Annotated in this window: 58 protein-coding genes (2 of these 58 running past the window's edge); 35 read left to right on the top strand and 23 right to left on the bottom strand. The window is 68.0% G+C overall.

Going from position 1 to position 53,862, the window contains the following annotated elements; translation table 11 throughout:
• The 17 genes from ndk to ACIPRI_RS22905 all read left to right on the top strand — a co-directional run.
• Positions 1 to 63 carry the final stretch of a nucleoside-diphosphate kinase gene (gene ndk, locus ACIPRI_RS22985; protein ID WP_446623808.1) on the top strand. Its footprint begins 363 nt before the window's first position, so the window shows 63 of its 426 coding nt (coding positions 364–426); its start codon lies beyond the left edge, outside the window; it ends in the stop codon at positions 61 to 63.
• A 21-nt stretch (positions 64 to 84) separates the two neighbouring features.
• Entirely contained in the window at positions 85 to 1,269 is a 1,185-nt protein-coding gene (gene rlmN / locus ACIPRI_RS22980) for a 23S rRNA (adenine(2503)-C(2))-methyltransferase RlmN (protein ID WP_446623807.1), read from the top strand.
• A gap of 4 nt (positions 1,270 to 1,273) precedes the next feature.
• Positions 1,274 to 2,110 carry a type IV pilus biogenesis/stability protein PilW gene (gene pilW, locus ACIPRI_RS22975; RefSeq protein ID WP_446623806.1) on the top strand — a complete coding sequence of 279 codons (837 nt, stop codon included), beginning with the start codon at positions 1,274 to 1,276 and terminating at the stop codon, positions 2,108 to 2,110.
• On the top strand, positions 2,103 to 3,044 hold the full coding sequence (locus ACIPRI_RS22970; RefSeq protein WP_446623805.1) for a helix-turn-helix domain-containing protein: 942 nt from the start codon (positions 2,103 to 2,105) through the stop codon (positions 3,042 to 3,044). Before pilW ends, ACIPRI_RS22970 begins: the two co-directional genes overlap by 8 nt.
• Positions 3,041 to 4,339, top strand: coding sequence for a flavodoxin-dependent (E)-4-hydroxy-3-methylbut-2-enyl-diphosphate synthase (gene ispG / locus ACIPRI_RS22965; RefSeq protein WP_446623804.1), 1,299 nt, complete (start codon positions 3,041 to 3,043; stop codon positions 4,337 to 4,339). Before ACIPRI_RS22970 ends, ispG begins: the two co-directional genes overlap by 4 nt.
• Positions 4,340 to 4,450: 111 nt before the next feature.
• The gene (gene hisS, locus ACIPRI_RS22960) at positions 4,451 to 5,731 is read left to right on the top strand and encodes a histidine--tRNA ligase (protein WP_446623859.1); all 1,281 of its coding nucleotides are present in this window, start codon (positions 4,451 to 4,453) and stop codon (positions 5,729 to 5,731) included.
• 6 nt (positions 5,732 to 5,737) lie between these two features.
• Entirely contained in the window at positions 5,738 to 6,412 is a 675-nt protein-coding gene (locus tag ACIPRI_RS22955) for a YfgM family protein (RefSeq protein WP_446623803.1), read from the top strand.
• Positions 6,413 to 6,429: 17 nt separating this feature from the next.
• Positions 6,430 to 7,578 (top strand): outer membrane protein assembly factor BamB, encoded by a 1,149-nt coding sequence (gene bamB / locus ACIPRI_RS22950; RefSeq protein WP_446623802.1) that lies wholly within the window; start codon positions 6,430 to 6,432, stop codon positions 7,576 to 7,578.
• A gap of 39 nt (positions 7,579 to 7,617) precedes the next feature.
• Entirely contained in the window at positions 7,618 to 8,964 is a 1,347-nt protein-coding gene (gene der / locus ACIPRI_RS22945) for a ribosome biogenesis GTPase Der (RefSeq protein WP_446623801.1), read from the top strand.
• Positions 8,965 to 9,114: 150 nt separating this feature from the next.
• On the top strand, positions 9,115 to 9,360 hold the full coding sequence (hfq, locus tag ACIPRI_RS22940; RefSeq protein ID WP_093378535.1) for an RNA chaperone Hfq: 246 nt from the start codon (positions 9,115 to 9,117) through the stop codon (positions 9,358 to 9,360).
• 58 nt (positions 9,361 to 9,418) lie between these two features.
• Entirely contained in the window at positions 9,419 to 10,588 is a 1,170-nt protein-coding gene (hflX, locus tag ACIPRI_RS22935; protein ID WP_446623800.1) for a GTPase HflX, read from the top strand.
• 83 nt (positions 10,589 to 10,671) lie between these two features.
• Positions 10,672 to 12,000 carry an FtsH protease activity modulator HflK gene (gene hflK / locus ACIPRI_RS22930; RefSeq protein WP_446623799.1) on the top strand — a complete coding sequence of 443 codons (1,329 nt, stop codon included), beginning with the start codon at positions 10,672 to 10,674 and terminating at the stop codon, positions 11,998 to 12,000.
• A gap of 27 nt (positions 12,001 to 12,027) precedes the next feature.
• On the top strand, positions 12,028 to 12,924 hold the full coding sequence (gene hflC, locus ACIPRI_RS22925) for a protease modulator HflC (RefSeq protein ID WP_446623798.1): 897 nt from the start codon (positions 12,028 to 12,030) through the stop codon (positions 12,922 to 12,924).
• A 32-nt stretch (positions 12,925 to 12,956) separates the two neighbouring features.
• The gene (locus ACIPRI_RS22920) at positions 12,957 to 13,145 is read left to right on the top strand and encodes a DUF2065 domain-containing protein (protein ID WP_446623797.1); all 189 of its coding nucleotides are present in this window, start codon (positions 12,957 to 12,959) and stop codon (positions 13,143 to 13,145) included.
• A gap of 66 nt (positions 13,146 to 13,211) precedes the next feature.
• Entirely contained in the window at positions 13,212 to 14,366 is a 1,155-nt protein-coding gene (locus tag ACIPRI_RS22915) for an ATP phosphoribosyltransferase regulatory subunit (protein WP_446623796.1), read from the top strand.
• Positions 14,367 to 14,386: 20 nt separating this feature from the next.
• The gene (locus tag ACIPRI_RS22910; protein WP_446623795.1) at positions 14,387 to 15,718 is read left to right on the top strand and encodes an adenylosuccinate synthase; all 1,332 of its coding nucleotides are present in this window, start codon (positions 14,387 to 14,389) and stop codon (positions 15,716 to 15,718) included.
• A 43-nt stretch (positions 15,719 to 15,761) separates the two neighbouring features.
• A complete protein-coding gene (locus tag ACIPRI_RS22905; protein WP_446623794.1) occupies positions 15,762 to 16,286 on the top strand; it encodes a phosphoribosyltransferase in 525 nt (174 codons plus the stop codon).
• A gap of 7 nt (positions 16,287 to 16,293) precedes the next feature.
• Here ACIPRI_RS22905 and ACIPRI_RS22900 read toward each other — a convergent pair whose 3' ends face one another.
• A complete protein-coding gene (locus ACIPRI_RS22900) occupies positions 16,294 to 16,740 on the bottom strand; it encodes a VOC family protein (protein ID WP_446623793.1) in 447 nt (148 codons plus the stop codon).
• 84 nt (positions 16,741 to 16,824) lie between these two features.
• Positions 16,825 to 17,652, bottom strand: coding sequence for a helix-turn-helix domain-containing protein (locus ACIPRI_RS22895; RefSeq protein WP_446623792.1), 828 nt, complete (start codon positions 17,650 to 17,652; stop codon positions 16,825 to 16,827).
• 43 nt (positions 17,653 to 17,695) lie between these two features.
• On the opposite strand from ACIPRI_RS22895, the gene ACIPRI_RS22890 reads away from it, so the two are divergent.
• Both ACIPRI_RS22890 and ACIPRI_RS22885 read left to right on the top strand, forming a co-directional pair.
• The gene (locus tag ACIPRI_RS22890; RefSeq protein ID WP_446623791.1) at positions 17,696 to 18,889 is read left to right on the top strand and encodes a PLP-dependent transferase; all 1,194 of its coding nucleotides are present in this window, start codon (positions 17,696 to 17,698) and stop codon (positions 18,887 to 18,889) included.
• Between the two features lie 75 nt (positions 18,890 to 18,964).
• Positions 18,965 to 19,168 (top strand): hypothetical protein, encoded by a 204-nt coding sequence (locus ACIPRI_RS22885; protein ID WP_446623790.1) that lies wholly within the window; start codon positions 18,965 to 18,967, stop codon positions 19,166 to 19,168.
• Between the two features lie 99 nt (positions 19,169 to 19,267).
• Here the strand turns inward: ACIPRI_RS22885 and uraD are convergent, their stop codons facing one another.
• Positions 19,268 to 19,807 (bottom strand): 2-oxo-4-hydroxy-4-carboxy-5-ureidoimidazoline decarboxylase, encoded by a 540-nt coding sequence (uraD, locus tag ACIPRI_RS22880; RefSeq protein WP_446623789.1) that lies wholly within the window; start codon positions 19,805 to 19,807, stop codon positions 19,268 to 19,270.
• Entirely contained in the window at positions 19,804 to 21,132 is a 1,329-nt protein-coding gene (locus tag ACIPRI_RS22875; protein ID WP_446623788.1) for an MFS transporter, read from the bottom strand. Before ACIPRI_RS22875 ends, uraD begins: the two co-directional genes overlap by 4 nt.
• A 173-nt stretch (positions 21,133 to 21,305) precedes the next feature.
• Here ACIPRI_RS22875 and ACIPRI_RS22870 point away from each other — a divergent pair, with 173 nt between their 5' ends.
• Positions 21,306 to 22,244, top strand: coding sequence for a LysR family transcriptional regulator (locus ACIPRI_RS22870; protein WP_446623787.1), 939 nt, complete (start codon positions 21,306 to 21,308; stop codon positions 22,242 to 22,244).
• Positions 22,245 to 22,252: 8 nt separating this feature from the next.
• Here the strand turns inward: ACIPRI_RS22870 and ACIPRI_RS22865 are convergent, their stop codons facing one another.
• Positions 22,253 to 22,933, bottom strand: coding sequence for an arylesterase (locus tag ACIPRI_RS22865; protein WP_446623786.1), 681 nt, complete (start codon positions 22,931 to 22,933; stop codon positions 22,253 to 22,255).
• Between ACIPRI_RS22865 and ACIPRI_RS22860 the strand changes: the two genes are divergently transcribed.
• Together ACIPRI_RS22860 and rlmB are read left to right on the top strand one after the other, a co-directional pair.
• Positions 22,932 to 23,654: an ABC transporter ATP-binding protein gene (locus ACIPRI_RS22860; RefSeq protein WP_446623785.1), complete on the top strand. Its 723-nt coding sequence runs from the start codon at positions 22,932 to 22,934 to the stop codon at positions 23,652 to 23,654. The two genes, ACIPRI_RS22865 and ACIPRI_RS22860, sit on opposite strands and share 2 nt — an antisense overlap.
• A 32-nt stretch (positions 23,655 to 23,686) precedes the next feature.
• Positions 23,687 to 24,433 (top strand): 23S rRNA (guanosine(2251)-2'-O)-methyltransferase RlmB, encoded by a 747-nt coding sequence (gene rlmB, locus ACIPRI_RS22855; RefSeq protein WP_446623784.1) that lies wholly within the window; start codon positions 23,687 to 23,689, stop codon positions 24,431 to 24,433.
• 4 nt (positions 24,434 to 24,437) lie between these two features.
• On the opposite strand, the gene ACIPRI_RS22850 is transcribed toward rlmB, so the two are convergent.
• From ACIPRI_RS22850 to ACIPRI_RS22840, 3 genes are read right to left on the bottom strand one after another with little or no spacing between them, the layout of a single operon-like run.
• Positions 24,438 to 25,406 carry an aldo/keto reductase gene (locus tag ACIPRI_RS22850; RefSeq protein WP_446623783.1) on the bottom strand — a complete coding sequence of 323 codons (969 nt, stop codon included), beginning with the start codon at positions 25,404 to 25,406 and terminating at the stop codon, positions 24,438 to 24,440.
• Positions 25,407 to 25,449: 43 nt separating this feature from the next.
• A complete protein-coding gene (locus ACIPRI_RS22845) occupies positions 25,450 to 26,052 on the bottom strand; it encodes a chromate transporter (RefSeq protein ID WP_446623782.1) in 603 nt (200 codons plus the stop codon).
• The gene (locus ACIPRI_RS22840) at positions 26,049 to 26,636 is read right to left on the bottom strand and encodes a chromate transporter (protein ID WP_446623781.1); all 588 of its coding nucleotides are present in this window, start codon (positions 26,634 to 26,636) and stop codon (positions 26,049 to 26,051) included. The genes ACIPRI_RS22845 and ACIPRI_RS22840 overlap by 4 nt, the downstream gene beginning before the upstream one ends.
• Positions 26,637 to 26,709: 73 nt before the next feature.
• Here ACIPRI_RS22840 and ACIPRI_RS22835 point away from each other — a divergent pair, with 73 nt between their 5' ends.
• The 3 genes from ACIPRI_RS22835 (at position 26,710) to ACIPRI_RS22825 (ending at position 29,716) form a co-directional block, all read left to right on the top strand.
• The gene (locus tag ACIPRI_RS22835) at positions 26,710 to 27,618 is read left to right on the top strand and encodes a YihY/virulence factor BrkB family protein (RefSeq protein WP_446623780.1); all 909 of its coding nucleotides are present in this window, start codon (positions 26,710 to 26,712) and stop codon (positions 27,616 to 27,618) included.
• A 130-nt stretch (positions 27,619 to 27,748) separates the two neighbouring features.
• The gene (gene aqpZ / locus ACIPRI_RS22830; protein WP_446623779.1) at positions 27,749 to 28,453 is read left to right on the top strand and encodes an aquaporin Z; all 705 of its coding nucleotides are present in this window, start codon (positions 27,749 to 27,751) and stop codon (positions 28,451 to 28,453) included.
• Positions 28,454 to 28,495: 42 nt separating this feature from the next.
• Positions 28,496 to 29,716, top strand: a complete 1,221-nt coding sequence (locus tag ACIPRI_RS22825) for a patatin-like phospholipase family protein (protein ID WP_446623778.1) — start codon at positions 28,496 to 28,498, stop codon at positions 29,714 to 29,716.
• Here ACIPRI_RS22825 and ACIPRI_RS22820 read toward each other — a convergent pair.
• Complete coding sequence (locus ACIPRI_RS22820) at positions 29,706 to 30,668, bottom strand: bifunctional helix-turn-helix transcriptional regulator/GNAT family N-acetyltransferase (RefSeq protein WP_446623858.1); 963 nt, start codon at positions 30,666 to 30,668, stop codon at positions 29,706 to 29,708. The genes ACIPRI_RS22825 and ACIPRI_RS22820 overlap by 11 nt on opposite strands.
• 149 nt (positions 30,669 to 30,817) lie before the next feature.
• Here ACIPRI_RS22820 and ACIPRI_RS22815 point away from each other — a divergent pair, with 149 nt between their 5' ends.
• Together ACIPRI_RS22815 and ACIPRI_RS22810 are read left to right on the top strand one after the other, a co-directional pair.
• A complete protein-coding gene (locus ACIPRI_RS22815; RefSeq protein WP_446623777.1) occupies positions 30,818 to 33,190 on the top strand; it encodes a YgiQ family radical SAM protein in 2,373 nt (790 codons plus the stop codon).
• A 7-nt stretch (positions 33,191 to 33,197) separates the two neighbouring features.
• Positions 33,198 to 34,124, top strand: a complete 927-nt coding sequence (locus ACIPRI_RS22810) for a hypothetical protein (RefSeq protein WP_446623776.1) — start codon at positions 33,198 to 33,200, stop codon at positions 34,122 to 34,124.
• Positions 34,125 to 34,156: 32 nt separating this feature from the next.
• Here ACIPRI_RS22810 and ACIPRI_RS22805 read toward each other — a convergent pair whose 3' ends face one another.
• The 3 genes from ACIPRI_RS22805 to ACIPRI_RS22795 all read right to left on the bottom strand — a co-directional run bounded on the left by ACIPRI_RS22805 (position 34,157) and on the right by ACIPRI_RS22795 (position 36,202).
• Positions 34,157 to 34,555 carry a hypothetical protein gene (locus tag ACIPRI_RS22805; protein WP_446623775.1) on the bottom strand — a complete coding sequence of 133 codons (399 nt, stop codon included), beginning with the start codon at positions 34,553 to 34,555 and terminating at the stop codon, positions 34,157 to 34,159.
• A gap of 310 nt (positions 34,556 to 34,865) precedes the next feature.
• Positions 34,866 to 35,792, bottom strand: coding sequence for a CoA transferase (locus ACIPRI_RS22800; protein ID WP_446623774.1), 927 nt, complete (start codon positions 35,790 to 35,792; stop codon positions 34,866 to 34,868).
• A complete protein-coding gene (locus ACIPRI_RS22795; RefSeq protein ID WP_446623773.1) occupies positions 35,789 to 36,202 on the bottom strand; it encodes a DUF488 domain-containing protein in 414 nt (137 codons plus the stop codon). Before ACIPRI_RS22795 ends, ACIPRI_RS22800 begins: the two co-directional genes overlap by 4 nt.
• 93 nt (positions 36,203 to 36,295) lie before the next feature.
• On the opposite strand from ACIPRI_RS22795, the gene ACIPRI_RS22790 reads away from it, so the two are divergent.
• Positions 36,296 to 37,135, top strand: a complete 840-nt coding sequence (locus ACIPRI_RS22790) for a crotonase/enoyl-CoA hydratase family protein (RefSeq protein ID WP_446623772.1) — start codon at positions 36,296 to 36,298, stop codon at positions 37,133 to 37,135.
• Positions 37,136 to 37,156: 21 nt separating this feature from the next.
• Here ACIPRI_RS22790 and ACIPRI_RS22785 read toward each other — a convergent pair whose 3' ends face one another.
• On the bottom strand, positions 37,157 to 37,825 hold the full coding sequence (locus ACIPRI_RS22785) for a nitroreductase (protein ID WP_446623771.1): 669 nt from the start codon (positions 37,823 to 37,825) through the stop codon (positions 37,157 to 37,159).
• A 177-nt stretch (positions 37,826 to 38,002) separates the two neighbouring features.
• Between ACIPRI_RS22785 and ACIPRI_RS22780 the strand changes: the two genes are divergently transcribed.
• Together ACIPRI_RS22780 and ACIPRI_RS22775 are read left to right on the top strand one after the other, a co-directional pair.
• The gene (locus ACIPRI_RS22780) at positions 38,003 to 38,386 is read left to right on the top strand and encodes an iron chaperone (RefSeq protein WP_446623770.1); all 384 of its coding nucleotides are present in this window, start codon (positions 38,003 to 38,005) and stop codon (positions 38,384 to 38,386) included.
• Positions 38,383 to 39,582 (top strand): amylo-alpha-1,6-glucosidase, encoded by a 1,200-nt coding sequence (locus ACIPRI_RS22775; RefSeq protein WP_446623769.1) that lies wholly within the window; start codon positions 38,383 to 38,385, stop codon positions 39,580 to 39,582. Before ACIPRI_RS22780 ends, ACIPRI_RS22775 begins: the two co-directional genes overlap by 4 nt.
• Here the strand turns inward: ACIPRI_RS22775 and ACIPRI_RS22770 are convergent, their stop codons facing one another.
• The 6 genes from ACIPRI_RS22770 to ACIPRI_RS22745 form a co-directional block, all read right to left on the bottom strand.
• Complete coding sequence (locus ACIPRI_RS22770) at positions 39,583 to 40,485, bottom strand: 2-hydroxy-3-oxopropionate reductase (protein ID WP_446623768.1); 903 nt, start codon at positions 40,483 to 40,485, stop codon at positions 39,583 to 39,585.
• Between the two features lie 39 nt (positions 40,486 to 40,524).
• Positions 40,525 to 41,331, bottom strand: coding sequence for an HpcH/HpaI aldolase family protein (locus ACIPRI_RS22765; protein WP_446623767.1), 807 nt, complete (start codon positions 41,329 to 41,331; stop codon positions 40,525 to 40,527).
• Positions 41,332 to 41,365: 34 nt separating this feature from the next.
• Positions 41,366 to 42,712, bottom strand: a complete 1,347-nt coding sequence (gene gudD / locus ACIPRI_RS22760; protein ID WP_446623766.1) for a glucarate dehydratase — start codon at positions 42,710 to 42,712, stop codon at positions 41,366 to 41,368.
• Positions 42,713 to 42,751: 39 nt separating this feature from the next.
• Positions 42,752 to 43,711: a Bug family tripartite tricarboxylate transporter substrate binding protein gene (locus ACIPRI_RS22755; RefSeq protein ID WP_446623765.1), complete on the bottom strand. Its 960-nt coding sequence runs from the start codon at positions 43,709 to 43,711 to the stop codon at positions 42,752 to 42,754.
• Between the two features lie 155 nt (positions 43,712 to 43,866).
• Positions 43,867 to 44,907 carry a LacI family DNA-binding transcriptional regulator gene (locus ACIPRI_RS22750; protein ID WP_446623764.1) on the bottom strand — a complete coding sequence of 347 codons (1,041 nt, stop codon included), beginning with the start codon at positions 44,905 to 44,907 and terminating at the stop codon, positions 43,867 to 43,869.
• Positions 44,908 to 44,987: 80 nt separating this feature from the next.
• Complete coding sequence (locus ACIPRI_RS22745; protein WP_446623763.1) at positions 44,988 to 45,347, bottom strand: PRC-barrel domain-containing protein; 360 nt, start codon at positions 45,345 to 45,347, stop codon at positions 44,988 to 44,990.
• 205 nt (positions 45,348 to 45,552) lie between these two features.
• Here ACIPRI_RS22745 and ACIPRI_RS22740 point away from each other — a divergent pair, with 205 nt between their 5' ends.
• From ACIPRI_RS22740 to ACIPRI_RS22725, 4 genes are all read left to right on the top strand, one after another.
• Positions 45,553 to 46,551, top strand: coding sequence for a Bug family tripartite tricarboxylate transporter substrate binding protein (locus ACIPRI_RS22740; protein ID WP_446623762.1), 999 nt, complete (start codon positions 45,553 to 45,555; stop codon positions 46,549 to 46,551).
• A 68-nt stretch (positions 46,552 to 46,619) separates the two neighbouring features.
• Complete coding sequence (locus ACIPRI_RS22735) at positions 46,620 to 47,030, top strand: low affinity iron permease family protein (RefSeq protein ID WP_446623761.1); 411 nt, start codon at positions 46,620 to 46,622, stop codon at positions 47,028 to 47,030.
• A gap of 82 nt (positions 47,031 to 47,112) precedes the next feature.
• Entirely contained in the window at positions 47,113 to 47,277 is a 165-nt protein-coding gene (locus ACIPRI_RS22730) for an FmdB family zinc ribbon protein (RefSeq protein ID WP_446623760.1), read from the top strand.
• A 210-nt stretch (positions 47,278 to 47,487) separates the two neighbouring features.
• Complete coding sequence (locus ACIPRI_RS22725) at positions 47,488 to 47,778, top strand: hypothetical protein (RefSeq protein WP_446623759.1); 291 nt, start codon at positions 47,488 to 47,490, stop codon at positions 47,776 to 47,778.
• 12 nt (positions 47,779 to 47,790) lie between these two features.
• Here ACIPRI_RS22725 and ACIPRI_RS22720 read toward each other — a convergent pair whose 3' ends face one another.
• A complete protein-coding gene (locus tag ACIPRI_RS22720) occupies positions 47,791 to 48,114 on the bottom strand; it encodes an antibiotic biosynthesis monooxygenase (RefSeq protein WP_446623758.1) in 324 nt (107 codons plus the stop codon).
• A gap of 89 nt (positions 48,115 to 48,203) precedes the next feature.
• Here ACIPRI_RS22720 and soxR point away from each other — a divergent pair, with 89 nt between their 5' ends.
• Positions 48,204 to 48,674, top strand: a complete 471-nt coding sequence (gene soxR, locus ACIPRI_RS22715; RefSeq protein ID WP_446623757.1) for a redox-sensitive transcriptional activator SoxR — start codon at positions 48,204 to 48,206, stop codon at positions 48,672 to 48,674.
• A gap of 154 nt (positions 48,675 to 48,828) precedes the next feature.
• On the opposite strand, the gene ACIPRI_RS22710 is transcribed toward soxR, so the two are convergent.
• The 3 genes in view from ACIPRI_RS22710 to ACIPRI_RS22700 are tightly spaced (each overlapping or abutting the next) and all read right to left on the bottom strand, a layout consistent with a single transcriptional unit that may run on beyond the window.
• The gene (locus tag ACIPRI_RS22710) at positions 48,829 to 49,878 is read right to left on the bottom strand and encodes an adenylate/guanylate cyclase domain-containing protein (protein ID WP_446623756.1); all 1,050 of its coding nucleotides are present in this window, start codon (positions 49,876 to 49,878) and stop codon (positions 48,829 to 48,831) included.
• On the bottom strand, positions 49,871 to 50,221 hold the full coding sequence (locus ACIPRI_RS22705) for an Hpt domain-containing protein (RefSeq protein ID WP_446623755.1): 351 nt from the start codon (positions 50,219 to 50,221) through the stop codon (positions 49,871 to 49,873). The genes ACIPRI_RS22710 and ACIPRI_RS22705 overlap by 8 nt, the downstream gene beginning before the upstream one ends.
• Positions 50,218 to 53,862: the 3' portion of a GAF domain-containing protein gene (locus ACIPRI_RS22700; protein WP_446623754.1), read on the bottom strand. 648 nt of this gene lie beyond the right edge of the window; only the last 3,645 of its 4,293 coding nucleotides appear in the window; the start codon falls outside the window, past its right edge — the gene reads right to left on this strand; its stop codon occupies positions 50,218 to 50,220. Before ACIPRI_RS22700 ends, ACIPRI_RS22705 begins: the two co-directional genes overlap by 4 nt.

The following is a 53,862-nucleotide window of genomic DNA, read 5'->3' as shown; positions in this document are numbered from 1 at the left end:
GCGGAAACGGCCGCCGTCGAAATCGGTTTCTTCTTTGCGGGCCACAACGTCTACGCACGTTGAGCCTCGCCCGCCCCTGACGCAATGACGACGGCCAACCTGCTCGATTTCGATCTGGAGGGGTTGGCCGCGTTCTGCGAACGGCTCGGTGAAAAGCGCTTTCGCGCGACGCAACTCTTCCGCTGGGTCCACCAGCGCGGGGAGAGCGACTTCACCCGCATGACCGACCTGGCGAAGTCCCTGCGCGAGAAGCTCGCCACCGCGGCGCACGTCGAGGCGCTGCCGGTACTCACCCAGAACGAATCCGCCGACGGCACCATCAAGTGGCTGTTCGACGTGGGCGACGGCAACGCCGTCGAGGCGGTGTTCATCCCCGAGGATGACCGCGGCACCTTGTGCGTGTCTTCGCAGGCCGGCTGCGCCGTGGGCTGCCGCTTCTGCTCCACCGGCCACCAGGGCTTCAGCCGCAACCTCTCCACCGGCGAGATCGTTGCCCAGCTCTGGTTTGCCGAACATTTCCTGCGCAAGCACCTGAAACGCGACGAACGCGTCATCTCCAACGTGGTGATGATGGGCATGGGCGAGCCGCTGCAGAACTATTCGGCGCTGGTGCCGGCGCTGCGCACCTTCCTGGACGACAACGCCTACGGCCTCTCGCGCCGCCGCGTGACCGTATCCACCTCCGGCGTGGTGCCGATGATGGACCGCCTGGGCGCCGATTGCCCGGTGGCATTGGCGGTGTCGCTGCATGCGCCCAACGATCCGTTGCGCGACGACCTGGTGCCGCTCAACCGCAAGTACCCCATCGCCGAGCTGCTGGACGCCTGCAAGCGCTACCTGGCCCATGCGCCGCGCGACTTCATCACCTTCGAGTACTGCATGCTCGACGGCGTGAACGACACGCCCGAGCACGCCCGGCAACTGGTGGCGCTGGTGAAGAAGCACGCAGGGCAGGGCGTGTCCTGCAAGTTCAACCTGATTCCCTTCAACCCCTTCCCGGCCTCCGGCCTGCTGCGCTCGCCGCAGCCGCGCGTGGCGGCCTTTGCCAAGGTGCTGGCCGACGCCGGCGTGATCACCACGGTGCGCAAGACCCGCGGCGACGACATCGACGCCGCCTGCGGCCAACTGGCTGGCGACGTGAAGGACCGCACCCGCGCCGCTGAGCGGATGGCGCAGCGCCGCGTGGTGGCCGATGCCGCCTTGCGCCCCATCGTCATGCATCCGGCCCGCAAGAAGGCCGGTTCCCTTTCCGACCCCCAGGAGCGCTGATCCGATGAGCTTTGCCCTTCCGATTTCACGCCATGCCGCGTGCCGCCTGCTTTTGACAGCGATCGCCGGCGTGATGCTGGCAGCCTGTGCCGGCAACAAGAGCCTCGGCTCCAGTGCCCCTGCCGCGCGGACGGAATCGGAAATCATCACCGACTCGGACGAAACCCCTGGCCGCAAGCGCGCGCGCCTTCGCCTCGAGCTGGCCATGGGCTACTTCGAGCAGGGCAAGACCACGGTGGCGCTCGATGAGATCAAGCAGGCCCTGTCGGCCGACCCCAACTTCTCGGATGCCTACAACCTGCGCGGCCTGGTCTACATGCGCCTGGACGATCCCGGCCTGGCCGAGGACAGCTTCCGGCGTGCCATTTCGCTGAACCCGCGCGACGCCAACGCCATGCACAACTATGGCTGGCTGCTGTGCCAGCAGAAGCGCTACGCCGATGCGGTGCAGCAGTTCGGCCGTGCGCTCGAGGCGCCTGGCTATGGCGACCGCGCCAAGACCCTCATGACCCAGGGCGTGTGCCAGATGCAGGCCGGCCAGAAGGCCGAGGCCGAGCGCAGCCTGACCCAGGCCTACGAGCTGGATGCCGCCAACCCGATCACCGGCTACAACCTGGCCCTTTTGTTGTCGCAGCGCCAGGAGTGGACCCGGGCCCAGTTCTACATCCGCCGCGTCAACAACACGCAGGCCGCCAATGCCGAAACGCTTTGGCTGGGGGTGAAGGTGGAGCGCCAGCTCAACAATCGCGATGCCGTCACCTCGTTGGGCGGGCAGCTGCAGCGTCGCTTCCCCCAATCGAAGGAAGCCCTGGCCTACGAGCGCGGAAATTTCAATGATTGAGCGGGCGAGCGAATTTGGCGCGTCGGCGGCGGTGCCGCTGGTCAGCGGGGACAGCACCCACCAGAGCGCGGGCGACATGCTGCGCCAGGCGCGCGAGGCGCACGGCCTTGACGTGGCCGTGGTCGCCGCGGCGCTGAAGGTGCCGCTGCAGAAGATCGAGGCGCTGGAGGCCGACGACATCGACGCCTTGCCTGACCCCGTCTTTGCCCGCGCTCTGGCCGCCAGCATGTGCCGCGCGCTGCGCGTCGACCCCAGGCCGGTGCTGGCCAAGCTGCCGGACGCGCGCAGCGCTGCCCTGCATACGCAGCCGGCCATGAGCCAGGGCTTCCATACCGACATTCAACGCACTTCCAATAGCGCTCTGGGATCCCGGCCGCTGCTGATCGTGGTGGGCCTGCTGCTGGCCGGCGCCGCGGCCTTGGTCTGGCTGCCGCAAAGCTGGCTGGACCAGCTGTCGGCTTCGGTCGATCGCGTTGTGGCGCGCGACACCGAAGGCGCGGCCAAGCCGCAGGCGGATGCGCCCGCGGCCGCCGGCGCAGTCGATAGCGCACCCGCCACGGTTGCCGAACCGGTGCAGGCCCAGACGCCGATGGCGCCCGCTGCGCCAGTGGCGATCGCGCCGGCCGCCAGCACGGCGCCCGAGGCCGCGACGCCCGCATCCGCTGCGCCTGGCGCGGCAACGCCCAGTGCCGGCCAGTTGATCGTCTTCAAGGTACGCGACGAATCCTGGATCTCGGTGACCGAGGCCGGCGGCAAGCAGCTGGTGCACCGCACCGTGCCAGCCGGCGAGACGGTGGCACTGGACGGCAAAGCGCCGCTGTCGGTGGTGGTCGGCCGCGCCTCCGGCGTCGATGTGCAGGTGCGCGGCAAGGCTTTCGACCTGGCGCCGCTCACGCGCGGCGGCAGCGTGGCACGCTTCGAGGTCAAGCCATGACGCAAGACAGCCTGAAACCGAGCATCTGCCTGCCCATCGAGGCGGCAGCGCCGCGTCCGCGCCGCTCGCGTCAGGCGCAGGTGGCCTGGGGACCGCGCATCGTGACCGTGGGCGGCGACGCGCCGGTGCGCATCCAGTCCATGACCAACACCGACACGGTGGATGCCATCGGCACCGCCATCCAGGTGAAGGAACTGGCCGCGGCCGGGTCCGAGATGGTGCGCATCACCGTCAACACGCCCGAGGCCGCGCGGCAGGTGCCCTACATCCGCGAGCAGCTCGACCGCATGGGTGTCGACGTGCCGCTGATCGGCGACTTCCACTACAACGGGCATCGGCTGCTGACCGACGACCCGGCCTGTGCACAGGCACTGTCCAAGTACCGCATCAACCCAGGCAACGTGGGCAAGGGCGACAAGAAGGACAAGCAGTTCGGCCAGATGATCGAGGCCGCCGTGCGCTGGAACAAGCCCGTGCGCATCGGCGTCAACTGGGGCAGCCTCGACCAGGAGCTGCTGGCCAGCCTGATGGATGCCAACAGCCGCCGCGGCGAGCCCTGGGACGCCAAGCAGGTCATGTACGAGGCGCTGATCACCTCCGCCATCGAGTCGGCCAAGCTCGCCGAATCGATGGGCATGAATGGCGACCAGATCATCCTGAGCTGCAAGGTGAGCGGCGTGCAGGACCTGATCTCGGTCTACCGCGAGCTGGCGCGCCGCTGCGACTACCCGCTGCACCTGGGCCTGACCGAAGCCGGCATGGGCACCAAGGGCACCGTTGCTTCGGCCACGGCGCTGTCGATCCTCTTGCAAGAGGGCATCGGCGACACCATCCGCGTCTCGCTCACACCGCAGCCGGGCGAGTCGCGCACGCAAGAGGTGGTGATCGCCGCCGAGATCCTGCAGGCCCTGGGCCTGCGTGTGTTCGTGCCCAGCGTCACCGCCTGCCCCGGCTGCGGGCGCACCACCAGCACCACCTTCCAGGAACTGGCCAAGCAGATCGACGACTACCTGCGCATGCAGATGCCGGTCTGGCGCCAGAAGTACCCCGGCGTCGAGGCCATGAAGGTGGCCGTGATGGGCTGCATCGTCAACGGCCCCGGCGAAAGCAAGCACGCCGACATCGGCATCAGTCTGCCGGGCACCGGCGAGGCGCCGGCCGCCCCGGTATTCATCGACGGCGAGAAGGCGCTGACCCTGCGCGGCGAGAACATCGCCAACGAATTCCATGCGCTCGTCGAGCGCTATGTCGAACAGCGCTTCGGCAACAAGACCGAGGCCGTGGAAACGGCCTGATCCAAAAGAATGTCCCAGAACCAAGCTCCGGGCGCGCAGGCGCCCGTTTTTCCTTCGAAGCAGCCCAGGCCTTCCTCGCCCAAGTTCGAGAAGCTGTCGGCCGTCAAGGGCATGAACGACATCCTGCCGCCGGAATCGGCGCGCTGGGAATGGCTCGAATCGATCGTGCGCGAGCTGATGGCGCGCTACGCCTTTCGCAACATCCGCACGCCGATCCTGGAGCACACGCAGCTCTTCGTGCGCGGCATCGGCGAGGTGACCGACATCGTCGAGAAGGAGATGTATTCCTTCGAGGACCGCTCCGACAAGCACGGCCAGGCCGAGCATCTGACCATGCGCCCGGAAGGCACGGCCGCCGTGGTACGCGCGGTGATCGAGAACAACCTCTTGTATGACGGCGGCAAGCGCCTGTTCTACATGGGCCCGATGTTCCGCCGGGAGAAGCCGCAGCGCGGGCGCTACCGCCAGTTCCACCAGGTCGGCGTCGAGGCACTGGGCTTTGCCGGCCCCGAGACGGATGCCGAGGTGATCCTGCTGGCGGCCTCGCTGTGGAAGGCGATCGGCCTCACGGACGTGCGGCTCGAGCTCAACAGCCTGGGCCAGCCGGCCGAGCGCGCCCAGCACCGCGCCCAGCTGATTGCCCATTTCGAAAAACACGCCGACAAGCTCGACGAGGACGGTCGCCGCCGCCTGCACAGCAACCCGCTGCGCGTTCTCGACACCAAGAACCCGGCCATGCTGGAGGTGGTGGAGTCGGCGCCGCGCCTGCTGGACTTCCTGGGCGCGGAATCGCTGGCGCACTTCGACGGCCTGAAGGCCATCCTGGATGCCAATGGCGTCGCCTACAGCATCAACCCGCGCCTGGTGCGCGGGCTGGACTACTACAACCTGACGGTGTTCGAGTTCGTCACCGACCGCCTGGGTTCGCAGGGCACGGTGTGCGCCGGCGGTCGCTACGACGACCTGATCGTGCAGATCGGCGGCAAGCCGGCGCCGGCCGTCGGCTGGGCACTGGGGGTGGAGCGCGTGCTCGAACTCCTGAAAGAGCAGGGCGCCGAGGTGCCCGTGCCGGCGCCCCACGCCTATGCCGTGGTGCCCGATGCCGCCGCCATGCCGCTGGCCCTGCGCACCCTGCAGCAGCTGCGCGAGCTGGGCGTGCGGGTGCAGATGCACGCTTCTGGGCCCGATGGCCTGGGCAGCTTCAAGTCGCAGTTCAAGAAGGCCGACGCCAGCGGCGCCGCCTTTGCCCTGGTGTTCGGCGCGGATGAGCTGGCACGCGGCGAAGTCGGCCTCAAATCATTGCGCGACGGCAAGGGCGAGCAAATCGCCCGGCCGCTTGCGGAACTTGCCGCCCTGGCGAGCCACCTACAATCCCCCGCTCCCAAGGACTGACAGCGCATGGCTACCCATCTCGATCTCGAAGAACAGGAACAGCTCGACCAGCTGAAGCATTTCTGGAACACCTACGGCACCCTGATCACCACGGTGGTGGTGCTCGCGGCCCTGGCCTTCGCGGGCTGGAACGGCTGGCAGTACTACCAGCGCAACAAGGCCACCGCCGCCGCTGCCCTGTATGACGAACTGCAGCGCGGCGCAGAAGCCGGCGACACGGCCCGCGTCGAGCGCGCCCTGGCCGACATGAAGGACAAGTTCGGCAGCACCGCCTATGCGCAGCAGGCAGGCCTTTTGGCCGCCAAGACCCTGCACGACAAGGGCAACGCCGACGCATCCCGCGCCGCACTGACTTGGGTGGCTGAAAAGGCCGCGGATCCGGGCTATCAGGCCATCGCCCGGCTGCGATTGGCGGGCGAGCTGATGGACAGCAAGTCCTACGACGATGCCCTCAAGCAGCTGGCCGCCCCCGTGCCCAAGGAATTCGAGGCCCTGGTGGCCGACCGCAAGGGCGACATCTACCTGGCCCAGGGCAAGCGCGACGAGGCCAAGGCTGCCTACCAGCAGGCCTGGAGCGCCTTCGACGCCGGTTCCGAATACCGCCGCCTGGTGGAGGTCAAGCTGAACGCCGTCGGCGTCGATCCGCAGACGCTCAAGACCGCCGCGGCATCCGCCAAATAAGCCGAGTGATCCGCAACATGAACTTCCAGCGTTCCGTGCCTTGCGGCACGCGCCTTCTGCGAGGCGCGGCCGCCGTGCTGTCGATCGCCGTCCTGGCCGCCTGCCAGGGCACGAGCAAGCCCAAGCCGGCGGAGTTGCCGCCCAAGGCCGAGGTGCTGGGCGTGCGCCAGGCCTGGTCGGTGCAGATTCCCACGACCACCAGCTTCTCGCTGGTGGCCAATGTCTCGGGCGACGTGGTCACGGTGGCAGGTGCCGACGGCACCGTGGTGGCCATCGACGCGCGCAATGGCACCGAGATGTGGCGCGCCAAGGCGGGTGCACCGCTGGTGGCCGGCGTCGGCAGCGACGGCACCGTGGCGGCCGTGGTGACTAACGAAAACAACCTGGTGGCCCTGCAGGGCGGCAAGGTGCTGTGGAAGCAGAAGCTCTCGGCCGAGACCTACACCCCGCCGCTGGTGGCCGGCCGCCGCGTCTTCGTGCAGACGGCCGACCGCAACACCACCGCCTGGGACGGCCAGAGCGGCCGGCGCCTGTGGACGCAGACCCGCACTGCCGACAACCTGGTGCTCAAGCGGCCCGGCGTCATGCTGGCGGTGGGCGACACCCTGGTTGCAGGGGTGGGTGGCCGGCTGGTCGGCATGAACCCGGCCAACGGCGCTTCGCGCTGGGAATCGCCCATTGCGGCGCCGCGCGGCACCAACGACGTGGAGCGCCTGGTCGACCTGACCGGCACCGTCAGCCGAGTCGACAACAACCTGTGCGCGCGCGCCTATTTCGCCAGCATCGGCTGCGTGGACGCCACCCGCGGCGCCTTGCTGTGGAACAAGCCGGCCCAGGGCTCCGACGGGCTCGCCGGCGACGATCGCGCCCTGTACGGCACCGAGTCCAATGGTGTCGTCACTGCCTGGCGCCGCACCGACGGCGAGCGCCTGTGGAGCGTCGATACCTACAAGTACCGCAGCCTGACGGCGCCGCTGGCCGTCGGCCGTACGCTGATCATCGGCGAGGGAACCGGCCAGCTGCTGTTCCTCAACCGCGAAGACGGATCGCCCATCAACCGCGTCTCGCCCGATGGCTCGCCCATCGCGGCCGATCCGGTGTTGGCAGCCAACACGGTGGTGGTCGTCACCCGAAAGGGCGGCGTGTTTGGCTACCGTCCCGAGTGATGCTGCGCGCCCGACCCCACAACTAGAAAGAGATTGCGCATGAAACCAGTCATCGCGCTGGTCGGGCGGCCCAATGTGGGCAAATCGACGCTGTTCAACCGCCTCACGCAAAGCCGTGATGCGATCGTGTCCGACTATGCGGGCCTCACCCGCGACCGCCACTACGGCAACGGCAAGGCCGGCAAGCACGAGTACATCGTGATCGACACCGGCGGCTTCGAGCCCGACGCCGGCAGCGGCATCTTCAAGGAGATGGCCAAGCAGACCCGGCAGGCCGTGGCCGAGGCCGACGTGGTGATCTTCGTGGTCGACGCCCGCGACGGCCTGTCGGCCCAGGACCACGACATTGCCAACGAGCTGCGCCGGCTGGGCAAGCCCTGCCTGCTGGCGGCCAACAAGGCCGAGGGCATGGCCAGCAGCGCCAAGCTGGTCGACTTCTACGAGCTCGGCTTTGGCGAGGTGCATGCCGTCTCCGCCGCCCATGGCCAGGGCGTGCGCGGCCTGGTCGACCTGGCGCTCGAGGCGCTGAACCTGCCCGAGCCGGACGAGGACGAAGAGGACGACGAAGGCAACAACAAGCCGATCCGCCTGGCGGTGGCCGGTCGCCCCAACGTCGGCAAGTCGACCCTGATCAACACCTGGCTGGGCGAAGAACGCCTGGTGGCCTTCGACCAGGCGGGCACCACCCGCGACGCCATCATGGTGCCCTTCGAGCGCAACGGCCAGCGCTTCGAGCTGATCGACACGGCCGGCCTGCGCCGCAAGGGCAAGGTCTTCGAGGCGATCGAGAAGTTCTCGGTAGTCAAGACTCTGCAGGCCATCGAATCGGCCAACGTGGTGCTGCTGCTGCTCGACGCCACCCAGGGCGTGACCGACCAGGACGCCCACATCGCCGGCTACATCCTGGAAAGCGGCCGTGCGGTGGTGCTCGCCATCAACAAGTGGGACGCGATCGACAGCTACCAGCGCGAGCAGCTGCACCGGCAGATCGAGACCCGGCTGGCCTTCCTGAAGTTCGCCTCGATGCACTTCATCTCGGCCATCAAGCGCCAGGGCCTGGGCCCGCTGTGGCAGGCCATTGCGCAGGCCCACAAGGCGGCCACCCGCAAGATGTCGACGCCGGTGCTGACCCGCCTGCTGCACGAGGCGGTGCAGTTCCAGGCGCCCAAGAAGAGCGGCATGTTCCGCCCCAAGATGCGCTATGCGCACCAGGGCGGGATGAACCCGCCGGTGATCGTGGTCCACGGCAACTCGCTGGAGCACGTCACCGATGCCTACCGGCGCTTCCTGGAGGGGCGTTTCCGCAAGGAATTCGACCTGGTGGGAACGCCCTTGCGCATCGAGTTCAAGACCTCCCAAAATCCGTTTGCGGACAAGGACGAGTAGGGGCGGCCAGAGCGAGCGCGCGGCGGGCGGAAGGTTCCGTTTGCCGAGTGACTTTATTTTTTCAGGGCCATTGGGCCGGCCTGCTGCACCGCGGAAACCCTGTGTTAAGGTTCTCGATCCAACAACAACTTTTTGAACACGGAGAATATCGTGAGCAACAAAGGGCAGCTTCTGCAAGACCCATTCCTGAACACCCTGCGCCGTGAACACGTGCCGGTGTCGATCTACCTGGTCAACGGCATCAAACTGCAGGGGCAGATCGAATCCTTCGACCAGTACGTGGTCCTCCTGCGCAACACGGTGACCCAGATGGTGTACAAGCACGCCATTTCCACCATCGTGCCCGGACGCGCGGTCAACTTCTCGGCCAACGAGAGCGACGACGCGGCCGCCTGACCGGCACGGCGCGGCGGCTTTTCAAGCTGCCGCGTTTTTTTGAACGGTCTTACCCCGCTTGTCTGAACACATCCCCCGCCAAGAAGGCGCCGCCGTCCTCGTCGGCGTCGACTTTGGACTTCCGCATTTCGACAACGAGCTCGAAGAACTGGGCTTGCTCGCCCAAACCGGCGGCCTGACGCCCGTTGCCCGCCTGAGCTGCAAGCGCAAGGCGCCCGACGCTGCGCTCTTCGTGGGCAGCGGCAAGGCCGACGAGATCCGCGAACTGGCCGAGCTGCATCGCGCCAGCGAAGTCATCTTCGACCAGGCGCTCAGCCCGGCCCAGCAGCGCAACCTCGAGCGTGCCATCGGCATCGCCGTCTACGACCGCACCTTCCTCATCCTGGAGATCTTCGCGCAGCGTGCGCGCAGCCACGAGGGCAAGCTGCAGGTCGAACTGGCGCGCCTGCAATACCTGAGCACCCGGCTGGTACGCCGCTGGTCCCACCTGGAGCGCCAGCGTGGCGGCATCGGCACCCGGGGCGGCCCTGGTGAAACCCAGATCGAGCTGGACCGCCGGATGATCGGCGAAGCCATCAAGCGCACCCGCGAGCGCCTGGCCAAGGTGCAGCGCCAGCGCGGCACCCAGCGGCGCCGGCGCGAGCGGCGCGACACCTTCAACATTTCGCTGGTGGGCTACACCAACGCCGGCAAGTCCTCGCTGTTCAACGCGATGGTGAAGGCGCGCGCCTATGCCGCTGACCAGCTCTTTGCCACGCTGGACACCACCACCCGCCACCTCTACCTGGGCGAGGGCGCCGGGCAGGCCTCGATCTCCGACACGGTGGGCTTCATCCGCGAGCTGCCGCACGGCCTGGTCGACGCCTTCAAGGCCACCCTGCAGGAGGCGGTGGATGCCGACCTGCTGCTGCATGTGGTGGACGCCTCCAACCCGCACCATCCCGAGCAGATGGCCGAGGTGCAGAACGTGCTGCGCGAGATCGGCGCCGACGGCATTCCGCAGTTGCTGGTGTTCAACAAGCTGGACGTCCTGCAGCCCGAGCAGCGTCCCCTGCGCCTGGCGGACAGCATCGAGGTCGACGGCGCCCAGGTCGAACGCATCTTCCTGAGCGCTCGAAGCGGCGAAGGCCTGCCGGCGCTGCGCGAAGAGCTGAGCCAGCGCGCCCAGGCCGACAACGAGGCGATGCCCCTTGCCGACGCTGCGCCTTTGCATGGCGCCGTCCATTGATTGGCACAATCTGCGCCACTGAATTCCAAGAGAAGAAAAGAAAGCGAATGATTGCAAAGCCACTGTGGAGACGGTTTCACGGCATGTTCAATCTGAACGACGGCCGCTGGGGCCGCGGTGACGACAACTCGCCCGAGGGCGATCGTCCTGCCAACCGGCCCGATGCCGAACCGCCGGGCCGTCCGCCCGCGCCGCCGGAGCGGCCGCGTGGCAATGGTCCGAACCAGGGACCGCCCGACCTGGACGAGCTGTGGCGCGACTTCAACCGCAAGCTGGGTGGCCTGTTCGGCGGGCGCGGCGGCAATCAGCCCCCCTCGGGCGGCAACGGCGGCAATGGCAACTTCAAGCCCGACATGAAGAACGCCGGCTTTGGCCTGGGCCTGGTGGCCGTGGTGGCCCTGCTGATCTGGCTGGGCACGGGCTTCTTCATCGTGCAGGAAGGGCAGCAGGCCGTCATCACCCAGTTCGGCCGCTACAAGACCACCGTGGGCGCCGGCTTCAACTGGCGCCTGCCGTACCCGATCCAGCGCCACGAGCTGGTGGTGGTGACGCAGATCCGCTCGGTCGACGTCGGGCGCGATTCCATCGTGCGCACCACCGGCCTGCGCGAATCGGCCATGCTGACCGAGGACGAGAACATCGTCGAGATCAAGTTCGCCGTGCAGTACCGGCTGAGCGACGCCCGCGCCTACCTCTACGAGAGCAAGGCGCCGGCCGAAACGGTGGTGCAGGTGGCCGAGACCGCCGTGCGCGAAGTGGTCGGCAAGATGAAGATGGATGCGGCGCTGGCCGAGGAGCGCGACCAGATCGCTCCGCGCGTGCGCGCCCTGATGCAGACCATCCTGGACCGCTACAAGGTCGGCGTCGAAGTGGTGGGCATCAACCTGCAGCAAGGCGGCGTGCGTCCGCCCGAACAGGTACAGGCCGCCTTCGACGACGTGCTCAAGGCCGGCCAGGAACGCGAGCGCGCCAAGAACGAGGCGCAAGCCTATGCCAACGACGTGGTGCCGCGCGCCACCGGTACCGCATCGCGCTTGAAGGAAGAATCGGAAGCCTACAAGGCCCGCGTCGTGGCGCAGGCGCAGGGTGACGGACAGCGCTTTGCCCAGGTGCTGGCGGAGTACCAGAAGGCGCCGCAGGTCACGCGCGACCGCATGTACGTGGACGCCATGCAGCAGGTCTACAGCAACACCACCAAGGTGCTGGTCGATTCCAAGCAGGGCTCCAACCTGCTGTACCTACCGCTGGACAAGCTGATGCAGCAGACCGGCCAGGCCAGCGCCGGCGCGCCGGCCGACGCGCCGCCGCCCAGCGTGGCAGGCACGGCGCCGCCCCAGTCCTCGCTGGTGGCGCCCGGCGGTGGCGAGTCGCGTGCGCGCGACGGCCGTTCGCGCGATCGGGACGTGCGTTGAAGCAGCAGCGACAAGAAAAAGACTGACATGAACAGAATCGGATTCATCGCCACCTCCTTCCTGATCGCGCTCATGGTGCTGAGCTCGACCCTCTTCGTGGTCGACCAGCGCCAGTTCGGCGTGGTCTACGCGCTGGGGCAGATCAAGGAAGTCATCACCGAGCCGGGCCTCAACTTCAAGCTGCCGCCGCCGTTCCAGAACGTGTCGTACATCGACAAGCGCCTCCTGACCATGGCCAGCCTCGACACCGAGCCGATGCTCACCGCCGAGAAGCAGCGCGTGGTCATCGACTGGTACGTGCGCTGGCGCATCATCAACCCGTCCGAGTACATCCGCAACGTCGGCCTGGACGAGAACGCGGGCGCCAACCAGCTCAACCGCGTGGTGCGCAACGCCTTCCAGGAGAACATCAACAAGCGCACCGTGCGCGACCTGATCTCGGTGCGCCGCGAGGCCCTGATGGCCGACGTGCAGCGCGAGGTGCTGGCGGTGGTCAAGGGCAGCAAGCCCTGGGGCATCGACGTGGTCGACGTGCGCATCACCCGTGTTGACTACGTGGAAGCCATCACCGAGTCGGTCTATCGCCGCATGGAAGCCGAGCGCAAGCGCGTGGCCAACGAGCTGCGCTCCACCGGCTATGCCGAAGGCGAGAAGATCCGTGCCGACGCCGACCGCCAGCGCGAAGTGATCGTGGCCAACGCCTACCGCGATGCCCAGGCCATCAAGGGCCAGGGCGATGCGCAGGCCGCGTCCGTCTACGCCGAAGCCTTTGGCCGCGATGCGCAGTTCGCGCAGTTCTACCGCAGCCTCGAGGCCTACAAGCAGAGCTTCAACAAGAAGGGCGACGTGCTGGTGGTCGACCCCACGGGCAGCGACTTCTTCCGCGCCATGCAAAGCCCGGGCGCCGCTGCGCCTCGTCGCTGATCCGGCGGACGGACAACCAGGCAGGGCAGCGCATGGCCAGCGATGTCTTCTGGAGTGCGCTGGCGCTGGTGCTGGTGATCGAGGGGCTCCTGCCTTTGCTGTCGCCGGGCAGCTGGCGGCGCGGCTTCTCGCAGCTGCTGCAACTGCGTGACGGGCAGCTGCGCTTCTTCGGCCTTTGCAGCATCGTGGGCGGTTTGCTGCTTCTTTGGCTGGTGGGGTGAGAGGGCGTAACGGGGACCTGTAAAATCCCTGTTTTAACCGCCCGGGACTTTTGTTCCTCGCCCCACATGTCTGCCTGGGTTCTCCCGGACCACATTGCCGATGTGCTGCCTTCCGAGGCGCGCCACATCGAAGAACTCCGACGCCAACTGCTCGATACCGCTCGCAGCTACGGCTATGAGCTGGTGATGCCGCCGCTCTTGGAGCACCTGGAGTCGCTGCTGTCGGGCACCGGCGAAGCGCTCGACCTGCAGACCTTCAAGCTGGTCGACCAGCTCTCCGGCCGCTCCATGGGCCTGCGTGCCGACACCACGCCGCAGGTGGCCCGCATCGACGCCCACCTGCTCAATCGCCGGGGCGTGGCGCGCCTGTGCTACTGCGGCCCGGTGCTGCACACCCGGCCCGATCGCCCGCATGCCACGCGCGAGCCGCTGCAGTTCGGCGCGGAGATCTATGGCCACGCCGGCATCGAGGCCGACATCGAAAGCCTGCGCCTGGCGCTGGACTGCCTGCAGGCAGCCGGTGTGCGCGACGGTGCCGTGGTCGACCTGGCCGATGCCCGCATCGTGCGCGCGCTGCTGGCCGACGCCACGCAGGATGCCGCCGTCGTGGCACGCGTGCATGCTGCCCTGGCCGCCAAGGATGCGAGCGAGCTGCGTGCCATCACCCAGGACTTTCCCGCTGCCTCGCGCGAAGGCCTCCTGGCCCTGGTGCAGCTCTTTGGCGATGCCAAGGTGCTGGACGAGGCGCAGCAGGCGCTGGGCAAGGTGCCCGGCGTGGAACACGCCCTCGACGAGCTGCGCCTGCTGGCCAAGTACCAACTGGACGGCGCGCGCATCAGCTTCGACCTGGCCGACCTGCGCGGCTATGCCTACTACAGCGGCATGCGCTTTGGCATCTACGTGCCCGGCGCGGCCGATGCGCTGGTGCGCGGCGGCCGCTATGACGAAGTCGGCGCCGTGTTCGGACGCAACCGACCGGCCGTCGGCTTCAGCCTGGACGTGCGCGAGCTGGTCGGCGTGCTGCCGGCGCGCCCGCTGCGCGCTGCCATCCGTGCGCCCTGGCGCGATGCCGCTGGCCTGCGCGCCGCCATTGCGGCGCTGCGTGCGCAAGGCGAGACCGTGGTGTGCGTGCTGCCTGGCCACGACAGCGAAATCGACGAATTCCACTGCGACCGCGAGCTCACCGAGCAGGGCGGCCAATGGAACGTGTTACCCATCTGAATCGAACAATCGGAATGACTATGAGCGCAACCACCGGAAGAAACGTGGTCGTCGTCGGCACCCAGTGGGGCGACGAAGGCAAGGGCAAGCTGGTCGACTGGCTGACGGAAAGCGCCCAGGGCGTGGTCCGTTTCCAGGGCGGCCACAACGCGGGTCACACGCTGGTGATCAACGGGGTGAAGACCGCGCTGCACCTGATCCCCAGCGGCATCATGCGCCCGGGCGTCAAGTGCTACATCGGCAATGGCGTGGTGCTGTCGGCGGCCAAACTGTTCGAGGAGATCGAGGGCCTGGAGAAGGCTGGTGTCGAGGTGCGTTCGCGCCTGCGCATCAGTGAAGCCTGCCCGCTGATCCTGCCTTTCCACGCGGCATTGGACATCGCCCGCGAGGCCTACCGCGAGAAGGGGGGCGTCGAGAAGATCGGCACCACCGGCCGCGGCATCGGCCCGGCCTACGAGGACAAGATCGCACGCCGTGCGCTGCGCGTGCAGGACCTGAAGCACCCCGAGCGCTTTGCCGCCAAGCTGCGCGTGTGCCTGGACCTGCACAACCACGTGCTGGTGGAAGTGCTGGGCGCCAAGGCTGTTGACTACCAGGCCGTGTACGACGAGGCGATGCGCCACGCCGAGCTGCTCAAGCCGATGATGGCCGACGTCTCGCGCGAACTGAACGAAGCCAACAAGCACGGCGCCAACCTGCTGTTCGAAGGCGCGCAAGGCACCCTGCTGGACGTGGACCATGGCACCTATCCCTACGTCACTTCGAGCAACTGCGTGGCCGGCAATGCGGCCGCCGGCTCGGGCGTGGGCCCGGGCATGCTGCACTACATCCTGGGCATCACCAAGGCCTACTGCACGCGCGTGGGCGGCGGTCCCTTCCCGACCGAGCTGGACTGGGAAACGCCCGGCACCGTGGGCTATCACCTCAGCACCGTGGGCGCCGAGAAGGGCGTGACCACCGGTCGCAGCCGCCGCTGCGGCTGGTTCGACGCGGCCCTGCTCAAGCGCTCGGCGCAAGTCAACGGCCTGTCGGGCCTTTGCATCACCAAGCTGGACGTGCTGGATGGCCTGAAGGAGCTGCTGCTGTGCACCGGCTACATGCTGGACGGCGAATACACCGACATCCTGCCGATGGGCGCCGACGAGATCGAGCGCTGCACGCCGGTCTACGAGACCCTGGAAGGCTGGAGCGACAGCACTGTGGGCGTGACCCAGTTCGAGAAGCTGCCGGTCAATGCGCGCCTGTATCTGCAGCGCATCGAGCAGGTCACCGGTGTGCCGATCCACATGGTGTCCACCAGCCCGGACCGCGACCACACCATCATGATGCGCCACCCCTACCTGGCCGATTGACCCCATCATCACTGCGCCGAACCACCCCCAGGAGCCTCACCAAATGTTGACCGAAGACGGCAAGCATCTCTACGTTAGCTACGACGAATACAACAACCTGATCGAGAAGCTCGCCATCAAGATCCATCAGTCGGACTGGGAGTTCGACACCATCCTGTGTCTGGCGCGTGGCGGCATGCGTCCGGGCGACGTGCTGTCGCGCATCTTCGACAAGCCGCTGGCCATCATGTCGACCAGCTCCTATCGCGCCGACGCCGGCACGGTGCGCGGCCACCTCGACATCGCGCGCTTCATCACCACCCCCAAGGGCGAAATTGCGGGCAAGGTGCTGCTGGTGGACGACCTGGCCGACTCGGGCCACACCCTGCACGCGGTGATGGACATGCTGCGCAACAACTACAAGCCCATCACCGAGCTGCGCAGCGCGGTGATCTGGACCAAGGCGCTGTCCACCTTCACGCCGGACTACTCGGTGGACTACCTGGCCACCAACCCGTGGATCCACCAGCCCTTCGAGTACTACGACTCGCTCGGGGCCGAAAAACTGATCGAGAAGTGGTCGGTCTGACCGAAGCTCAGCAGCCCGGCTCCTTGTCGTAGCGGCGCTGCATCTCTTCGGTCGTCACATCCTCGATGTGATGGCCGACGTTCCAGCGGTGGCCGAAAGGGTCGAAGAAACTGCCGGAACGCTCGCCGTAGAACTGGTCCGCCAGCGGCATGTGCAGCGTGGCGCCGGCCAGCAAGGCCTTGTCCACCACCTCGTCGGCGTTCTCCACATGCAGATGAATGGTGACCGCGGTGCCGCCGATCGACTTGGGGCTGCGGATGCCGTACTCGGCAAACTCTTCGCTCAGCATGAGCGTGGCGCCGTCGAAGTCCAGCTCCACATGGCCGATGCGGCCGCCTGGCTCGGTGAGCCGGAACTTCTCCTTCATGCCGAACACGCGGCCGTAGAAGTCGACCGCCGCATTGGCGTCGTGCACGCACAGGTAGGGGAACATCTCTCGCGCTGCTGCTGCCATGGAATCACCTCGTCATCGAATCAATGTGTGGCGGCCATTCTCGGCCTCCACGCAAGGGGCGTCTTGTAAGAAATTGACCCTGCTTCAGCGCGGAACGTGCCGTGGCGAAGCGGGCGTCGCCCTGCGCCAGGCCTGCGGCGACAGGCCGGCAAAGCCGGTGAAGGCGTGCGTCAGGTGCGACTGGTCGCTGTAGCCGGCGTCGACAGCAATCTGTGCCCAATCGAGCTGCGGCTGCGCCGCCGCCAATGCGAGCACGCGGTTCAGCTGATTCAGGCCGGCGTACGCCTTGGGCGCCAGCCCGGTGGCGCCGCGAAACAAGTCAATGAATCGGCGATGGCTCAAGCCGCTGTGCCGAACCACCTGGGCGACGGGCGGCGCGCCCCGCATCAAGGGTGCCAGGGCTTGCGCCACGGCCGGGTGCAGGCCGTGGAAGCAGCCGCCCAGGCGATCGAGCAGCAGGGCCTCGAACAGCTCGAGCTGTCGCGCCAGGCTGTCGGCCGCCTGCAGGCGCTCCAGCGCCAGGTTGGCATGCAGGCCCCACAGCGCATCCAGCGGCGTATGGCGGCCTGCCAGGTGCCCTTCTGGCGCGCCGAACAAGGGCAGTGCAGCCCCCGGGTGCAGCAGGGCGCCGACCGAGGCCGTGGGTCGCGACACGTCACGTGCATGGAAGCTGCTGCGAGCGCCACTGACGATGGCATGCCCAACCGCGCTGCCCAGCCGGTCCTCGGCGCCCGCAAAGATCCGCAGCGACGGCCCCGACAGCCGGAAGACCAGGTGCATCGCGCCAGTGGGCAGCACATGCTCGCGCCCGCTGGGATGCGGCTTGGCGGCCGTATCCGGCGCCATGGCCCATAGCGCCTGCACGAACGGGCGCAGCCGTGGCGAGGAAGGCGGGCGCATCAGGTGCGGCATGGGGCGCATTGTGGGCGCTTTGGCGCGCGTTAGCATCCCGGCCATGAGCAAGCCCATCACCGACCTGATCCACCATCCCTATTCGCCGCCCGAGCATTTCGAGGCACCGCAGCCGGGTGTCTTCAAGGCCTCGACCGTCTTCTTTGCCGACGTGGCCGCGATGCGCGCGCGCGACTGGAAGACCAAGGCGGGCTACACCTACGGCCTGCACGGCACGCCCACCACCTTCATGCTGGAGGAGCGGCTGGCGGCCCTGGAGGGCGGCAGCGAATGCCTGCTGGCGCCCAGTGGCCTGGCGGCCGTCTCACTGGTGTCGCTGGCCTTGCTCAAGACCGGCGACGAGCTGCTGCTGCCGGACAACGTCTACGGCCCCAACAAGGCGCTGGCAAGCGGCGAGCTGGCCAACTTCGGCATCACGCACCGCTTGTACGACCCGATGAACCCGCGCGACCTGGCGGCCAAGCTGTCGGACAAGACGCGCCTGGTGTGGATCGAGGCGGCCGGCTCGGTGACCATGGAATTTCCCGACGTGCCGGCACTGGCGCGCATCTGCCGGGAGCATGGCGTGGTGAGCGCACTGGACAACACCTGGGGCGCCGGCCTGGCCTTCCGGCCCTTCGACCTGGAAGGCGAGGGCGAGGGGGTGGATGTGTCGGTGCAGGCCCTCACCAAGTACCCCAGCGGCGGCGGCGACGTGCTGATGGGCAGCGTCATCACCAATGATCCCGCGCTGCACCTGAAAATCAAGCTGACCCACATGCGGCTTGGCATCGGCGTCGGCGTGGACGACGTGCAGGCGGTGATGCGCTCGCTGCCCAGCATGGTGTTGCGCTACCGCGCCCACGACGCCAGCGCCCGCGTGCTCGCCCGCTGGCTGGCCCAGCGCGACGAAATTGCCCAGGTGCTGCATCCTGCGCTGGAAGGCTCGCCCGGCCACGACAACTGGCGCGAACTGTGCGGCGCCGATGGCTTGGCAGCCGGCCTTTTCTCCGTGGTGTTCGACGAGCGCTACGGCACCGAGCAGGTCGACCGCTTCTGCGACGCGCTGGAACTTTTTCGCCTGGGCTATTCCTGGGGTGGCCCGATCAGCCTGGTGGTGCCCTACGACATCGGCCTGATGCGCGACCCCAAGGTGGCGCCATGGCCGTACAAGGGCACGCTGGTGCGCTTTTCAGTCGGGCTGGAGGCCGTGGAAGACCTGCAGGCGGACCTGGAGCAGGGGCTGAGTGCCCTTTGATGGTCGGGCGATACTCGTTTCGCTTACATTGTGGGCATTGCCGTCATCAGGACGGAGCTCGTTCAAGGAGAAGCTGTGGCTACACCCAATTACGGCTACGAAAAGCGCCAGAAGGAGCTTGCGAAGAAGAGAAAGAAGGAAGACAAGCTCAAGGCCAAGGCCGATCGCAAGCTCGGCATCGGCGGCGCTGAGTTGGCGCCGGACGATCCGGATTCCGACGTGGCATCGCAGGAGCATGATCCACCCACCGTGCCGGATATCCCGACGAAGAACGCCTGAGCGTGTCTCCCGGATGAAAACCACCGCCTTGCCGGCGGTGGTTTTTTTTGCGCCTGGTTTCAGCCGCCGCGCCAGCTGTCGTCGCCCTCCGATGCAGGCTCAGTCTGCCTCGAACAGCCGCTGGAGCCGAAGGCGCGTGATGATCGCGATCTGGCCGAGTGCCGCGGCGCGCTCGTGCTCGGTGTCGTTGGCGATGCGTTGGTGCAGCGCCGCGAAGATCTGGGCTCGGGTGTTGGTCAGCACCGCGATCACGAAGGGAAAGCCATGGCGCGCCGCGTAGGCGGCGTTGAGTGCGCGCAACTGCGCGACTTCGTCGTGGCTCAGCGCATTCAGGCCGGCCTGCTCGGTGGTGGAGTGCTCGGTCATGGTGCCGGCTTGCGCTTCCTTGCCGGCGAGTTCCGGATGCCGGCGCAGGAACTCGACCTGCTGCTCGGGCGCCAGCGCGCGCACCGCGTCGATCATGGCGTCGTGAAGCGTGTCGAGATCGGCAAAGGGGCGCTGCGCCCTGGCGGCTTGCGCGACCCAGGGCGAATGCTCGAACACGCCTCCGAGCGCTTCGACGAATCGACGGTCGTTGCAGCGGTTGAGTTCGTCCAGGACCAGTGGCGCCGCCGCGAGAGTCGAATCCGCCTGGCTCATGCCGCCGCCTTGCGCACGAAGCGCGGAACGAACACCAGGATCAGCAACAGCGCACACACCTCGATGCCCGCCACGACGAACAGGCCGGGCGAAAGCTGCCCGGTCGAGGTCTTGATCAGGCCCAGCATCCACGGCGCGCCGAAACCGGCGAGGTTGGCGATCGAGTTGATCAGTGCCACGCCGCCGGCCGCGGCCGTGCCGGCGAGGAAGCGCCCGGGCAGTTGCCAGAAGACCGGGATGGCGCTCATGGTGCCGACGATGGCGACGGTCTGGGCGACCAGCGCGAGCAGGGGATTGACATGGATCAGGAAGGCGGTGGCCGCCAGGCCCGCGGCGCCCAGCGCCGCCGCGATGCCGCAATGCAGGCGGCTTTCCTGCTGCCGGTCGGAGCGGAAGCCGTTGTAGACCATGCCCACCGCGCCGCACAGGTAGGACGCCGCCATGATCCAGCCCACCGTCGCCGGGTTGCTGAAGCCGACCTCCTTCACCACCGAAGGGCCGAAGAAGGTCAGGGAGGAATTGGCCGCGATGATGCAGAAGTACACCAGGATCATGACCCACATGCGCGGGTCCTTCAGCGCGGACAGCAGGCTCTCCTCGCGGTGCCCCAGCGACTTGCCGTCCCGGGCCAGGTCATCGACCACCAGGCGGCGCTGCTCGGCGGTCAGCCAGCGCGCCTGCTCGGGCCGGTCGGTCAGGTAGAACCAGGTCACGATGCCGGCGATGATGGAGGGAATGCCCTCGATCAGGAACACCCACTGCCAGCCCGACCAGCCGTTGAGGCCGTGCATGTTGTTCATGATGGTGCCCGCCAGCGGCCCGCCGATCACCCCGGCCACCGCCGAGGCCGACATGAACATGCCGAAGGCCTTGGCGCGCCGCTCGCTCGGGTACCAGTAAGTCAGGTACAGGATGATCCCGGGATAGAAGCCGGCTTCGAATACGCCCATCAGGAAGCGCAGGAAATAGAACATCTCCGGCGTCTTCACGAACATGGTCGCCACGCAGACCAGGCCCCAGCCGATGGTGATGCGCATGATGGTCTTGCGCGCGCCGATCTTCTGCAACAGCAGGTTGGAGGGCACCTCGAAGAAGAAGTAGCCCAGGAAGAAGATGCCGGCGCCCAGGCCGTAGATCGCGTCGCTCCAGCGCAGCTCGTCGAGCATGGTGAGCTTGACGAAGCCCACGTTGACGCGGTCGATCCAGGCCAGCACCCAGAGCACGAAGATGAAGGGAATGATGCGCCAGGTGATGCGCCGGTAGGCCGCGTCCAGCGCGCTGGGCGCGTTCGATGCCGCCTGCGGGATCTCGATTGCTGTTGTCATTGAATTTGTCTCCTTTGTTTTGCAGCCGGCGTTTGTCGCGCGAAGCGGCCGTGTGCGGAAATCGAATTGGGCCAGCCGGGGCCCTGCGGTGTCGATAGGCCGGCGGCATCTGATTGCCTATAGACTGCATCGGCGATGGCGATACACAAGCAGCACAAGCAGCGGACGGCACGATGACCCGAGGGATTGACCAGCTCGACGGGCACCTGCTGCGCGTGCTGGCCACGGTGATCGAGGAGCGCAGCGTCTCGCGCGCCGCGGCTCGGCTGCGGCAAAGCCAGCCGGCCGTGAGCGGCTCGCTCAAGCGACTGCGCGAGATCTTCGGCGATGCCCTCCTGGTGCGCGACGGCACGGCCATGGTGCCGACGGCGCGCGCCGCCGGGCTGGCCGGGCAGGCACGCCATGCACTGGATGCGCTGGAGGCCATGCTGCAGCAACCGGGCCACTTCGTGCCGGGCGAAGCGCAACTGCGCTTTCGCATCGCCTCACCGGACTACATCGCGCCCGCCTGGATCGCGCACCTGGTCCAGCGGGTCGCCGCCGAGGCGCCTGGCTGCCGCGTCGAACTACGCCCGCTGGGGCCAACCTACGACTACGAGCGCGCGCTGGGCGAGGACGAACTCGACCTGGTGATCGGCAACTGGCCCGCGCCGCCGGAGCACCTGCACATCTCGCTGCTGCTGGAGGACGAGGTGGTCTGTCTACTGGCGCGCGACCATCCGCTGGCGCGCCGCAAACGCGTGGACGAGGCCGCGTACCTCGCGGCCGGCCACATCGTGCCGCTGCCCTATGCGCTGGCGCAGCGCGGCGTGGTCGAAACCCATCTGGCCGAGCGCCGGCTCCAGCGCGATGCACGGGTGCAGGTGCCGTACTTCGCGCTCGGCGCATCGATCGCGGCGCAGACGCAGTTCATCTTCACCACCGCACGCCACTTTGCGCACTACCACGCGGGCCTGTTGCCGCTGGCGGTGCTGCAGGCGCCCGAAGGCTTTCCGCGCATGCGCTTCTACCAGCTGTGGCATGACCGGGTCCATCATTCGCCGGCGCATCGCTGGCTGCGTGCGCAGGTGACACGGGTGGTCCGGGAACTGGCCGCGAGCAGCGCCGAATGAGACTGGCCTCAGAGCAGCTTCTTCAGCTCCGGCCACACGTTGTCCAGCATCCGGGGCTGCGCCACGGCAGCCGGGTGGATGCGGTCGGTCTGGAACAGCGCCGGCGCCTCCGGCACATCGGCCACGCCCTTGAGCAGAAAGGGCACCAGCCCCGCCTGGGTGTTGCTGGCCACAGCGCTGAACATCTCTTCGAACTTGCGCGTGTAGTCGGCGCCGTAGTTGGGCGGCACCTGCATGCCCACCAGCAGCACCTTGGCGCCGGCCGCCTGGGCGGCGCGGGTCATCTGGGTCAGGTTGTCTTCGGTGCTCTTGAGCGGCAGGCCGCGCAGCGCGTCGTTGCCGCCCAGTTCCAGGATCACGTGCGAAGGCTTGTGCTGTGCCAGCAGGGCCGGCAGGCGCGAGCGGCCGCCCGAGCTGGTGTCGCCGCTGATGCTGGCATTGATGACCGTTGCGGCAATGCGCTGGTCGGCAATGCGCTTTTCCAAGAGGGGCACCCAGCCTTCGCCGCGCTTGAGGCCATATTCGGCGCTCAGCGAATCGCCCACCACCAGCACCACGGCGCCACGCTTGCTGCTCACAGGCACGGGTTGCTGCTGTTGTGCATGCGCCAGGGGCAACCCCAGCAAAGCGGCGGCTGCGCCGACCGCGATAAAGTGGCGCCGATCCACCTTCAGCCCAAGAACCTTCATGTCCCCCAATCCTTCCGTTGCTGTTCGTTCCGATGAAGACGCCATTGTGGCCGTCGAGCATGTGTTCAAGTCGGTGTCCGATTCCGCCGGCACCCTGGACATTCTGCAGGACATCCACTTCACCCTCGGCGCGCGGCAGACGGCGGCCATCGTCGGCGCCTCCGGCTCGGGCAAGAGCACCTTGCTGTCGATCATCGCCGGGCTGGACACGCCCACCCGCGGCACCGTGCGGTTGGCGGGGCAGGACCTGTTCGCCATCGACGAAGACGATCGCGCCGCCCTGCGGGCCCAGAAGGTGGGATTCGTGTTCCAGAGCTTTCAGCTGCTGGGCAACCTCACCGCGCTGGAAAACGTGATGCTGCCGCTGGAGCTGGCCGACCGCAAGGACGCGCGCAAGGCCGCGGCCGAGATGCTGGGCCGGGTCGGCCTGTCGCAGCGCCTGGGCCACTATCCCAAGGTGCTGTCGGGCGGCGAGCAGCAGCGCGTGGCGCTGGCCCGCGCCTTCGTCGTGCAGCCGGCCCTGCTGCTGGCCGACGAGCCCACCGGCAGCCTGGACTTCGCCACCGGCGAGCAGGTGATGCGCCTGATGTTCGACCTCAACCGCGAGCTGGGCACCACGCTGGTGCTGGTGACGCACGACCGCGGCATCGCGGCGCAGTGCGAGCACCGCGTGACGATCGAGGCTGGACGCGTCGTGCCGGGCGACGAAATTGGCGTCTGAGTGAAAAGCCGGGAGGCCTCGATAATCGGGGGATGTCTTCCCCCAAAGTGATTTTCGGCTTTCATGCCGTGGGCGTTCGCATCAAGACCGCACCGGCATCGGTGATCGAGGTGCTGTTCGACGCCAGCCGGCGCGATGCGCGCATGAAGCAGTTCATGGCCCGTGCGCAGGAGGCCGGCGTGCGGTTGATCGAGGCCGATGGCGAGCGCCTGGCGCGGTTGGCCGGCAGCCATGGCCACCAGGGCGTGGCGGCGCGCGTGCAGCCGGTGGTTCAAACCCATTCGCTCGATGAACTGCTGGAGTCGCTGGAAGCGGCCGGCACCGTGCCCCTGCTGCTGGTGCTCGACGGCGTGACCGATCCGCACAACCTGGGCGCCTGCCTGCGCGTGGCCGACGGCGCCGGTGCCCATGCGGTGATCGCGCCCAAGGACCATGCGGCCGGCATCAACGCCACCGTGGCCAAGGTGGCCAGCGGCGCGGCCGAGACGGTGCCCTACTTCATGGTGACCAACCTGGCGCGCACGCTGAACGAGCTCAAGGAACGCAACATCTGGTGCGTGGGCACCAGCGACGACGCGCCGGCCACGCTCTACCAGAGCGACCTGAAGCGCCCCGTCGCCTTGGTTCTGGGCGCCGAGGGCGCGGGCATGCGCCAGCTCACGCGCAAGACCTGCGACGAGCTGATCAGCATTCCGATGGCCGGCGCGGTCGAGAGCCTGAACGTCTCGGTGGCCAGCGGCGTTTGCCTGTACGAGGCGCTGCGCCAGCGCACAGGCTGACGCCTCAGGCCGGCTTCGCTTCTTCCGCGCTGGCCGCATCCAGTGCGGCGATGGTGCCGGCATCCAGCTGCAACTGCGCCGCGGCCATCAACTCGTTCAGCTGCGCCATCGAGGTTGCGCTGGCAATGGGCGCCGTGATCGAGGGCCGCGCCACCTGCCAGGCAATGGCGATCTGACCGGGCGTGCTGCTGTACTGCTTGGCCGCCTTGTCCAGCGCGTCCAGGATACGCAGGCCGCGCGGGTTCAGATATTTGCCGACGGCCCCATTGCCGCGTGCGCTCTTGGCGGCGTCGGCCTCGCTGCGGTACTTGCCGGTCAGGAAGCCCGAAGCCAGCGCGTAGTAATTGATGACGCCCAGGCCCTCCTGTACGCACAGGGGCTCCAGCTCGGCTTCGTACGCCGCCCGGTCGTACAGGTTGTAGAGCGGCTGCAGGCATTCGTAGCGCGGCAGGCGGGCGCGCTTGGAGACGTCCAGCGCCTGCGCCAGCCGCGGCGCGCTGTAGTTGGAGGCGCCGATGGCGCGCACCTTGCCCACCTTGATCAATTCGGCAAAGGCGCCCAGCGTGTCTTCCAGCGGCGTGGCGGGGTCGTCCTCGTGTGCCTGGTACAGGTCGATGTGATCCGTCTTCAGCCGGCGCAGCGATGCATCGACCGCCTCGCGGATGTAGGCGGGCGCCAGGCCGACCTTCTTGTCGCCCATGGCCATGCCCACCTTGGTGGCCAGCACGATGCGGTTGCGTTTGCCGCTCTGGCGCAGCCACTTGCCGATGATGCTTTCTGATTCGCCGCCCACATGGCCGGGCGCCCAGCGCGAATAGACGTCGGCGGTGTCGACGAAGTTGAAGCCGGTGTCGACCCAGGCGTCGAGCATGCGAAAGCTCAGCGCCTCGTCGGCGGTCCAGCCGAACACGTTGCCGCCAAAAGCCAGCGGGGAAACTTCAAGGCCGGAACGGCCCAGCGGTCGCAGATCCATGAGTGTTGTTCTCCTCGTATCCCTAGTTTCTTCCAAATCCGTGTCAGACGATGCCCAGCGCGCCCAGCAAGGCACCGGCCCCCAGCAGCCAGAGCAGATGGATGCGCGTGCGCCACACCAGAAAGGCCGCCACCGCCGTCAGCAGCCACAGGTGCCAGGGCGCGGAACTGCTGGCGGCGCCGTTGGCGGCGGCCAGCACCCAGGCGGTGGCCAGCAGCAGGCCGATCACCACCGGGCCCATGCCCTGCTTGAAGGCGCGCACCGCGCGACGCTCGCGGTTGCGGTGGCCCCAGCGGGTCGCGAAGTAGGTGAGGGTCGTGCTGGGCAGCATGATGCCCACCAGGGTCACGGCCAGTCCGACCAGGCCCAGCGGCCAGGCGCGCATGCCGGCCTCCACCCCGCCGGCGGCGTTGATGCCCACGTTCCAGCCCATCAGGGCGACGAACAGCACATTGGGTCCGGGCGCGGCCTGCGCGATCGCCACCGAAGAATTGAACTGCGCGTCGCTGAGCCAGCCCTGCTGCGTCACCAGGTAGCGGTGCATGTCGGGCACGGTGGTGATGGCGCCGCTGATGGAGATCAGCGACAGGAACATGTATTGCAGGAAGAGGGCCAACCAGTCGGGCCATGCCATCGAAATGCTCATGGCCCGATCCTCCGCCAGGTCCAGACGCAGGCGGCGCCGCCAAAGGCAAGCAGCACGGCGATCAGTGGCCAGCGGAGCAAGGCGATGGCGCCAAACACCAGCGCCACCAGCGCCATGGCCATGCGCGGCCCCAGCGGATGGCGGCGCAGCGTGGGCATCAGCTTGATGCCGGTGGCGGCAATCAGGCCGGCGGCCACCGCACCCATACCGCGCAGCGCACCCGCCACCTGCGGCTGGCCGGCGAACTGGGCATAGACCAGGGCCAGCACGACGATCAGCGCCGTCGGCAGCGCCAGCATGCCGGCCAGGGCCGCCAGCGCGCCGCGCAGGCCGAAGTAGCGGTCGCCCAGCATCAGCGCGAGGTTGATCACGTTGGGGCCGGGCAGCACCTGCGCCACGGCCCACTCCTCGACGAATTCCTCGGGCGAGAGCCAGCGCTTGTGCTCGACGATGCCTCGCTGCACCACGGCCAGCACGCCGCCAAAGCCCTGCAGGGCGAGCCAGTTGAAGGTCCAGAAAATCTCGCGGGTGGATTGGGGGCGCGGCCTCGGGTCGGGCGGCATGTCGGGGGAAGCCGGTTGCATCGGCCGATCATAGGATCGAAGAAGTGTGCGTGCGTCCGACTCAAGCAAGGTGTCTTCGGCGAGACTTCGGAGCATGAAGCTGCGCCAACTCTTCGACCTCTGCAAGAAGGCCGTGACGTCCTGGCAGGACGACTACGCGCCCAGCATGGGCGCGGCGTTGGCCTACTACACGGTGTTTTCCATCGCACCGCTGCTGCTCATCGTGATCTCGGTGGCTGGCCTGGTGTTCGGCGAAGCGGCGGCGCGCGGCGCCATCTTCGGCCAGCTCTCCGGGCTGATGGGCGCCGAGGGCGCGATGGCGGTGCAGGGCCTGCTCAATTCGGTGAACAAGCCGGCCGAAGGCATCGTGGCCACGGTCACCGGGCTGCTGCTGCTGATCCTGGGCGCGACCACCGTCTTTCGCGAACTGCAGGATGCGCTGGACCGCATCTGGCGGGCGCCAGCCCGTCCCACCGGCGGCGTGTGGCAGATGGTGCGCACGCGCCTCCTGTCCTTCGGCCTGATCATGGGAATCGGCTTCCTCTTGATGGTGTCGCTGGTGGCCAGCGCGGTCTTCGCGGCCCTGGGCAAGTGGTGGGCGCCGGTGTTCGGCGGCTGGACCGTGGTGGCCCAGGTGGTCAACTTCACGTTCGGCTTTGCCGTCACCGTGGTGGGCTTCGCCATGATCTACAAGCTGATGCCGCGCGCCCGGGTGCAGTGGCGCGACGTGTGGGTGGGCGCGGCGGTGACGGCGCTGCTCTTTTCCATCGGCAAGCATCTGATCGGCCTGTACATCGGCAAGAGCAGCGTGGCCTCCGGCTTCGGCGCGGCGGGCTCCCTGGTGGTGGTGCTGGTGTGGGTGTACTACTCGGCGCAGATCTTTCTCTTGGGCGCCGAGTTCACCTGGGTCTATGCGCACGAGTTCGGCTCGCTCAAGGGCCGCCAGCGTCCGGCTGGGCCAGCATCGGTTGGCGACGAAGCGAATTTCACTTCGCTTTCGTGAACACCTTCGCACTGCGAAGCGCACGGTGACATTGCGCCAGATTTCGGCCATCCCCTCGTTTCTAGAATGCCCGGCCTTTCGGCCTGGCTGGAGGCTTTTTGACGAACAACTCACCAGGGAGAAAAATGACATGAACAGTACGTTGAAGAAACTATCGGCCGAGTGCCTCGGCACCTTCTGGCTCACATTTGGCGGCTGCGGCTCGGCTGTGCTGGCGGCGGCCTATCCGGAACTGGGCATCGGCTTCGCCGGGGTGGCGCTGGCCTTCGGCCTCACCGTGCTGACTGGCGCCTATGCCTTCGGGCCGGTGTCGGGCGGGCACTTCAATCCGGCGGTATCGGTGGGCCTGGCGGTGGCGGGGCGCTTTCGCTTTTCCGAGCTGCCGGGCTATGTCATCGCGCAGGTCTTCGGCGCCGTCGCCGCGGCCGCGGTGCTCTACATGATCGCCACCGGCAAGCCCGGCTACGAGGTGGCCGGCTTTGCCAGCAACGGTTTCGGCGAGCGCTCGCCCGGCAAGTACAGCATGACGGCTGCGCTGCTCACCGAGGTGGTGCTGACGGCGGTGTTCCTGTTGGTCATCCTGGGTGCCACCGCCAAGCGCGCGGCCGCCGGCTTCGCGGGGCTGACGATCGGCCTGTGCCTGACCCTGATCCATCTGGTGTCCATTCCCGTCACCAACACCTCGGTCAATCCAGCGCGCAGCACCGGTCCCGCGCTGTTCGCGGGCGACGCCGGTGCCGTCGACCAGTTGTGGTTGTTCTGGGTGGCGCCGATCGTGGGCGCCATCGTGGGGGCGGCGGTCCATCGCCTGTTCCAGTCGGAAGACGAATTCTGAGTTCAGGCGGCCTGCTGGTTCGATGTTGTCAAATCGGGCCCCATGAGCAAGACAAGACCGACCAACGGACTCAACGACAAGCGGCGCGCCGCCATGCAGAAGGCGCGCCGGGCCCTGGTGCTGCAGGGGGGCGGTGCGCTGGGGGCCTACCAGGCGGGCGTCTATGCGGCACTGCGCGGCACGCAGCGGCCGCCCGACTGGATTGCCGGCGTTTCCATCGGCGCCATCAACGCCGCGCTGATCGCCGGCAATGCGCCCGAGAAGCGGGTCGAGCGCCTGCGCGAGTTCTGGGAGCTGCTGTCTTCCGGCCCCGCGCAGCGGCTGCCCTCCTGGCTGGCCACGCGCGAGATGCTCAACCAGTGGAGCGCCACCATGGCCTCGATCGTCGGCGTGCCGGGCTTCTTCGAGCCGCGCCGCACGCCGGCGCTGCTGCTCGGCACCGCGGCGCCCTTGCTGAGCGTGTACGACACCTCGCCGCTCAAGAGCACGCTGGAGCGCCTGGTCGACTTCGATCGGCTCAACGACGACGGCATTCGCGTCAGCGTGGGCGCGGTCAATGTGCGCACCGGCAACTCGGTCTACTTCGACAACACGCAGCAGCGCCTGACGGTGGAGCACATCATGGCCTCCGGCGCCTTGCCGCCCGGCTTTGCCCCGGTGACCATCGACGGCGAGGACTACTGGGACGGCGGCATCGTGTCCAACACGCCGCTGCAATACGTGCTGGACCTGCATCCGCGCAGCGAGCCGCTGGTGGTGCTGCAGGTCGACCTGTTCAGCGCCCGCGGGCTGTTGCCCACCACCCTGTCGGAAGTGATGGAGCGGCAAAAGGACATCACCTATTCCAGCCGCACCCGCATGAACACCGACGCGATGGCTGCCAACCTGAACCTGCAGCAGGCCATTGCCGACCTGATCGCCAAGCTGCCGCCGCAGATGCGCCAGGACCCGAGCGTGGCGCAGGTGCAGGCGATGCTGACGCACGAGCCCATCGACATCTTTCACCTGATCTACCGCGACAAGCCCTACGAGCAGGAGTCGAAGGACTACGAGTTCTCGCGCGCCGCGGTGGACGAGCACTGGGAGTCCGGCATGCGCGACATGCGGCGCACCCTGGCCAACCCCGAGTTGCTGATGGGCACAGCCGCATTGAACGGCGTCACCACCTACGACCTGTGCGAAGAAGGCGCGCCGCGGGTCAAGCATCCGATGGCCGACCCGACCGCCACGGTGCGCAACGGCCGGCGCGCAACTAGAGCTTGAGCGACCAGGTCTCGCCCACCAGCTGCTGGCCAAAGCCCTCGTAAGGCTCGGACTTGTCCAGCTTGAAGCCGCGCGAGGCATAGATGCCGCGCGCGGCCGTCAGGCAGCTGTTGGTCCACAGCACCATCTTCCGGTAGCCCTTGGCGCGGGCGAAGGCGATGCATTCGTCGGTCAGCCGGGCGCCCAGGCCCATGCCGCGTGCGCGCGGGGCCAGCAGCAGCATGCGCAACTGCGCGCTGGTGGCGGATTTGGCGCACAGGAACACCGCGCCCACGCGCTCGCCGTCGAGTTCGGCGATCCAGCACTTCTCGCGGCCCGGCTGGAAGTTGCGCACGAACTTGGCAGCAATGTCGGCCACCAGCGCCTCGAACTCGCTGTTCCAGCCGTACTCGCGGGCGTAGATCTCGCCGTGCTGCTGCACCACCCAGCCGATGTCGCCGGGCGCCGGGTCGCGCAGGACCACGGTGCGCGGCGCGGCGGCCCCCGCACCCGCCTGCGCCGGGGACAGCAGGGCCTGCACCGTTTCCATGGCATGGATCAGGCGCTGCTGGTCGGCCGGCGCCAGGCGGGCGAGCAGGGCGGCAGCCTCGTCGCGCGATTTCTGCTGCAGCGGCCCGAAGGCTTCGCGCCCGGCCGGAGTCAGCGTCAGCACGCTCTGCCGGCCGTCGCCGGCGCGGGTGGCGCGGGTGAGCCAGCCCTGGGTTTCGAAGCGGCGCAGGATGCGGCTCAGGTAGCCGCCGTCCAGCCCGAGGTCGCGCGCGATCTCGCTGGCCACCGGCTCGGGGCGGTGCGCCAGTTCGTAGAGCACGCGCACCTCGGTCAGGGGCAGGGCGCCGCCCAGATAGGGGTCGAGAGCGCCGATTTCGCGGGTGTAGAAGCGATTGAACTGGCGCACGGCCTTCACGGCCGCGGCGGAAGGCAGGGGGCTGTCGGCGAGGTTCATGCTTGCCATTGTCATATAAATGCTTGACTGAGGCAATCAATTGGCGCGCCGATGCCAGGCGGCGGGACAGGGCCATGCGGGACAAAACCTGTGGAAAACCCTAAAATGAAAGGTTGCCCGCCAAGGCGTGTCCATGCCACACGCCAGAAACTCCCCACATGAACGCCCCCGTCGACGTCTCGTTCTTCACGCGCGCCGCCAAGCCGCTGACCAGTTACCGCAAATACTGGGCTGCGCGTTTCGGAACGGCCAAGTTCCTGCCCACCTCGCGGGCGGAGATGGACGCGCTCGGCTGGGACAGCTGCGACATCGTGCTGGTGACGGGCGATGCCTATGTCGACCACCCGAGCTTCGGCATGGCCGTGATCGGCCGCATGCTGGAGGCGCAGGGCTTTCGCGTGGGCATCATTGCCCAGCCGGATTGGCAAAGCGCCGAGCCCTTCAAGGCACTGGGCAAGCCAAACCTCTTTTTCGGCGTGACCTCCGGCAACATGGATTCCATGATCAACCGGTACACCGCCGACCGGAAGATCCGCAGCGACGATGCCTACACCCCCGGCGACGTCGGCGGCGCGCGGCCGGACCGCGCGGCCATCGTCTATTCGCAGCGCTGCCGCGAAGCCTGGAACGAGGTGCCCATCGTGCTGGGCGGCATCGAAGGCTCGCTGCGCCGCATCGCGCACTACGACTATTGGTCGGACAAGGTGCGCCGCTCCGTCGTGGTCGACGCCAAGTGCGACCTGCTGCTGTACGGCAATGCCGAGCGCGCCATCGTCGAGATCGCGCATCGCCTGGCGGCGCGCGAGCCGGTGGCGCACATCACCGACGTGCGCGGCACCGCCTTCGTGCGGCGCGAATCGCCTGAAGGCTGGTTCGAGATCGATTCCACCAGCGTGGACGAGCCGGGCCGGGTCGAAGCCCATGTGAACCCCTACCTCATGGTGTCGGAGCAGGCCAAGGCCCAGGGCGCGAGCTGCGCCCGCGAGGACGAGGCGCAGGCGGTGGCCGATGCCGCCAATGTCGCCAATCCGGCGATCAAGCCCATCACCTTCGTGCCCAACCCGGCCCTGCAGGGCAAGGGCACGCACAAGGTCCCGCCGCGCGACCGCTCGGTGATCCGGCTGCCTTCCTACGAGCAGGTGCGTGCCGACCCGGTGCTCTACGCCCACGCCAACCGCGTGCTGCACCTGGAGACCAACCCCGGCAACGCCCGTGCCCTGGTGCAGACGCATGGCGAAGGCACCATCGCGCGCGACGTCTGGATCAACCCGCCGCCCATCCCGCTGACCACGGCCGAGATGGACCACGTGTTCGACCTGCCGTACGCGCGCAGCCCGCATCCGCGCTACGCCGATGAGCAGGGCGGCCACGACGGCGCGACCAAGATCCCGGCCTGGGAAATGATCCGCTTCAGCGTGAACATCATGCGCGGCTGCTTCGGCGGCTGCACCTTCTGCTCGATCACCGAGCACGAGGGCCGCATCATCCAGAGCCGCTCCGAGGATTCCATCATTCGCGAGGTCGAGGCGATCCGCGACTCGGTCAAGGGCTTCACCGGCACCATCTCCGACCTGGGCGGCCCCACGGCCAACATGTACCGCATCGGCTGCAAGTCGCCCGAGATCGAGTCCGCCTGCCGCAAGCCCAGCTGCGTGTACCCGGGCATCTGCCAGAACCTCAACACCAACCACGACCCGCTCATCAAGATCTACCGCCGTGCCCGTGCGCTCAAGGGCATCAAGAAGATCCTGATTGGCTCCGGCCTGCGCTACGACCTGGCGGTGCAGTCGCCCGAATACGTGAAGGAGCTGGTGCAGCATCACGTGGGCGGCTATTTGAAGATCGCGCCCGAGCACACCGAGCAGGGCCCCTTGTCGAAGATGATGAAGCCGGGCATCGGCAGCTACGACAAGTTCAAGCAGATGTTCGAGAAGTACAGCGCCGAGGCGGGCAAGAAGCAGTACCTCATCCCCTACTTCATCGCGGCGCATCCGGGCACCAGCGACGAGGACATGATGAACCTCGCCGTCTGGCTCAAGAAGAACGGCTTTCGGGCCGACCAGGTGCAAACCTTCTATCCCTCGCCGATGGCCACCGCCACCGCGATGTACCACTCCAACAGGAACCCGCTGCGCAAGATCACGCGCGACAGCGAAGCGGTGGACATCGTGCGCGGCGAAAAGCGCCGGCGCCTGCACAAGGCCTTCCTGCGCTACCACGACGCCAACAACTGGCCGCTCTTGCGCGAGGCGCTCAAGTCCATGGGCCGCGCCGACCTGATCGGCAATGGCAAGCACCACCTGATCCCGAGCTGGCAGCCCCTCACCGACGGCAGCTACCAGAGTGCACGACGCAAAAATTCCAGCGCCGCGGCCAGCACGGTGGCCACCGCTGCCAAGCGTCCGGGCACGCCGCCGCCCAAGGGACGCCTGCTGACGCAGCACACCGGCCTGCCGCCGCGCGACACGGGTGCCGGCGCGACGCCCCGGCCGAAGCCCGGCGCCAAGCCGCTGCGCAAGGGCGCCAGGTAAGCACGACGTGCGCGGCGCGCAGCTCGATTTCCTCTTTTTTGGAAGCCGATGCCTGCGCTGGCTGCTGGCGCTTTCCATCGCGTACCCGTTGCTCGCCGCGCATGCGCTGGCCCAGGCCAGTCCGCGCGCCGAGGCGCTGCTGACCCGTCATAGCGCCCTGCAAAGCCAGCTTGCCGCCAGTGTCCTGGGCCGTCCGCTGCTGATCGAGTCGGAGGAACTGCCCGAAGGCCTGCGCGGCGAAGTCTTTGCCGAGGTCGAACAGCCCTTTGCGCAGGTCGCGCAGGCGCTGGCGCAGCCCTCGCATTGGTGCGAGATGCTGCTGCTGCATGTCAACAATCGGCGCTGCAAGCTCATCAAGGGCGAGGGCGGTGCGCCGGCCCTGGAGCTGGCGGTGGTGCGCCGCTACGACTTGTCCGTGGAGTCGGCCTTCATCCTGCCGCTGGCGGTGCGCGTCGACCGCGGCGCGCCCGACTACCTGGTGGTCGAACTGAGTTCCGAATCCGGTCCCATGGGCACCAGCTCGCACCAGGTCCGGCTGGAGGCCGTGGCGCTGCCGGGCACGGACAAGAGCTTCCTGCACTTCAGCTATTCCTACCAGCACACGGCACTGGCCCGCATGGCCACGCAGGCCTACCTGGCCACCTTCGGCCGCCACAAGGTGGGCTTCACCGTGCTCGGGCAGAGCGCCCAGGACGGGCCCGACTACATCCGCGGCCTGCGCGGGCTGGTCGAGCGCAACGCGGTGCGCTACTTCCTCACAGTGGAGGCCTACCTGGACGCCATGCGCGCGTCGCCGGCCCAGCAGGCCGAGCGCCGCCTGGAGAACTGGTACGCGGGCTCGGAACGCTATCCGCGCCAGCTGCATGAGATCGACCGCGCGACCTACCTGGCGATCAAGCGGGCCGACCGCAGTGCGGCGCCTGTGCGTCCTTGATCGGTCGCCGGCCACCCGGGCCGGACGGTCCCTCAGTGCACGCGCAGGAAGGGCGCCAGGGTCGGCGCTTCGAAGTTCTTCAGGGTGAGAAAATTGGACAGGTGCAACTCGTCAGGCACCGTTTCTGCCTGTTGCTCCACATAGGGCGCGCAGGCGATCTTGCGCAGGGCCTGGCGCCGCTGGCGCCGTGCGTTGATCTCGGCGCAGCGCTTGCGCAGCAGTTCGATGACACGCGCCTCGGCCGCCAGCAGGCGCTGGCGCGCGTGCAGCCAGGGCGCGAAGTCGGCGGTGTTGGGCCACGACTTGGGCGGCTGCAGCGCCCAGAAGTCCTTGCTGCGCCGGTTCAGACCGACGTAGGCCAACTTGTCGGCGAGATAAGCGGACTCGAGGGCGCGCACCGCCTGAACGAATTCGTCTCGCAATGAAGTCATCGTCAAAATTCCTCTTATGCAGGCCGCCAGTATGAATGTTGCAAAGCGTTACTGCACGTCAATTCAATGACTTTGCAAAAGAAATTGCAATGCACTGTCGGAACTTAAATCCTTCGATTTAAGGCTGCACCAGAGGGTGTCGCCAAGACGCTGCTTACCTTGGACTTCGGCCGGTTTTCGGGGGGCGGGCGCAATTCGAAACTGGTGAATTGGCAGCGGTCCTGCTTGCGTGAATTCGCGCAGCAGGCTTTCCGGAGAATTGCGCCGGCCGCTGCACTTAATTAAATAGTTCTCGCCAATGAATGTGCTGTCATTGGCCGTCGTCCGGCATGGTGAACAGCGGTATATCTTGCGCCACCGCCAGTTCGTCCAGCTCGGCGCAACTGCGCCCGTGCAGGTAGGCGCCCACCGCCGCATGGGTGGACGAGCGGAACATGGCGTTGTGGCCCTGCGCATCGGCGGCGTCCACGCCGGCCGCCGCGCACAGGCGCTGGGCGAAATGCGGCTCCAGCGCGGCCACCGCCACCCGCCCGTCGGCGCAAGGGTAGACGCGATAGCCCGCATGCGCGCCGCCGACCGCGCCGGTGCGCTGGGTCAGCCCCCAATGGCGCGGCAGGGCCAGGTAGTCGGCGGCCGCCGACAGCGCCACCTCGATGTGGGCGCCGCGGCCGCTCACGGCGCGCTGCACCAGCGCCTGCAGCACGGCTTCGCTGGCCATCACCGAGCCGGCCATGTCCGCGTACAGCGTGGGCGGCAACTCCAGTCCGGGGACCAGGCCGCTTTCGGCCACGTAGGTGAGGTCGTGGCCCGGCTCGTCGGCGCGAGCGCCCGGGGCGCCGACGATCTCCACCAGCGACAGGCGCGGGTGGCGTGGCTGCAGGCTGGCCCAGTCCACGCCCAGCTTGGCCGAGGCCGAGGGGCGAAAGGACGTGATCAGCACATCGGTCTGCGCAAGGTGCGCGTGCAGCGCGGCCTGGCCGTCGGCGGTCTTGAGGTTGGCATGCACGATCTCCACGCCCTCGTGCAAGGCCTCGTAGGCGCCGCGGTTGTAGGCGCCCATCGGATCGCTGGATCGGCTGCCTTCCGGCGGCGGCGCTTCCAGCTTGGTGCAGGTGGCGCCCATGCGATGGCAACGCATCAGCGCGGCGGGGCCCGGCAGGTTGAGCGCCAGGCTCAGCACGCGCACGCCGGTCAGCGTGGCTTGGGTCGGGGTTGTGGTTGTGGTTGTCGTCGTCATGCGGATGTCTCGTCCTTGTCGTTCACAAAGATGGCGGCGCCGCGCTCGGCCAGCAGGGCGCGCAGGACGGAACGGTGGCAGTGCGCCTCGTTCTCGCAATAGCAGCCCATCGACATGGCGCTGGCATGCGACAGGGCAGCCAGCAGGTCCAGGCTGCGGCTGGCGTCTGCCTCGCCCATTTCGCTGCGGTACTTGCGGGCAAAGGCGTTCCACTCTGCCGGCGTCTTTGCCTCCTGGCCGAGCTTCATGGTCTCGGCTGACGGAGCCAGGTTGGGGTACCAGACGTCATACCAGTCCTGCGCCGCAAACTGCGCCTTGGGCACGCCCCGCGGCGGGCGGCGAACGGTGCCGATGCGCACGCCCTCGTCAGGCGCGCGTGGGGTTCCGAGGCGAACGATTCGTATGGGCATGGGGAACGGGTCCTGTGGGTCCTGTCGGTGACGGCGCTGGCCGAAACTGCCGAAGATACTCGCTGGCGAAACCTCATCCAAGGAGACCCGCACATGGACAACCCGAACCTGCCCCGCATCGATTGGATCCGCCACGAAAACGGCGTGGTCGAGCTTGCGCTGGCCCGCCCCGACAAGATGAACGCGCTGGACCCGGCCATGTTCGACGCGCTGATCGATGCCGGCGAGCGGCTGAAGAGCGATTCTGGTGTTCGCGCCGTGGTCATCGCGGGCCGCGGCAAGGCCTTCTGCGCCGGCCTGGACATGCAGTCTTTCGCTCGCATGGCCGACAAGGGTGGCCCAGGCGGCAGCGAGGTGCTGGGCCAGGGCGCCGCCGGCGCTGACCTGCTGGTGCGCACCCACGGAATCGCCAATGCCGCGCAGCAGGTGGCGATGGTATGGCGCGAGGTGCCGGTGCCGGTCATTGCCGCCGTGCACGGCGTGGCCTTCGGCGGCGGCCTGCAGGTGGCGCTGGGCGCCGACATCCGCCTGCTGGCGCCCGGCACCAAGATGTCGGTGATGGAGATCAAATGGGGCCTGGTGCCCGACATGGGCGGCATGGTGCTGATGCGCGAGCTCGTGCGCGCCGACCTGGTGCGCGAGCTGACCTACAGCGGCCGCATCGTCGAGGCCGAGGAGGCCGTGCGGATCGGCCTGGCGACCCGGCTGGCGCAAGACCCGCTGCAGGAGGCGCTGCAATTGGCCGCCGACATCGCCGGCAAGAGCCCTGACGCGATTCGCGCCGGCAAGCGCCTGCTCAATGCCGCGGCCAGCCTCGATGCCGCCGAGCTGCTGCTGCGCGAATCGGTGGAGCAGAAGGCCCTGATCGGCAGCGCGAACCAGGCCGAGGCGGTGCGCGCCAACATGGAGAAGAGGGCGCCGGCCTTTCGCTGAACGCGCGCCCGACCCCGCGCACTACAGGCCGTGAAATCGCAGCCACTCGTCCTCGGGCGCGCGGCTGGACACCAGCGCATTCACCGGATGCGCCGCGTCGCGATAACCGATGGCCATGCCGCAAAAGAGCATGCGCCCAGCGGGCCATTGCAGGGCCTCGCGCACCGTGTCCGGATAGATCGACCAGCACTCCTGCGCGCAGCTGTCCAGGCCCTGCTCGCGCAGGAGCAGCATCACTGTCTGCAGGTACATGCCCAGGTCGGACCATTGCGGCGGCCCCATGCCGCGGTCGACGCTGCAGAACAGCGCCAGCGGCGCGCCGAAGAAGTCGAAGTTGTTGGCGAACCAGCGCCGGCGCGCCGCCTTGTCCTCGCGCGCGATGCCCAGGTGCCCGTACATGGCCTCGCCCACCTCGAAGCGCCGGTCGCGCCAGGGAGCGCGCAGCTCGGGCGGGTAGACCGCGTATTCGGGCGCCTGTTGCTCGCCGGAAGCCAGCACCCCGCGCATCGTTTCGCGAAAGCGCGCCAGCGGCTCGCCGGCCAGCACGTCGATGTGCCAGGGCTGCAGGTTGCCGCCCGACGGCGCACGCGCGGCCGTCGCCAGCACCTGGCGCACGGTGTCGGCCGGCACCGGCGTGGGAAGAAAGGCGCGGATGGAATGGCGGCTGGTGACGGCTTCGTGGACCTGCATGCGTGGGAACTCCATGGACGGCGGCACGCCATGGTGCCAGCAGGCCGCCATCCTGCTAACCTTCGTTTGGCCCAGCGACACATGAGACTGCCATTCATGGGGACACCAAGCACATTGCGAAGCGGTGCGAAATCGTCCGCCGGAGTGCCCGCGAAAAAGACGGCGCCGCACGCGGCCGTGCCCACCACCATCGACGAATACATCGCCGGCTTTGCGCCCGAGGTGCAGGACCAGCTCGAACAGGTGCGCCAGGCGGTGCGTGCCGTCGCCCCGGACGCGCGCGAGGTCATCAGCTACCGCATTCCGGCCTTCAAGCAGAACGGCATCCTGGTGTACTTCGCTGCCTTCAAGAATCACATCGGCTTTTATCCGCCGGTGCGCGGCGATGCCGCGCTGGAGCAGGCCGTGGCGCCCTATGCCGGCGAAAAGGGCAACCTGCGCTTTGCACTGGGCCAGCCGCTGCCGCTGGATCTGATCAAGCGCATCACGCGGCTGCGCGTGGCGCAAGACCTGGCGCGCGGCGGCGGCGCCAGGAGCAGGGCGGGGCAGCGCCAGACATGACCCTGCCGGACCCCCAGAGCCTTGCCCTGATCGACAACTGCACCCAGGCCTCGCTCGACCTGCTGGCGCGCAACCTGACGCCGCACGGCATCCTGGCGGCCAGCCGCACCGAGGCCGCGGTGGCACGGCGCTACACGCGCATCTTCGGGCGCGACGCGGCGATCTGCGTGATGGCCATGTGCGGCAGCGGCGTTGCGGCGCTGGAACAGGGCGCGGTGGCCAGCCTGGACACGCTGGCGGCGCAGCAGGCGGCCAACGGGCAGATTCCCAAGTACGTCGACCCCGAAGGGCGCGATGCCGATTTCTGGTACCTGGGCTGCATCGACGCCACCTTGTGGTGGCTGATCGCGGTGGACCACGTGCGGCGCCATGGCCGCGTCGGCGCCGCACACTGGCAAGACGAGGTGCAGCGGGCCATTGGCTGGCTGCTGGCCCAGGAGCACCAGCACTTTCGGCTGGTGCAGCAGAACGAGGCCAGCGACTGGGCCGACATCATGCCGCGCTCGGGCTACGTGCTCTACAGCAACGCGCTCTGGTACGAGGTCAAGCGGCGCTTCGCGCTCGAGCATGCTGAGGCCTCCGAGCACCACTTCAACCACCTGTTCAACCCCTTCCAGCGCGACCTGCCCGAGTACCACCGGGCGCGCCTTCTGCGCCACTACGCGCGGCGCGGGCGGCGCGATCCGGCGCTGTATCTGAGCTTCGTCAATCTGTCGGTGGTCGGCGACGAAGGCGACGTGTTCGGCAACGTGCTGGCCATCCTGTGCGGCCTGGCCGACAGCACCATGGCGCGCCGCATCGTGCGCACGATCGATACGGCCCGAGCCTGCGAGCCCTATCCGGTGCGGGTGGTGCTGCATCCGCTGGCGGACCAGCATCCGCTGTGGCGCCCCTACATGGCGCGGCATCGGCAGAACATCCTGCACCAGTACCACAACGGTGGCCTGTGGCCTTTCGTCGGCGGCTTCTGGGTGATGGTGCTGGCGCGCATCGGCCAGCCGCAACAGGCATGGCACGCGCTGGCGCAGCTGGCACGCGCCAATGCGCTGGACGACTGGCGCTTCACCGAGTGGTTCCACGGCCGCAGCCTGGCACCGATGGGCATGGCCGGCCAGAGCTGGAACGCGGCAGCCTTTCTCATGGCCCGGCGCGCGCTGGAAGGCGGCGCCGCGGCCTGGGAGCCAGGCTCCCAGTAGTCAGTCGCCCTTGGCGACCTCGTGGTTGGCCATGAGCTCCAGCGCGCGCACCAGCGCCGAGTGATCCAGATCGCCCATGCCGTTGGCGGCCACGCTCTGCATCAGCTGCGCCGCATTGGCGGTCTGCGGCAGGGCCACGCCCAGTTCGCGCGCGCCCTGCAGAGCCAGGTTCAGGTCCTTCTGGTGCAGCTTGATGCGAAAGCCCGGATTGAAGGTGCGCTTGATCATGCGCTCGCCATGCACTTCCAGGATGCGCGAGGAGGCAAAGCCGCCCATCAGCGCCTGGCGCACCTTGGCCGGGTCGGCGCCGGCCTTGCTGGCGAACACCAGCGCCTCGCTGACCGCCGCGATGTTGAGCGCCACGATGATCTGATTGGCCACCTTGGTCGTCTGGCCGTCGCCGACGCCGCCCACCAGGGTGATGTTCTTGCCCATCTTCTCGAGCAAGGGCCGCACCTTCTCGAACACCGCGGGCTCGGCGCCGCACATGATGGTGAGGCTCGCCGCCTTGGCGCCCACTTCGCCGCCCGACACCGGCGCGTCCATGTAGTCGGCGCCGGCCTCGTTGATCTTTTTGGCAAAGCCCTTGGTGGCGATCGGAGAGATCGAGCTCATGTCGACCACCACCTTGCGCGTGCCGCCGCCCCCAGCCTCGAGCCCGGCCGCGACGCCCCCTTCGCCGAACAGCACCGCCTCCACGTCGGGCGTGTCCGGCACCATGAGGAAGATGATCTCGGATTGGCGCGCCACCTCTTGCGCGCCGGCACAGACCTTGGCTTTGGAGGCCGCAATGCTGTCGGGCACCTTGCTGCGCGTCTTGACGAAGAGTTGGTGGCCGGCGTTTTCCAGGTGCAGCGCCATCGGCGCGCCCATGATTCCGAGGCCGATAAAGCCGATGTTCATAGCTTCTCCTTTGAGTGGAAGTGGAAGTGGATTAGGGCCCTAGTAGCTGGCGCTGCCCGCTGCGGGTGAGGGCTTGGGCGTCGAGCCGCCGGCGCGCATGCGCGCGATGGCCTGCTGCGCGCCAGCCGCCATCAGCCGCGCGTCGGAGCCGACGGTGACGAACTGGAAGCCCTTGGCGATGCGTGCGAGCGCCACCGCCGGGTCGCCGTTGTGCACGCCGGCCACCAGGCCGTGCGCCTTGGCGCGTTCCAGGATGTGGTCGATGGCCTGCTGCACGGGTGGATCGACATCGTCGAACACCGGCCGGCAGCCCAGCGCCAGAGACAGGTCCGAAGGGCCGATGTAGACCGCGTCCAACCCTTCCACGGACATGATGGCGTCCAGGTTGTCCAGCGCCTTGGCCGTCTCGATCATGGCGAAGGTGACGATGGTGTCGTTGGCATGCTGCGGGTAGTCGGCGCCGCCATAGAGCAGGGCGCGGATCGGGCCGAAGCTGCGCGTCCCCTGCGGTGCGTAGTGCGTCCAGGCCACCAGGTTCTGCGCGTCCTCGCGGGTGTTGACCATGGGGCAGATCACGCCATAGGCGCCAGCGTCCAGCGCCTTCATCAGGATGCCCGGCTCCAGCCAGGGCACGCGCACCACCGGCACGGTGGGCGTGGTCGAGATCGCCTGCAGCATGCCCAGCATCGCCTGGTAGTCGGTCACGCCGTGCTGCAGGTCGATGGTCAGGCTGTCCCAGCCCTGGTGGGCCATGGTCTCGGCCGAGAAGGAATTGGGAATGGCCAGCCAGCCGTTGACGGCAGCGCCACCGGATGCCCAGATTTCGCGCAGGCGGTTTGTTCTCATGGGGTGGCTCCTGTGTGGTTGCTTGGCTTCTTGTCTAGCGCACGAAGGCCGGGCGCTTGGGATCGAACTTCCAGCCGGGCACGAGCGCCTGCATGGCCACCGCATCATCGCGCGAACCGAGGCCATGCTGCAGGTACAGCTGATGCGCCTTCTCGACCTCGGCCATGTCCAGCTCGATGCCCAGGCCGGGCTTCTTCGGCACCTGCACGTGGCCGCCGACGATCTGCAGCGGCTCCCGGGTCAGGCGCTGGCCGTCCTGCCAGATCCAGTGCGTGTCGATCGCCGTCACGCGGCCCGGCGCGGCGGCGCCCACGTGGGTGAACATGGCCAGCGAGATGTCGAAGTGGTTGTTGGAGTGCGAGCCCCAGGTCAGGCCCCAGTCGCGGCAGGTCTGCGCCACCCGCACCGAACCGGCCATGGTCCAGAAGTGCGGGTCGGCCAGCGGGATGTCGACCGACTGCAGCGACAGCGCATGCACCATCTGCCGCCAGTCGGTCGCGACCATGTTGGTGGCGGTCGGCAGGCCGGTGGCGCGGCGGAACTCCGCCATCACCTCGCGGCCGGAAAAACCCTCTTCGGCGCCGCAGGGGTCTTCGGCGTAGGCCACCACGCCGCGCATGTCGCGCATCAGGCGGATGGCGTCTTTCAGCAGCCAGCCGCCGTTCGGGTCGAGCGTGACGCGGGCCTGCGGGAAGCGCTCGTGCAGGGCCGTCACCGCTTCCACTTCTTCCTCGCCGCGCAGCACGCCGCCCTTGAGCTTGAAGTCGTTGAAGCCGTACTTCTCGCGTGCGGCCTCGGCCAGGCGGACGATGGCTTGCGGCGTCATCGCTTCTTCGTGGCGCAGGCGGAACCAGTCGTTGCCGGCATCGGGCTCGCTGGCGCAATCGACGTACGGCAGGTCGGTCTTGCGCCGGTCGCCCACGTAGAACAGGTAGCCCAGCATCTCGACCGCATCGCGCTGCTGGCCCTCGCCCAGCAACGCGGCCACCGGCACATCGAGATGCTGGCCCAAGAGATCGAGCAGGGCCGATTCGATGGCGGTCACCGCATGGATGGTGGTTCGCAGGTCGAAGGTCTGCAGGCCGCGGCCGCCGCTGTCGCGGTCGGCAAAGGCCTTTTGCACCTGCTGCAGCACGCGCTGGTGGGCGCCGATGGGCTGACCGACCACCAGGGCAGCCGCATCTTCCAGGGTCTGGCGGATCTTCTCGCCCCCAGGCACTTCGCCCACGCCGGTGTGGCCGGCGGAGTCGGTGAGCACCAGCAGGTTGCGGGTGAAGAAGGGACCGTGCGCGCCGCTCAGGTTGAGCAGCATGCTGTCGCGGCCGGCGACTGGAATCGCGCGCAGGGCGGTGATGGTGGGCGTGGAGGAGGACGAAGGCATGACGATGCGGTGTGTGACAGGAAGGGGCGGTCGGGCGGATCAGTCGATGGTGATCTTGCCGGTCTCGATCACCTTTTTCCAGCGCGCATATTCCTGCTGCTGGAAGGTGGCGAACTGCTCGGGCGTGTTGGCCACGATCTCCAGGCCGATGCTGGTGAACTGCTGCTTCACGGCCGGATCGTTGATGGCGGCGACCATGGCAGCGTGCGCCTTGCTGCGCACGTCGGCGGGAAGGCCCTTGGGCGCCACGACGGCCTGCCAGGAATAGACCTCCACGCCCTTCACGCCGGCCTCTGCCATGGTGGGCACCTCGGGCAGCACCGGCGAGCGCTTGTCGCCCGTCACGGCCAGGGCCTTGAGCTTGCCGGCCTTGATGTGCTGCACCACGGCGTTCACGTTCTGGAAAGAGGCATCGACCTGGCCGCCCAGCAGGTCGGCGATGGCCGGGGCGCCGCCCTTGTAGGGGACATGCAGGCCCGAAGTGCCAGTCTGCTGCCAGAACAGCTCGGCCGTCAGGTGGTCGCTGGAGCCGTTGCCGGAGGACCCGAAGGTCATCTTGGCCGGGTTCTTCTTCTCGAACTCGATCACCTCGGCCACGCTCTTGTGCGGCGAGGAGGCCGGCACCACCAGCACGTTGGGCGCCTGCACCGCCACTGTGATGGTGTCGAAGTCCTTCAGCGGGTCGTACTGCATGCCCTTGATGAGGTGCGGCGCGATCACCAGCGGCCCGAGCGAGGTGACCAGGAAGGTACTGCCGTCGGGCGCCGATCGCTTGACCTGGGCGGCGCCGATGGTGCCGGTGGCACCGGCCTTGTTGTCGACCACGAAGGTCTGGTTCAGCGCCGTCGCCAGCTTCGGGCCGATGGCGCGCGCCACCATGTCGGTGGAGCCACCCGGCGGGAAGGGCACCAGCAGGGTGACGGGCTTGGTGGGCCAGGCCTGGGCTTGGGCGGCACTGGCGGCAGCGAGCGCCAGGGTGCAAACGAGCTTCTTCAGCATGGGGTGTCTCCGCGGGAAATCGAGGGTTGCAGTGGACGGCTGGTGCATCACATCGTCGTGCGTGATAGCGCTACCATTGGTGCTTCATATGGTAGCGCTACCGTTCGCGGCGTCAAGCGGCTGCGCCTAGGGGCAAACCCGCGGCAGGCCGGGGGTCAGGCGCTGGCGCGCTCGATGATCTGGAAGCCCACGTCGACCACCGGTGACGCGGGCGTGCGGCCTTCGGCGCGCTCGATGATGAAACGCGCGGCCTGGCGGCCGATGGCCTGGCCGTCGATGCGCACCGAGGTGAGCGAGGGCGCCAGGTCGGCGGCAAATTCCAGGTCGCCGAAGCCCACCACGGCCAGCTGCTCCGGCACCGCGATGCCGCGCGCGCGCGCCTCGGTCAGCACGCCCAGGGCCAAGAGGTCGGAGCTGCAGAACACCGCGTCGAACTTGCTGCCCGATTCCAGCAGCTCGGCCAGGGCCTGGCGGCCGCTCTTGAGGGTGGTGGGGGCGGGCACGGTGATCGTGAGCACCGCCGGCAACCGGGCCGCACGGGCCGCCTCCTCGAAGGCATGCAGGCGCCGGCCCGAGCGTTCGTCGTCACCGGCGATCACGGCCAGGCGTCGGCGCCCCTTCTTGCGCAGGTAATCGGCCACTGCGCCGCCCACGTTGGCGTGCGAGAAACCCACCAGCATGTCCAGCGGGGTGGGCGTCAGGTCCCAGGTTTCCACCACCGGAATGCCGGCGGCCACCAGGCGCTTGCGGCCCTCGGCTGAATGCATGATGCCGGTCAGCACGATGCCGTCGGGACGGCGGCCGATGATGGCTTCGAGCAGGGCGTCTTCGCGCGAATCGACATAGCCGCTCTGGCCCAGCATCAGCTGGTAGCCTGACTCGGCCAGCGCCTGGGTCAGGGCCTGGATGGTCTGCAGGAACACTGGTCCGCTGATGGTGGGCACCACCGCGGCCACCAAGCGGCTGCGCGTCGAGGCCAGGCTGCCCGCCAGCCCGTTGCGAACGTAGCCGGTCTTGCTGACCGCCTCCGTCACGCGCTGGAGGACTTCGGGCGAGACCTGCTTGGGCGAACTGAGCGCGCGCGAGGCGGTGATGGGTGCCACGCCGGCCAGCTTGGCCACGTCGTGCAAGGTGACCGCGCCGCTGCCGCGGCGCGTGCGTCGAATGGCGGGGGCGGCGCTGTCGGGCTGGCTCATGCGCGCATTTTATGATGCTGATAGCGCTACCGCGCAAGCAGCGCGTGCGCTCGCCGCCGCCATCGGCTGGCCCCACGCACTCAGAGCGGGCCGACGCCGTAATAGCTGTTGATGTCGCGGCTGTACTCGGGGTCGTAATCGCGCAGTTCGTCCTTGCCGTAGCGCGGTGCGTTGCGGATGGTGTCCTTGTCCAGCGGCACCACGTAGCCTTCGCGTGCCGGGTCGTAGTCCAGCATGCTCCAGGGCACCGGGTAGCGATCGGTACCGATGCCCAGCACGCCGCCGAACTCCAGCACGGCGAAGCGGACCTGGCCGGAAATCTTGTCGATCATCAGGTCGTCGATGGAGCCGAGCTTGTCGCCGCTGGTGGCAAAGACCTTGGTCCCTTCCACGCGCTCCGACGAGATGAGATTGCTGCTGACTTCAGAACTGGGGGTCATGGGGATCTCTCCTGTTCGCTAGCAGGCGGCAACGCGCCGCCTGTAGGACCACTATCCCGCGCCCGCCGGCCAGCGTTGATCAGGCAAGTTGCCAAGCGCTTGTAGGTGCGCGTCCGTCATGCCTGTGGCGCGAGGCAGCGGCGGCGGCCAAGATAATTCGCGCATCGCCGCACATCCGCGTGCTCGCGCCCACCAGGAAACTCCCATGCCATTCATCCGGGCCTGCAAGGCCCTTGCAACCTGTCTTCTTGCGCTGGCCGCTGGCACTCCCGCTTTTGCCCAGGGCGAAACCTCGTCCTTTCCGCAACGCCCGGTCAAGCTGATCGTTCCCTTCGCGCCCGGCGGTTCCACCGACATCGTGGCGCGCCTGGTGGCCGACAAGATGCAGGCCAGCCTGGGCCAGGCGGTGGTGGTGGACAACCGCGCAGGCGGCGGCGGTGCCATCGGCTCCGAAGCCGTGGCCAGGGCCGAGCCGGACGGCTACACCATCGGCATCGGCACCGTGAGCACGCTGGCCGTGAACCCGATCCTGCTCAAGGCCAGCCGGGTCGACCCGCTGAAGGATTTCGCGCCCATCACCGCGCTGGCCAGCGTGCCATCGGTGTTCATGGTGCATCCCGACTTCCCGGGCGGGCGCAGCTTCCGGCAGGTGCTGGCCGAAGTGCGCGCCAAGCCCGACGCCTACAACATGGGTTCCTCCGGCCCCGGCTCGATCAGCCACCTGATCATCGAGGCGATGAACGCCGATCTGAAGATCAAGCTGCGCCACGTTCCCTACCGCGGCATGGCTCCGGCGATGACGGCGGTGCTGGCCGGCGACACCCAGGTGGCGACCGACCAGTACCCATCGTCGGCCGCCTACATCAAGAGCGGCAAGCTGATCCCCTTTGCCGTCGGCGCGCATCGCCGGCTCGAGGCCTTGCCCGAGGTGCCGACCCTGAAGGAGTTGGGCCACGCCGATCTCAACGAACTGGCCATCACCTGGTTCGGCATCGTCGCACCGGCCAGGACCCCGGCGGCGGTGCAGAAGAAGCTGCTGGATGCGGCCACCGCCGCGCTGCGCGACCCGGCCCTGTTGGCGCGCCTGAAAGAGCTGGGCATGGAGCCTGCCGCCGACACGCCCGAGGCCTTTCGCGCCCAGATCGCTTCCGCGCTGGAGCGCAACCGCCGCATCGTGCAGGCGGCCCATATCAGCGCCGAGTGATGACTGCCCACATGGGCTGAACGCTTCGCTATATTGGCGCGCGTGTCCAATTGCGTCTGGAGCGACCCATGAAGAATCCTGACTGGTACACGCGCTTTGCCACAGGCGCATCGCGATTCAGCGGCCGTCCGTCGGTGTTCGTGATGGCCTTGGCAGTGGTGCTCGCGTGGATCGTCAGCGGGCCGATCTTCGGTTTCAGCGACACCTGGCAACTGGTGATCAACACGGGGACGACCATCATCACCTTCCTCATGGTCTTCCTGATCCAGAGCTCGCAGAACCGCGACACCGCGGCGATCCAGATCAAGCTGGATGAGTTGATCCGCGCCACCCATGGGGCGCACAACGCCTTGCTCGACCTGGAGGAACTGGAGAACGGGGAGCTCCAGAAGTTTCGCGAGCGCTACGAGAAGCTGGCGCGCGAGGCGCGCCAGATGGCCGCCCGTGGAGAGACCGACACGGAGTCGCCCGAGGCCTGACGGGCTTGAATTGCCGTGGCACGGTTGACGGCCGGCGCCAGCGGCCTAGCATGGAAGGCCCCATGCGAGAGGAGGTGTGTCCATGCCGACCTACCAATACCGTTGCGCGAAGTGCGGCGAGATCTTCGAGCACGTCGAGCACGTGGCCGAACATGAGGGCGCCAAGCTCAAGTGCCCCAAGTGCGGCAGCGAGCGCGTGGAACACCAGCCCACCCAGTTTTTCGCCCGCACCTCCAAGAAAAGTTAGGAGCCTGGGCGATTCCTTGTCCTTGTCAGCGCAGGGCCGACGCTTCCTACGCGGGCTGCGTCCGTGCTCCTACCGGCGCGCGCCGTGGCCGCGCCTATGGTGAAGGCTCCATCACTGTTGTATTGCAGCAAGCAGCTGAAAGTGAAAGGAGCTCCAGATGAATGCACGCAGCAACGGCAGCAAGCAGCAAGGCTGAGCAGGAAGATCGCCATGGCCGAACAACTCCACCCGGAAAACGAGACCCGGGACAACAGGCGCGCCTTTCGATGGGGCGCGATCGCGGTGCTGGTCCTGATCGTGCTGGCACTTGGCTACAACATGATCTCGCACGAGCGCGCCGGGCCGCTGGGGCCGGACACGCAGACACAGCAGGCTGCGCCCCAGCCCAAACCCGCGGAAGGCGCAGGTGCCGCAAGCCCCGCCGGGCCGGGGACTGGTGCGGGCACGAACACCGGGGCCGCGAGCGGCACCGGCGCGCCGGCCGGAACACCGCGGCCCTGAAGCGCGAGCAGATCAGACGCCGGCAAACAGCCCCATGTCCGCCCGCACGCCCAGCCGCTTCATGAACTCGGTCGGGTCGAAGCCTTCCTCGGCATAGTGCCGGCTGATCTGGGCGCGGGCGGCCGCCATTGCCTCGGGGCTGGCCCATTCCACCAGCGTGGCGACATTGAACTCGCTGCCGCTGCGCTCGGTCATCACGCAGTTCTGCCGGCAGCCGGGCAGGGCGGCCAGTGCCTGGTCGATCCAGCGCAGGCGCTTCATGAAGGCGGGCAGCGCCTCGGCCGGGACGGCGAACTTGTCGATGCGGAACACGGGGCCGGAGATTTGCAGTGCCATTTTCGAGAGCTCCTTGTCGATGATGAGAAGGCGAAGTCTCAAACCTCAAGTAAAGTTGAGGTCAAGAACTTTCTTTCTTCCCCCATCTCATGAAGCTTCCCGAAGGCATGGCCCCGACCCTGAGCGTGGGCGACGTGGCGCAGCGCAGCGGCGTTGCCGTGTCGACGCTGCATTTCTACGAATCCAAGGGCTTGATCGCCAGCGAGCGCACCGAGAGCAATCACCGCCGCTATGCGCGCGCCGTGCTGCGGCGGGTGGCTTTTATCCGCGTGGCGCAACGCGTGGGCATTCCATTGGCCGACATTGCGCGCGCACTGGAGGGCTTGCCCGCCGGCGCCGCGCCCTCGCGCACCGACTGGACCCGGCTGTCGGCCCACTGGCGGGCCGAGCTGGACGAGCGCATGGCGCAGCTCAAGATGCTGCGCGATCAGCTCGATGACTGCATCGGCTGCGGCTGCCTGTCGATCGACCGCTGCCGGCTGCGCAATCCGCACGACGCGCTGGGCGAGCGGGGCGCCGGGCCACAGCGCCTGCTGGTGGCGCGCTGCGCAAAGGGCTGAGCTAGGAGCCTGCGCGGCAGAGAGCGGGGCCCAACGCGGGCCCCGCGCGCGGCCCCGCCCGCGGCGGCGGCGCGCTGCGCAACGCGCCGCCCTCCGCCCCGCCGCGCCAGCGCGCGCGCCCCCCCGCGGGCCCCGCTCTCTGCCGCGCAGGCTCCTAAGCCGCGCCGCCCTTCAAGGCGTACACGTCCACCGCCGCCGCCTTGCCGCGCAGCTTCACGGCGCCGAGCGGCTCGGTCTCGCAAAGACCGCCGATGGCCTGGCAGGTGGCGGCGTCGATCAGCATCATGCGTCCGGCTTCCTTCGTGTGCGCTTCCAGCCGCGCCGCCAGGTTCACCGTGTCGCCGATGCAGGTGTAGGTGGCGCGCTTTTGCGTTCCCGTGTAGCCGGCCACCATCTCTCCGGTGGCGATGCCCACGCCGATGCGCAAGTCGCTCTTGCCGGCGGCGCCGCGCTCGGCGTTGAGCGACCGCAGCATCTGCGCCATGTCCTGCGCCGCCTGCACCGCGGCCGCGGCATGGTCGGCCAGCGGCAGGGGCGCGCCGAAGATGGCCATCAGGCCGTCGCCGATCATCTGGTTGACCACGCCGCCCTGCCGGTTGATGGCGTCGAACATCAGCGCATACCAGGTGTTGAGCAGCTCGATGGTTTCTTCCGGCGGCTGCGATTCCACCAGCGAGGTGAAGCCGCGGATGTCGGCAAACATCACCGTGCCTTGCACGCGCCGCCCGCCCAGGGCAAAGCCGGATTGCTGCAGGTCCTGCGCCACCTCGGAGGTGGCGAAGCGGCGCACCATCTCCTTTTGCGCGTCGCGCAGGCGCTTCTTCTCCAGGCTGGCGTCGACGCGCGCCTTCAAGAGCACCGCGTTCACCGGCTTGTGCAGGTAGTCCTCGGCGCCCAGCTCGATGCAGCGCACCACGTCTTCCATGCCTTCGAGGGAGGAGGTGACGACCACCGGCAGATCGCGCAGCCGCGGGTCGGCCGTCAGCTGCTCCAGCACCTGAAAGCCGTTCATCTCGGGCATCTCGATGTCCAGCAGCAGCAGGTCGAACTCGTCTGCACGCAGCATCTCCAGCGCGATGCGGCCGTTTTCGGCGCAGGCCACGCTGTGGCCATGCTGCTCCAGGCCGCGGGTGAGCAGCAGGCGATTGACCTTGCTGTCGTCCACCACCAGCAGGCGCGCCGGCATGGCTTGCGGCTCAGCCATGCTCGATGCGCTCCTGCAAGGCCGCGGCAACGCGCTGCCATTCCTGTTCCAGCGCGTCCAGCTCGCTGCCTTGCGCGGCGGGCAGGCCGCCTTGCTCGAGTGCGCGCGCCTGCGCGGCGAGCGCAAGGGCGCCGAAGGTGAGGCTGTTGGACTTCAGCGAATGCGCGTTGCGCCGGAAGTCGTCGGCATGGCCGGCGGCCAGCGCCTCGCGCATGCTCGCCAGCATGGTGGGCGCTTCTTCCAGAAAGGTCTGGACCAGTTCCGCCATGAAGTCGGCGCCCGCGGTTTGCTCCAGCTCGCTCCAGGCGGCCGAGTCGATGATGCTTTCCCTTGAATCGCTCATGCGATCAATCCTTTCGTGTAGGCCGGCGCCTGCACCAGCGCCTCCACCAGCCGGTCCACACGGATCGGCTTGGTGATGTAGTCGTCCATGCCGGCGGCAATGCACATCTCGCGGTCGCCCTGCATGGCGTTGGCCGTCATGGCCACGATGCGCGGCCGTTCGTTCGGCTGCAGCAGCTTGCAGATCTGGCGCGTGGCGTCGAGGCCGTCGAGCTCGGGCATCTGCACGTCCATCAGCACCACGTCGTAGGCCTGGCGCCGCACCGCCTGCACCGCTTCGATGCCGTTGGCGGCGAGGTCGGCGCGGTAGCCCATCTGCTGCAGAAGGCGCAGTGCCAGCTTCTGATTCACCGCGTTGTCTTCGGCCAGCAGGATGCGCAGCGGATGGCGCTGGCCCATGGTGGGATCGATCTGCGGCTTCCTGGGCTGCCCGTCGGCGGCGGCCGGCGGCGGCGCCGGCGCGTCGTGGTCGGCCAACAGGTTCATCAGCGTGTCGAACAGCTGCGACTGGCGGATCGGCTTGGACAGGAAGGCCTTGAACAGCAATTGCGCCTCGCCCGATTCGCGCCGGCCCAGCGAGCTGAACAGCACCAGCGGCAGCGCGGGCTGCAGCCGGCTCACGCGGCGGGCCAGCTCGATGCCGTCCATCTCCGGCATGTGCATGTCGATGATGGCCAGGTTGAAGCGCTCGCCCCGCTCCAGCAGCGCGAGGGCTTCTGCCGGCGATTCGGCCAGGCACGCATGCATCCCCCACTTGCCCGTCTGCAGCCCCAGCACGCGCCGGTTGGTGGCGTTGTCGTCCACGATGAGCAGGCGCTTGCCCTGCAGCTGCGCCTGCACGCCCAGCACTTCATGGCGGCGGCTGGCCGGCACCTGCGCGGCCGGCGCCTCGATGGTGAAGAAGAAGGTCGAGCCTTGTCCTGGCCCGTCGCTGTGGGCCCACATGGTGCCGCCCATCAGCTCGGCCAGGCGCCGGCTGATGGCCAGGCCCAGGCCGGTGCCGCCGTACTTGCGGGTGGTGCTGGAGTCGGCCTGTGAGAAGGACTGGAACAGCCGCCCCATGCCCTGGGGCGAGAGGCCGATGCCAGTGTCGCGCACCGAGAAAATCAGGCGCGCCTCGCCCGAAGGCGCGGGCTCGGCACGCACCGTCAGCACCACTTCGCCCGCCTCGGTGAACTTCACCGCGTTGGACAGCAGGTTCAAGAGGATCTGGCGCAGCCGCGCCAGGTCGCCACGGATCGCCAGCGGCACCTCGCCCTCGAACACGTAGGCCAGGTCCAGGTGCTTCTCGGTGGCGCGCGCGCTCACCAGGTCCAGCGCCGATTCCACGCAGTCGCGCAGTTCGAAGGGCTGCGCCTCGATCTCCAGCCGGCCGGCCTCGATCTTCGAGTAGTCGAGGATGTCGTTGATGATGGTCAGGAGCGCATCGCCCGAGTCGCGAATGGTGGAGACATAGTCCTGCTGCTCGGTGTCCAGCTGCGTGTCCAGCAGCAGGCCGCTCATGCCGATCACTGCGTTCATCGGCGTGCGGATCTCGTGGCTCATGGTGGCCAGGAAGGCGCTCTTGGCCTCGTTGGCCGCCTCGGCGGCGGCGCGTGCCTCTTGCGTCTGCTTGAACAGGGCCGCGTTCTGGATCGCGATCACCGCCTGGTCGGCAAAGGTCTTCAGGAGCTTGATGTCCTTGTCGGCAAAGGGCCCCGGCGGCTGGCGGGTGACGTGGATGGAGCCGATGTTGCGGCCTTCCCACATGAGCGGCGCGACCATGATCGCGTAGGTGCCGATGGCCTCGCCGATCTCGCGCATGAACTGGGGCAACTGCGCCTCGGCCAGCACGTCCGGGATGTGCATGACTTCCGTGCTCGCCATCACCTGACCGAAATGCGAATGGTCGAAGGGCCGCGGATAGTGCTTTTCCAGCACCTCGCGCGCCGAGCCGCGGTGCGCGCCCAGGTGCACCTGGCCATCCCTGTTGAGCGAGATGCCCATCTGCGCGCCGGAGAACAGGCGCTGGCAGCTTTCCAGGATCTTGTCGAACACCGGCTGCGCATCGGCCATGGAGCCGCTGATGACCTGCAGCACGTCGGCGGTGGCGGTCTGCTGCTCCAGCGCCTCGCGGGTTTCGTTGAACAGGCGCGTGTTCTCGATGGCGATTACGGCCTGCTCGGCGAATGTGCGGGCCAGTTTCACTTCCTGCTCGGTGAAGGCGCCGGTCTGTGCGCGCAGGATGGCGATGTCGCCGATGGCGCGCCGCTCCTTCACGAGCGGCACGAACAGGCCCGACTTGTAGCCCAGCTTGATCGCCAGGTTCTTCATGCGGGGAAACTCGTCGGCCGCGAGACTCGTGTCCGGCACGTTGATGACGCGCGCATCCAGCATGCTGGCCCCGGCGGCGCTACCCCTGTCCAGCGGCCAGGGCTGCAGGACGTCGCCGGCGCTGTCGCCGTGCGAGCCGTCGTCGGCGAAGGCCGCCAGCTGCACAATCCCTTCGCGCGGCACGCAGAAGGCCACCGCGCGGCCATCGAACAAGCGCTGGCAGGCCTGCACGATGGCGTCGAACACCGGCTGCGTCTCGGTCGGCGAGCTGCTGATCACGCCCAGGATCTCGGCGATCGCGGTCTGCTGCTCCAGCGCCTCGCGGGTTTCGTTGAACAGCCGCACGTTCTGGATGGCGATGACGGCCTGGTCGGCAAAGGTCTTGAGCAGGGTGCGCTCGGCCGGCCGGAATGGGCCGACCTCCAGCCGCTGCATGCTCAGGATGCCGATGCCCCGGCCCTCCCACATGAGCGGCGCGGCCAGGTTGGCAAAGCTGCTGCCCAGCTGCCGCGCGTTGTGCTTCATCACCTCGGGCGCACGCGGGTCGTTCAGCACATCGGCAAACTCCACCACGCAGCCGGTGCAAAAGCCGATCTCGGCGGATGTGCCGGACACCGGCGTCGGATAGGAGGTGTGCAGCAGCTTGTCGAGCTCGGCGGCGCGGGCCTTGCCGATCGCCGCGCGCCCGGCTGCCGTGGTCAGGCGGCGGGCGAGCGCGAGCTGGCCCTGATCGTCGAGCATCAGCAGCGTGAAGGAGCTGGCGTCGAACAGGCGCTCGCAGCACTCCAGGATCTTGTCGAACACCGGCCCGGTGTCGGCCACCGAGCTGCCGATCACCTGCAGCACTTCGGCAGCCGCGGTCTGGTGCGCCAATGCTTCGCGGGTTTCGCGGGCGCGCTGCTGCGTCTCGTCGAAAAGCAGGGCGTTTTCCAGCGCCAGGCCCATGCCGGCGGCCACCGTTTCCAGAAGCCGGACCTCGTGCTCGCCGAAAGCGTATTCGCGCTCGTGGTTCTGCAGCCCGATGAGGCCGAGGATGCGCTTGCTGCCCATGATGGGAACAGCGGCAAGCGAATGCGCCCAGTCGGTTCCCGGCGAGGGCGCGATGCCGAACTGGGTTTGTTCCGCCCGCGTGTTGGCCACGCGGACCTCGCGCGAGCTCAGCAGCGTTCGCATGGGTTCGTCTGGCCGAAGTGGACGGGCCGGTGGCAAGGGCAGCGGCACGCCGTGCTCGTAGCGGTACACCGCCTGCACCATCCCGTTTTGCTCGTCCCACCAGACGATGCTCACATCGCCGCTGTCGAAGACCTCGCGCAGCTTGTCGCCGACCAG

This window comes from Variovorax sp. LARHSF232 (genome assembly GCF_052871435.1).
Note: the sequence above shows the minus strand (reverse complement) of the source record. Positions and strands in the feature narration are given on the sequence as shown.

Bases quoted from the DNA above. Each gene is read 5' to 3' on its own strand.
- rlmN (WP_446623807.1), top strand. From the start codon at position 85: ATGACGACGGCCAACCTGCTCGATTTCGATCTGGAGGGGTTGGCCGCG.
- pilW (WP_446623806.1), top strand. From the start codon at position 1,274: ATGAGCTTTGCCCTTCCGATTTCACGCCATGCCGCGTGCCGCCTGCTT.
- ACIPRI_RS22970 (WP_446623805.1), top strand. From the start codon at position 2,103: ATGATTGAGCGGGCGAGCGAATTTGGCGCGTCGGCGGCGGTGCCGCTG.
- ispG (WP_446623804.1), top strand. From the start codon at position 3,041: ATGACGCAAGACAGCCTGAAACCGAGCATCTGCCTGCCCATCGAGGCG.
- hisS (WP_446623859.1), top strand. From the start codon at position 4,451: ATGAACGACATCCTGCCGCCGGAATCGGCGCGCTGGGAATGGCTCGAA.
- ACIPRI_RS22955 (WP_446623803.1), top strand. From the start codon at position 5,738: ATGGCTACCCATCTCGATCTCGAAGAACAGGAACAGCTCGACCAGCTG.
- bamB (WP_446623802.1), top strand. From the start codon at position 6,430: ATGAACTTCCAGCGTTCCGTGCCTTGCGGCACGCGCCTTCTGCGAGGC.
- der (WP_446623801.1), top strand. From the start codon at position 7,618: ATGAAACCAGTCATCGCGCTGGTCGGGCGGCCCAATGTGGGCAAATCG.
- hflK (WP_446623799.1), top strand. From the start codon at position 10,672: ATGTTCAATCTGAACGACGGCCGCTGGGGCCGCGGTGACGACAACTCG.
- hflC (WP_446623798.1), top strand. From the start codon at position 12,028: ATGAACAGAATCGGATTCATCGCCACCTCCTTCCTGATCGCGCTCATG.
- ACIPRI_RS22920 (WP_446623797.1), top strand. From the start codon at position 12,957: ATGGCCAGCGATGTCTTCTGGAGTGCGCTGGCGCTGGTGCTGGTGATC.
- ACIPRI_RS22915 (WP_446623796.1), top strand. From the start codon at position 13,212: ATGTCTGCCTGGGTTCTCCCGGACCACATTGCCGATGTGCTGCCTTCC.
- ACIPRI_RS22910 (WP_446623795.1), top strand. From the start codon at position 14,387: ATGAGCGCAACCACCGGAAGAAACGTGGTCGTCGTCGGCACCCAGTGG.
- ACIPRI_RS22905 (WP_446623794.1), top strand. From the start codon at position 15,762: ATGTTGACCGAAGACGGCAAGCATCTCTACGTTAGCTACGACGAATAC.
- ACIPRI_RS22900 (WP_446623793.1), bottom strand. From the start codon at position 16,740: ATGGCAGCAGCAGCGCGAGAGATGTTCCCCTACCTGTGCGTGCACGAC.
- ACIPRI_RS22895 (WP_446623792.1), bottom strand. From the start codon at position 17,652: ATGCCGCACCTGATGCGCCCGCCTTCCTCGCCACGGCTGCGCCCGTTC.
- ACIPRI_RS22890 (WP_446623791.1), top strand. From the start codon at position 17,696: ATGAGCAAGCCCATCACCGACCTGATCCACCATCCCTATTCGCCGCCC.
- uraD (WP_446623789.1), bottom strand. From the start codon at position 19,807: ATGAGCCAGGCGGATTCGACTCTCGCGGCGGCGCCACTGGTCCTGGAC.
- ACIPRI_RS22875 (WP_446623788.1), bottom strand. From the start codon at position 21,132: ATGACAACAGCAATCGAGATCCCGCAGGCGGCATCGAACGCGCCCAGC.
- ACIPRI_RS22870 (WP_446623787.1), top strand. From the start codon at position 21,306: ATGACCCGAGGGATTGACCAGCTCGACGGGCACCTGCTGCGCGTGCTG.
- ACIPRI_RS22860 (WP_446623785.1), top strand. From the start codon at position 22,932: ATGTCCCCCAATCCTTCCGTTGCTGTTCGTTCCGATGAAGACGCCATT.
- ACIPRI_RS22865 (WP_446623786.1), bottom strand. From the start codon at position 22,933: ATGAAGGTTCTTGGGCTGAAGGTGGATCGGCGCCACTTTATCGCGGTC.
- rlmB (WP_446623784.1), top strand. From the start codon at position 23,687: ATGTCTTCCCCCAAAGTGATTTTCGGCTTTCATGCCGTGGGCGTTCGC.
- ACIPRI_RS22850 (WP_446623783.1), bottom strand. From the start codon at position 25,406: ATGGATCTGCGACCGCTGGGCCGTTCCGGCCTTGAAGTTTCCCCGCTG.
- ACIPRI_RS22845 (WP_446623782.1), bottom strand. From the start codon at position 26,052: ATGAGCATTTCGATGGCATGGCCCGACTGGTTGGCCCTCTTCCTGCAA.
- ACIPRI_RS22840 (WP_446623781.1), bottom strand. From the start codon at position 26,636: ATGCAACCGGCTTCCCCCGACATGCCGCCCGACCCGAGGCCGCGCCCC.
- ACIPRI_RS22835 (WP_446623780.1), top strand. From the start codon at position 26,710: ATGAAGCTGCGCCAACTCTTCGACCTCTGCAAGAAGGCCGTGACGTCC.
- aqpZ (WP_446623779.1), top strand. From the start codon at position 27,749: ATGAACAGTACGTTGAAGAAACTATCGGCCGAGTGCCTCGGCACCTTC.
- ACIPRI_RS22825 (WP_446623778.1), top strand. From the start codon at position 28,496: ATGAGCAAGACAAGACCGACCAACGGACTCAACGACAAGCGGCGCGCC.
- ACIPRI_RS22820 (WP_446623858.1), bottom strand. From the start codon at position 30,668: ATGGCAAGCATGAACCTCGCCGACAGCCCCCTGCCTTCCGCCGCGGCC.
- ACIPRI_RS22815 (WP_446623777.1), top strand. From the start codon at position 30,818: ATGAACGCCCCCGTCGACGTCTCGTTCTTCACGCGCGCCGCCAAGCCG.
- ACIPRI_RS22805 (WP_446623775.1), bottom strand. From the start codon at position 34,555: ATGACTTCATTGCGAGACGAATTCGTTCAGGCGGTGCGCGCCCTCGAG.
- ACIPRI_RS22800 (WP_446623774.1), bottom strand. From the start codon at position 35,792: ATGACGACGACAACCACAACCACAACCCCGACCCAAGCCACGCTGACC.
- ACIPRI_RS22795 (WP_446623773.1), bottom strand. From the start codon at position 36,202: ATGCCCATACGAATCGTTCGCCTCGGAACCCCACGCGCGCCTGACGAG.
- ACIPRI_RS22790 (WP_446623772.1), top strand. From the start codon at position 36,296: ATGGACAACCCGAACCTGCCCCGCATCGATTGGATCCGCCACGAAAAC.
- ACIPRI_RS22785 (WP_446623771.1), bottom strand. From the start codon at position 37,825: ATGCAGGTCCACGAAGCCGTCACCAGCCGCCATTCCATCCGCGCCTTT.
- ACIPRI_RS22775 (WP_446623769.1), top strand. From the start codon at position 38,383: ATGACCCTGCCGGACCCCCAGAGCCTTGCCCTGATCGACAACTGCACC.
- ACIPRI_RS22770 (WP_446623768.1), bottom strand. From the start codon at position 40,485: ATGAACATCGGCTTTATCGGCCTCGGAATCATGGGCGCGCCGATGGCG.
- ACIPRI_RS22765 (WP_446623767.1), bottom strand. From the start codon at position 41,331: ATGAGAACAAACCGCCTGCGCGAAATCTGGGCATCCGGTGGCGCTGCC.
- gudD (WP_446623766.1), bottom strand. From the start codon at position 42,712: ATGCCTTCGTCCTCCTCCACGCCCACCATCACCGCCCTGCGCGCGATT.
- ACIPRI_RS22755 (WP_446623765.1), bottom strand. From the start codon at position 43,711: ATGCTGAAGAAGCTCGTTTGCACCCTGGCGCTCGCTGCCGCCAGTGCC.
- ACIPRI_RS22750 (WP_446623764.1), bottom strand. From the start codon at position 44,907: ATGAGCCAGCCCGACAGCGCCGCCCCCGCCATTCGACGCACGCGCCGC.
- ACIPRI_RS22745 (WP_446623763.1), bottom strand. From the start codon at position 45,347: ATGACCCCCAGTTCTGAAGTCAGCAGCAATCTCATCTCGTCGGAGCGC.
- ACIPRI_RS22740 (WP_446623762.1), top strand. From the start codon at position 45,553: ATGCCATTCATCCGGGCCTGCAAGGCCCTTGCAACCTGTCTTCTTGCG.
- ACIPRI_RS22735 (WP_446623761.1), top strand. From the start codon at position 46,620: ATGAAGAATCCTGACTGGTACACGCGCTTTGCCACAGGCGCATCGCGA.
- ACIPRI_RS22730 (WP_446623760.1), top strand. From the start codon at position 47,113: ATGCCGACCTACCAATACCGTTGCGCGAAGTGCGGCGAGATCTTCGAG.
- ACIPRI_RS22725 (WP_446623759.1), top strand. From the start codon at position 47,488: ATGGCCGAACAACTCCACCCGGAAAACGAGACCCGGGACAACAGGCGC.
- ACIPRI_RS22720 (WP_446623758.1), bottom strand. From the start codon at position 48,114: ATGGCACTGCAAATCTCCGGCCCCGTGTTCCGCATCGACAAGTTCGCC.
- soxR (WP_446623757.1), top strand. From the start codon at position 48,204: ATGAAGCTTCCCGAAGGCATGGCCCCGACCCTGAGCGTGGGCGACGTG.
- ACIPRI_RS22710 (WP_446623756.1), bottom strand. From the start codon at position 49,878: ATGGCTGAGCCGCAAGCCATGCCGGCGCGCCTGCTGGTGGTGGACGAC.
- ACIPRI_RS22705 (WP_446623755.1), bottom strand. From the start codon at position 50,221: ATGAGCGATTCAAGGGAAAGCATCATCGACTCGGCCGCCTGGAGCGAG.